The 56,546-nt window shown below is 72.0% G+C and carries 57 protein-coding genes (1 of these 57 running past the window's edge); 21 read left to right on the top strand and 36 right to left on the bottom strand.

From position 1 onward, the window contains the following. The 7 genes from VFO26_RS02230 to purL all read right to left on the bottom strand — a co-directional run. Positions 1-1,362, bottom strand: a 1,362-nt coding sequence (locus VFO26_RS02230; protein WP_325113245.1) for a cystathionine beta-synthase, incomplete at its 3' end; no start/stop codon positions are given. Positions 1,363-1,415: 53 nt separating this feature from the next. Further along, entirely contained in the window at positions 1,416-1,880 is a 465-nt protein-coding gene (locus tag VFO26_RS02235) for a C40 family peptidase (RefSeq protein ID WP_325113246.1), read from the bottom strand. Positions 1,881-2,227: 347 nt separating this feature from the next. After that, a complete protein-coding gene (gene purH / locus VFO26_RS02240) occupies positions 2,228-3,769 on the bottom strand; it encodes a bifunctional phosphoribosylaminoimidazolecarboxamide formyltransferase/IMP cyclohydrolase (RefSeq protein ID WP_325113247.1) in 1,542 nt (513 codons plus the stop codon). Then, positions 3,766-4,308: a phosphoribosylglycinamide formyltransferase gene (gene purN, locus VFO26_RS02245; RefSeq protein ID WP_325113248.1), complete on the bottom strand. Its 543-nt coding sequence runs from the start codon at positions 4,306-4,308 to the stop codon at positions 3,766-3,768. Before purN ends, purH begins: the two co-directional genes overlap by 4 nt. Then, complete coding sequence (gene purM, locus VFO26_RS02250; protein ID WP_325113249.1) at positions 4,305-5,264, bottom strand: phosphoribosylformylglycinamidine cyclo-ligase; 960 nt, start codon at positions 5,262-5,264, stop codon at positions 4,305-4,307. Before purM ends, purN begins: the two co-directional genes overlap by 4 nt. A 72-nt stretch (positions 5,265-5,336) precedes the next feature. Beyond that, complete coding sequence (gene purF, locus VFO26_RS02255; RefSeq protein WP_325113250.1) at positions 5,337-6,725, bottom strand: amidophosphoribosyltransferase; 1,389 nt, start codon at positions 6,723-6,725, stop codon at positions 5,337-5,339. Beyond that, the gene (purL, locus tag VFO26_RS02260) at positions 6,725-8,821 is read right to left on the bottom strand and encodes a phosphoribosylformylglycinamidine synthase subunit PurL (protein WP_325113329.1); all 2,097 of its coding nucleotides are present in this window, start codon (positions 8,819-8,821) and stop codon (positions 6,725-6,727) included. The genes purF and purL overlap by 1 nt, the downstream gene beginning before the upstream one ends. 145 nt (positions 8,822-8,966) lie before the next feature. Between purL and VFO26_RS02265 the strand changes: the two genes are divergently transcribed. From VFO26_RS02265 to VFO26_RS02280, 4 genes are all read left to right on the top strand, one after another. After that, positions 8,967-9,830, top strand: coding sequence for a DMT family transporter (locus VFO26_RS02265; RefSeq protein WP_325113251.1), 864 nt, complete (start codon positions 8,967-8,969; stop codon positions 9,828-9,830). Between the two features lie 9 nt (positions 9,831-9,839). After that, complete coding sequence (locus tag VFO26_RS02270; protein WP_325113252.1) at positions 9,840-10,748, top strand: DMT family transporter; 909 nt, start codon at positions 9,840-9,842, stop codon at positions 10,746-10,748. Then, complete coding sequence (locus tag VFO26_RS02275) at positions 10,745-11,257, top strand: GNAT family protein (protein ID WP_325113253.1); 513 nt, start codon at positions 10,745-10,747, stop codon at positions 11,255-11,257. The genes VFO26_RS02270 and VFO26_RS02275 overlap by 4 nt, the downstream gene beginning before the upstream one ends. A 91-nt stretch (positions 11,258-11,348) precedes the next feature. Continuing rightward, on the top strand, positions 11,349-11,507 hold the full coding sequence (locus VFO26_RS02280) for a hypothetical protein (RefSeq protein ID WP_325113254.1): 159 nt from the start codon (positions 11,349-11,351) through the stop codon (positions 11,505-11,507). Between the two features lie 16 nt (positions 11,508-11,523). Here VFO26_RS02280 and VFO26_RS02285 read toward each other — a convergent pair whose 3' ends face one another. The 7 genes from VFO26_RS02285 to VFO26_RS02315 form a co-directional block, all read right to left on the bottom strand. Beyond that, positions 11,524-12,486, bottom strand: coding sequence for an alpha/beta fold hydrolase (locus VFO26_RS02285; protein ID WP_325113255.1), 963 nt, complete (start codon positions 12,484-12,486; stop codon positions 11,524-11,526). Between the two features lie 2 nt (positions 12,487-12,488). Then, positions 12,489-13,943, bottom strand: a complete 1,455-nt coding sequence (locus tag VFO26_RS02290) for an FAD-binding oxidoreductase (RefSeq protein ID WP_325113256.1) — start codon at positions 13,941-13,943, stop codon at positions 12,489-12,491. Then, complete coding sequence (locus tag VFO26_RS02295) at positions 13,940-14,296, bottom strand: cupin domain-containing protein (protein ID WP_325113257.1); 357 nt, start codon at positions 14,294-14,296, stop codon at positions 13,940-13,942. Before VFO26_RS02295 ends, VFO26_RS02290 begins: the two co-directional genes overlap by 4 nt. Positions 14,297-14,461: 165 nt before the next feature. After that, positions 14,462-16,096 (bottom strand): LuxR C-terminal-related transcriptional regulator, encoded by a 1,635-nt coding sequence (locus VFO26_RS02300; protein WP_325113258.1) that lies wholly within the window; start codon positions 16,094-16,096, stop codon positions 14,462-14,464. 17 nt (positions 16,097-16,113) lie between these two features. Next, complete coding sequence (locus VFO26_RS02305; protein ID WP_325113259.1) at positions 16,114-16,875, bottom strand: dienelactone hydrolase family protein; 762 nt, start codon at positions 16,873-16,875, stop codon at positions 16,114-16,116. Between the two features lie 156 nt (positions 16,876-17,031). After that, positions 17,032-18,495, bottom strand: coding sequence for an MFS transporter (locus tag VFO26_RS02310; RefSeq protein WP_325113260.1), 1,464 nt, complete (start codon positions 18,493-18,495; stop codon positions 17,032-17,034). Positions 18,496-18,549: 54 nt separating this feature from the next. Then, entirely contained in the window at positions 18,550-19,293 is a 744-nt protein-coding gene (locus VFO26_RS02315) for a group II truncated hemoglobin (protein WP_325113261.1), read from the bottom strand. An 87-nt stretch (positions 19,294-19,380) separates the two neighbouring features. Here VFO26_RS02315 and VFO26_RS02320 point away from each other — a divergent pair, with 87 nt between their 5' ends. The 6 genes from VFO26_RS02320 to VFO26_RS02345 all read left to right on the top strand — a co-directional run bounded on the left by VFO26_RS02320 (position 19,381) and on the right by VFO26_RS02345 (position 24,055). Continuing rightward, positions 19,381-19,761, top strand: coding sequence for a VOC family protein (locus VFO26_RS02320; protein ID WP_325113262.1), 381 nt, complete (start codon positions 19,381-19,383; stop codon positions 19,759-19,761). A gap of 108 nt (positions 19,762-19,869) precedes the next feature. Then, entirely contained in the window at positions 19,870-20,211 is a 342-nt protein-coding gene (locus VFO26_RS02325; protein WP_325113263.1) for a metalloregulator ArsR/SmtB family transcription factor, read from the top strand. Continuing rightward, complete coding sequence (locus VFO26_RS02330) at positions 20,208-20,426, top strand: hypothetical protein (RefSeq protein ID WP_325113264.1); 219 nt, start codon at positions 20,208-20,210, stop codon at positions 20,424-20,426. The genes VFO26_RS02325 and VFO26_RS02330 overlap by 4 nt, the downstream gene beginning before the upstream one ends. Beyond that, positions 20,423-22,498, top strand: coding sequence for an MMPL family transporter (locus tag VFO26_RS02335; RefSeq protein WP_325113265.1), 2,076 nt, complete (start codon positions 20,423-20,425; stop codon positions 22,496-22,498). The genes VFO26_RS02330 and VFO26_RS02335 overlap by 4 nt, the downstream gene beginning before the upstream one ends. A 12-nt stretch (positions 22,499-22,510) precedes the next feature. Beyond that, positions 22,511-23,650: a threonine aldolase family protein gene (locus VFO26_RS02340; RefSeq protein WP_325113266.1), complete on the top strand. Its 1,140-nt coding sequence runs from the start codon at positions 22,511-22,513 to the stop codon at positions 23,648-23,650. Between the two features lie 24 nt (positions 23,651-23,674). Further along, the gene (locus VFO26_RS02345) at positions 23,675-24,055 is read left to right on the top strand and encodes a cupin domain-containing protein (protein ID WP_325113267.1); all 381 of its coding nucleotides are present in this window, start codon (positions 23,675-23,677) and stop codon (positions 24,053-24,055) included. 16 nt (positions 24,056-24,071) lie between these two features. On the opposite strand, the gene VFO26_RS02350 is transcribed toward VFO26_RS02345, so the two are convergent. Together VFO26_RS02350 and VFO26_RS02355 are read right to left on the bottom strand one after the other, a co-directional pair. Next, positions 24,072-24,947 carry a haloalkane dehalogenase gene (locus tag VFO26_RS02350; protein ID WP_325113268.1) on the bottom strand — a complete coding sequence of 292 codons (876 nt, stop codon included), beginning with the start codon at positions 24,945-24,947 and terminating at the stop codon, positions 24,072-24,074. Between the two features lie 41 nt (positions 24,948-24,988). Beyond that, positions 24,989-25,348, bottom strand: coding sequence for a hypothetical protein (locus VFO26_RS02355; protein ID WP_325113269.1), 360 nt, complete (start codon positions 25,346-25,348; stop codon positions 24,989-24,991). 190 nt (positions 25,349-25,538) lie between these two features. Here VFO26_RS02355 and VFO26_RS02360 point away from each other — a divergent pair, with 190 nt between their 5' ends. Together VFO26_RS02360 and VFO26_RS02365 are read left to right on the top strand one after the other, a co-directional pair. Then, positions 25,539-28,238, top strand: a complete 2,700-nt coding sequence (locus VFO26_RS02360) for a M36 family metallopeptidase (RefSeq protein ID WP_325113270.1) — start codon at positions 25,539-25,541, stop codon at positions 28,236-28,238. Between the two features lie 59 nt (positions 28,239-28,297). Further along, positions 28,298-29,641 (top strand): MFS transporter, encoded by a 1,344-nt coding sequence (locus tag VFO26_RS02365; RefSeq protein ID WP_325113271.1) that lies wholly within the window; start codon positions 28,298-28,300, stop codon positions 29,639-29,641. Between the two features lie 61 nt (positions 29,642-29,702). Here the strand turns inward: VFO26_RS02365 and VFO26_RS02370 are convergent, their stop codons facing one another. Continuing rightward, positions 29,703-30,428, bottom strand: coding sequence for an intradiol ring-cleavage dioxygenase (locus VFO26_RS02370; RefSeq protein ID WP_325113272.1), 726 nt, complete (start codon positions 30,426-30,428; stop codon positions 29,703-29,705). 72 nt (positions 30,429-30,500) lie between these two features. Between VFO26_RS02370 and VFO26_RS02375 the strand changes: the two genes are divergently transcribed. Continuing rightward, entirely contained in the window at positions 30,501-31,082 is a 582-nt protein-coding gene (locus VFO26_RS02375) for a PadR family transcriptional regulator (protein WP_325113273.1), read from the top strand. 31 nt (positions 31,083-31,113) lie between these two features. On the opposite strand, the gene VFO26_RS02380 is transcribed toward VFO26_RS02375, so the two are convergent. The 3 genes from VFO26_RS02380 to VFO26_RS02390 all read right to left on the bottom strand — a co-directional run bounded on the left by VFO26_RS02380 (position 31,114) and on the right by VFO26_RS02390 (position 35,105). After that, on the bottom strand, positions 31,114-32,475 hold the full coding sequence (locus VFO26_RS02380; protein ID WP_325113274.1) for an FAD-binding oxidoreductase: 1,362 nt from the start codon (positions 32,473-32,475) through the stop codon (positions 31,114-31,116). A 111-nt stretch (positions 32,476-32,586) separates the two neighbouring features. After that, complete coding sequence (locus VFO26_RS02385; RefSeq protein WP_325113275.1) at positions 32,587-33,585, bottom strand: glycerate kinase; 999 nt, start codon at positions 33,583-33,585, stop codon at positions 32,587-32,589. Next, positions 33,582-35,105 (bottom strand): GMC family oxidoreductase, encoded by a 1,524-nt coding sequence (locus VFO26_RS02390; protein WP_325113276.1) that lies wholly within the window; start codon positions 35,103-35,105, stop codon positions 33,582-33,584. Before VFO26_RS02390 ends, VFO26_RS02385 begins: the two co-directional genes overlap by 4 nt. Before the next feature lie 22 nt (positions 35,106-35,127). Between VFO26_RS02390 and VFO26_RS02395 the strand changes: the two genes are divergently transcribed. Then, positions 35,128-35,592: an ASCH domain-containing protein gene (locus VFO26_RS02395; protein ID WP_325113277.1), complete on the top strand. Its 465-nt coding sequence runs from the start codon at positions 35,128-35,130 to the stop codon at positions 35,590-35,592. Here VFO26_RS02395 and VFO26_RS02400 read toward each other — a convergent pair. Together VFO26_RS02400 and VFO26_RS02405 are read right to left on the bottom strand one after the other, a co-directional pair. Continuing rightward, positions 35,568-36,668 (bottom strand): adenylate/guanylate cyclase domain-containing protein, encoded by a 1,101-nt coding sequence (locus VFO26_RS02400; RefSeq protein WP_325113278.1) that lies wholly within the window; start codon positions 36,666-36,668, stop codon positions 35,568-35,570. The genes VFO26_RS02395 and VFO26_RS02400 overlap by 25 nt on opposite strands. A 57-nt stretch (positions 36,669-36,725) precedes the next feature. After that, positions 36,726-37,034: a glutathione S-transferase N-terminal domain-containing protein gene (locus VFO26_RS02405; protein ID WP_325113279.1), complete on the bottom strand. Its 309-nt coding sequence runs from the start codon at positions 37,032-37,034 to the stop codon at positions 36,726-36,728. 71 nt (positions 37,035-37,105) lie between these two features. On the opposite strand from VFO26_RS02405, the gene VFO26_RS02410 reads away from it, so the two are divergent. Beyond that, positions 37,106-37,378 (top strand): hypothetical protein, encoded by a 273-nt coding sequence (locus VFO26_RS02410; RefSeq protein ID WP_325113280.1) that lies wholly within the window; start codon positions 37,106-37,108, stop codon positions 37,376-37,378. 18 nt (positions 37,379-37,396) lie between these two features. On the opposite strand, the gene purQ is transcribed toward VFO26_RS02410, so the two are convergent. The 6 genes from purQ to VFO26_RS02440 form a co-directional block, all read right to left on the bottom strand. After that, entirely contained in the window at positions 37,397-38,107 is a 711-nt protein-coding gene (gene purQ, locus VFO26_RS02415; RefSeq protein ID WP_325113281.1) for a phosphoribosylformylglycinamidine synthase subunit PurQ, read from the bottom strand. After that, entirely contained in the window at positions 38,104-38,334 is a 231-nt protein-coding gene (gene purS / locus VFO26_RS02420; protein ID WP_325113282.1) for a phosphoribosylformylglycinamidine synthase subunit PurS, read from the bottom strand. The genes purQ and purS overlap by 4 nt, the downstream gene beginning before the upstream one ends. Before the next feature lie 8 nt (positions 38,335-38,342). Beyond that, complete coding sequence (locus VFO26_RS02425; protein ID WP_325113283.1) at positions 38,343-39,200, bottom strand: phosphoribosylaminoimidazolesuccinocarboxamide synthase; 858 nt, start codon at positions 39,198-39,200, stop codon at positions 38,343-38,345. Then, on the bottom strand, positions 39,193-40,512 hold the full coding sequence (purB, locus tag VFO26_RS02430; protein ID WP_325113284.1) for an adenylosuccinate lyase: 1,320 nt from the start codon (positions 40,510-40,512) through the stop codon (positions 39,193-39,195). The genes VFO26_RS02425 and purB overlap by 8 nt, the downstream gene beginning before the upstream one ends. Positions 40,513-40,667: 155 nt before the next feature. Next, on the bottom strand, positions 40,668-41,885 hold the full coding sequence (purD, locus tag VFO26_RS02435; protein WP_325113285.1) for a phosphoribosylamine--glycine ligase: 1,218 nt from the start codon (positions 41,883-41,885) through the stop codon (positions 40,668-40,670). Positions 41,886-42,023: 138 nt separating this feature from the next. Next, a complete protein-coding gene (locus VFO26_RS02440) occupies positions 42,024-43,292 on the bottom strand; it encodes an adenylosuccinate synthase (RefSeq protein ID WP_325113286.1) in 1,269 nt (422 codons plus the stop codon). Between the two features lie 83 nt (positions 43,293-43,375). Between VFO26_RS02440 and aac(3) the strand changes: the two genes are divergently transcribed. Further along, positions 43,376-44,209, top strand: coding sequence for an aminoglycoside 3-N-acetyltransferase (aac(3), locus tag VFO26_RS02445; RefSeq protein ID WP_325113287.1), 834 nt, complete (start codon positions 43,376-43,378; stop codon positions 44,207-44,209). Positions 44,210-44,230: 21 nt separating this feature from the next. Here the strand turns inward: aac(3) and dnaB are convergent, their stop codons facing one another. From dnaB to rpsF, 5 genes are all read right to left on the bottom strand, one after another. Beyond that, on the bottom strand, positions 44,231-45,583 hold the full coding sequence (dnaB, locus tag VFO26_RS02450) for a replicative DNA helicase (protein ID WP_325113288.1): 1,353 nt from the start codon (positions 45,581-45,583) through the stop codon (positions 44,231-44,233). 270 nt (positions 45,584-45,853) lie between these two features. Continuing rightward, on the bottom strand, positions 45,854-46,504 hold the full coding sequence (gene rplI, locus VFO26_RS02455) for a 50S ribosomal protein L9 (RefSeq protein WP_325113289.1): 651 nt from the start codon (positions 46,502-46,504) through the stop codon (positions 45,854-45,856). Next, the gene (gene rpsR, locus VFO26_RS02460) at positions 46,504-46,764 is read right to left on the bottom strand and encodes a 30S ribosomal protein S18 (protein WP_325113290.1); all 261 of its coding nucleotides are present in this window, start codon (positions 46,762-46,764) and stop codon (positions 46,504-46,506) included. The genes rplI and rpsR overlap by 1 nt, the downstream gene beginning before the upstream one ends. 10 nt (positions 46,765-46,774) lie before the next feature. Beyond that, positions 46,775-47,209 carry a single-stranded DNA-binding protein gene (locus VFO26_RS02465; RefSeq protein WP_325113291.1) on the bottom strand — a complete coding sequence of 145 codons (435 nt, stop codon included), beginning with the start codon at positions 47,207-47,209 and terminating at the stop codon, positions 46,775-46,777. 2 nt (positions 47,210-47,211) lie between these two features. After that, positions 47,212-47,583: a 30S ribosomal protein S6 gene (gene rpsF / locus VFO26_RS02470; RefSeq protein WP_325113292.1), complete on the bottom strand. Its 372-nt coding sequence runs from the start codon at positions 47,581-47,583 to the stop codon at positions 47,212-47,214. A gap of 126 nt (positions 47,584-47,709) precedes the next feature. Between rpsF and VFO26_RS02475 the strand changes: the two genes are divergently transcribed. The 4 genes from VFO26_RS02475 to VFO26_RS02490 all read left to right on the top strand — a co-directional run bounded on the left by VFO26_RS02475 (position 47,710) and on the right by VFO26_RS02490 (position 51,373). Further along, positions 47,710-48,039 carry a hypothetical protein gene (locus VFO26_RS02475; RefSeq protein WP_325113293.1) on the top strand — a complete coding sequence of 110 codons (330 nt, stop codon included), beginning with the start codon at positions 47,710-47,712 and terminating at the stop codon, positions 48,037-48,039. Then, a complete protein-coding gene (locus tag VFO26_RS02480) occupies positions 48,036-48,575 on the top strand; it encodes a hypothetical protein (RefSeq protein WP_325113294.1) in 540 nt (179 codons plus the stop codon). Before VFO26_RS02475 ends, VFO26_RS02480 begins: the two co-directional genes overlap by 4 nt. Before the next feature lie 183 nt (positions 48,576-48,758). Further along, positions 48,759-50,177, top strand: coding sequence for an MBOAT family protein (locus tag VFO26_RS02485; RefSeq protein ID WP_325113295.1), 1,419 nt, complete (start codon positions 48,759-48,761; stop codon positions 50,175-50,177). Then, the gene (locus VFO26_RS02490) at positions 50,177-51,373 is read left to right on the top strand and encodes a DUF459 domain-containing protein (RefSeq protein WP_325113296.1); all 1,197 of its coding nucleotides are present in this window, start codon (positions 50,177-50,179) and stop codon (positions 51,371-51,373) included. The genes VFO26_RS02485 and VFO26_RS02490 overlap by 1 nt, the downstream gene beginning before the upstream one ends. Before the next feature lie 30 nt (positions 51,374-51,403). Here VFO26_RS02490 and VFO26_RS02495 read toward each other — a convergent pair whose 3' ends face one another. After that, a complete protein-coding gene (locus VFO26_RS02495) occupies positions 51,404-52,549 on the bottom strand; it encodes an ABC transporter permease (protein WP_325113297.1) in 1,146 nt (381 codons plus the stop codon). Next, positions 52,546-53,535, bottom strand: a complete 990-nt coding sequence (locus tag VFO26_RS02500) for an ABC transporter ATP-binding protein (protein ID WP_325113298.1) — start codon at positions 53,533-53,535, stop codon at positions 52,546-52,548. The genes VFO26_RS02495 and VFO26_RS02500 overlap by 4 nt, the downstream gene beginning before the upstream one ends. Positions 53,536-53,810: 275 nt before the next feature. Between VFO26_RS02500 and VFO26_RS02505 the strand changes: the two genes are divergently transcribed. After that, entirely contained in the window at positions 53,811-54,482 is a 672-nt protein-coding gene (locus VFO26_RS02505; RefSeq protein WP_325113299.1) for a hypothetical protein, read from the top strand. Positions 54,483-54,551: 69 nt separating this feature from the next. Here VFO26_RS02505 and VFO26_RS02510 read toward each other — a convergent pair whose 3' ends face one another. Next, a protein-coding gene (locus VFO26_RS02510) for an AAA family ATPase (RefSeq protein ID WP_325113300.1) crosses the window boundary here: on the bottom strand, positions 54,552-56,546 show its 3' portion. 990 nt of this gene lie beyond the right edge of the window; the window shows 1,995 of its 2,985 coding nt (coding positions 991-2,985); its start codon lies off the right edge, out of view; its stop codon occupies positions 54,552-54,554.

The raw sequence follows: 56,546 nt of genomic DNA on the forward strand, positions 1-56,546 counted from the left end.
CGACCGGGTGAGGATCGCGACGGGGCTGCCGGCACGCGCTACGACGACCGCGGCACCCGTCCCCGTGAGCTCCGTGAACACGTCGTCGACGGAGGCCGTGGCGTCGACAGCGGCGAGGGGCGGCTGCATCGCGACGGCCACGTCGTCGTTCAGCGCATCGGGATTTCGGAACACGCGGTCGAGCAGGCTCCGCTCCTGGAGCGAGCCGACGACGTCCGTCAGGTCGTCGACCGGCTCGGCTCGCACGACCGGCAGCTGCGAGATCCCGTAGCGCTGCATCAGGTCGATCGCCGCGCCGACCTTCCTGTGCGCGTCGACGACGACGAGCTCCGGCACGCCCGAGTCCTCGCCCACCTTGAAGCGGATCACCTCGTCGACCGTGGGCGCCGGTGCGCGGCGCTCCATGAAGCCGTACTGGATCATCCAGTTGTCGTCGTAGAACTTCGAGAGGTACGAGCGGCCGCCGTCGGGGAACGTCATCAGCACCGTCGACCCCGGGCCGAGCCGCCTGGCGACCTCCAGCGCTGCCCAGGCGGTCGACCCGCACGAGCCACCGACGAGCAGGCCCTCCTCGCGGGCGAGACGCCGGGCGGTGAGGAACGAGTCCCGGTCGGAGACGCGGACCCACTCGTCCACGACGGAGGGGTCCATCGTCTTCGGCCACGAGTCCTTCCCGATGCCCTCGACCAGGTACGGGTGCAGCGGGTGCGCCTCGTCCGCGGTGAACACCGATCCCTCGGGGTCCGCGCCCACGATCCGCACGGAGCTCTTGCGCTCCTTGAAGTACCGCCCGATCCCCGAGATCGACCCCCCGGTGCCGACGGACACGATGATCGCGTCGATCTCGCCGCTCGTCTGCTCCCAGAGCTCCGGGCCCGTCGTCAGGTAGTGCGCCTCCGGGTTCGCCTCGTTCGAGTACTGGTCGGGCTTGAAGCCGCCCGGGATCTCCTCGGCGAGCCTGTCCGACACCGAGTAGTAGCTCTCGGGGGAGTCGTGCTCGACCGCGGTCGGCGTGATCACCACCTCCGCGCCGTACGCCCGCAGCGTCGAGATCTTCTCCTGGCTCATCTTGTCGGGCATCACGAAGATGCAGCGGTACCCGCGATGCGCGGCGGCGATCGCGAGCCCGACGCCGGTGTTCCCCGAGGTCGGCTCGACGATCGTCCCACCGGGCCGGAGGCGACCGTCGCGTTCCGCCGCCTCGATCATCGCGAGGCCGATCCGGTCCTTGTTCGAGCCGCCGGGGTTCATGAACTCGAGCTTCGCGAGCAGCGTGGCGCCGGTCTCGCGCCCGAACGAGACGAGCCGCACGATCGGAGTCGAGCCGACGAGATCGAGGAGGGTCGGATACTCGCGGCCCATGCGCGCGGAAGCCTAGATGATCACCGTCGAGTCGCCGGGCGACCGGCCGAGGGTCAGAAGCGGACGATGCGCCTGGCGCCGACGGGTGGGTTCGAGCGGTGGTCGAGCCGCTGGATCTCCACCGTCCGCCCCGACCGGGGCGCGTGGATCATCCGGCCGTGCCCGATGTAGAGCCCGACGTGGCCGAGCCCGCTGAAGAAGACGAGATCCCCGGCGCGCAGCGCCGAGCGAGGGACGGAGCGGCCCACGGAGTAGAGCGCCGCGGCGTTGTGCGGCAGCCGGACGCCCAGCCTCCCGAAGACCCAGTGGACGAGACCCGAGCAGTCGAACCCCGAGGGGGAGGCCCCGCCCCACACGTACGGGGCGCCGAGCTGCTTTCGTGCGAGCTTCACCGCCCGCTGGCCGAGTGGCACGCGCACGGGCTTCGGGGGGAGCACGAACTTCGCCGGGCTCTCGACGCTCCCGGCGAGGAGTGGCCGCTTCGTGTCCGCGTGCGCGGGGCGTGCCGCCAGAGCCACGCAGATCGCGCAGATCAGACACAGGAACGTGGCTATGACGAGGCGACGAGGCATCGGCAGGCGGGAAGCGGCACGGGACGGCGTGGACTCGATAGCCGCGGGGTGCGGCGCGCCGTCGGTGTCAGCGACCGCGGAACCGTACCAAGGTTCCTGCTGCCCGGAGGTCAGGTCCTGCCCGCCGGAGGGCTAGGTTCGGGTTCGGGCTCGAAGCTCGTCGGCGCTTCGAGGCAGTCTCGATGAGCACTTGCGGCCCGCGAAGCGGGACGCCTTCAGGGATCTGCCCCCGCCGCCGGCGGGGGACCCGAGCGGCGGGAATCCGCACGGCGGCATCCCGCTCGCGAACGAACTCAGTGCCGGAAGTGACGCCGACCCGTGTGCACCATGGCGGCGCCCGCCTCGCGGACGGCTGCGACCACGTCCGCGTCGCGCTTCGACCCGCCGGGCTGGATGATCGCGCGCACGCCTGCCTGGAGCGCGACCTCGGGGCCGTCGGCAAAGGGGAAGAACGCGTCCGAGGCGAGCACCGCCCCGCTGAGCGAGTGACCGTGGTCGCGCGCCTTCTCGACCGCGATCCGGACGGCGTCCACGCGGCTCATCTGCCCGGCCCCGATGCCGAGCGTCTGACCGCCGCGTGCGATCACGATCGCGTTCGAGGTGACGTGCTTCGCGACCGTCCAGGCGAAGAGGAGCTCGTCCCACGTCGCGGTGTCGGGGTCGCCGCACACGACGTCCATCGCGTCGGGAGGGTCTCCGTTCGCGTCTCGATCCTGTACGAGCAGGCCGCCGAGCACCCGCCGCAGATCGCGCTCGCTCGTGACGAACGCGCGCCGCTCCCCGTCCACGAGAACGCGGACGTTTGGCTTCGCGACGAGCTCCTCCAGCGCTTCATCGTCGTAGGCGGGTGCCAGGAGCACCTCGACGAACTGGGCGGCGAGAGCCTTGCCGAGCGCAGGCCCCACCTCCCGGTTGAGCACGACCACGCCGCCGTAGGCCGATACGGGATCGGAGGCGAGCGCGTTCTCGTACGCCTCCTCGATCGTGTCGGCGACGGCGACCCCGCAGGGGTTTGCGTGCTTGACGATCACCGCCGCCGGCCCGTCGAGCTCGAGCATCAGGAGACGCGCTGCCGAGAGGTCGCCGAGGTTGTTGAACGAGAGCGGTCTCCCCTGGAGCTGCTCGACGCGCGCCAGCAGATGCGTCCTCGAGCCTCGCTGCGTGTAGTAGGCGGCCCGCTGATGAGGGTTCTCGCCGTAGGGAAGATCGAGGTAACGGTCGAACACGGGAACGAACGTGTCGGGGAACGAGTCGTCTCGCCCGAGCCAGCCGGCGACGGCGGCGTCGTACGAGGCGGTGCGCTGGAAGGCGCGCGCGGCGAGCGTCCGGCGCGTCTCGGCCGAGACCTCCGCGTTCCTCCGGAACTCCTCGATCAGCGGCTCGTAGTCCTCCGGGCGGGAGATGGGCACGACGTGCGCGTGGTTCTTGGCCGCGGCGCGGAGCAGTGCGGGGCCGCCGATGTCGATCTGCTCGATGGCGTCCTCCCACGGGACGTCCAGCCGGCCGACGGTGCGCTCGAACGGATAGAGGTTGACGCAGACGAGGTCGATCGGCGCGATGCCGTGTGCCTCGAGCTGAGCGAGGTCGTCGGGGAGGTCCCGGCGGGCCAGGATCCCGCCGTGCACGGCGGGGTGCAGCGTCACTACGCGGTGCCCGAGCAGGTCGCCGAACCCGGTGAGCTCCTCGAGCGGGATCACCGGGACGCGCTCGTCCCTGAGCAGCTTCGCCGAGCCGCTCGACGCGAGCACCTCGACGCCCAGCCCGACGAGCTCGCGCGCGAACGCGGCGACTCCCGTCTTGTCGTAGACGGAGATCAGGGCCCGGCGGATCGTCACGCCGCGATCAGCTCCTTGACGACCTCCGGCAGGAGCCGGTGCTCGACGGCCTGGACTCGAGCGCGGAGCGTCTCGGGCGTGTCGCTCGGCTCGACCGGCACGGGCTCGACTCGGATCACCGGGCCCGTGTCGACACCTTCGTCGACCCAGTGCACCGTCGCGGCCGTCTCGCTCACCCCCGCGGCGAGCACGTCCTCGATCGGGTGCGGCCCCGGGAACTCCGGCAGCGGTGCAGAGTGTGTGTTGACGATCCTCCGGCCGAAGACCTCGAAGAACCGCGGCCGGAGCAGCTGCATGTAGCCGGCGAGGACGACGAGCTCCACGCCGCGCTGCGCGAGCCAGCGCGCGAGCGCCTCGTCACGCTCCTCGCGGCTCGCATAGTCCTCGGCCTCGAACACGGCGGTCGGGACACCGGCCGCCTCCGCTCGCGCGAGCGCCCGCACCCCCGGCCGGTTGGACGCGACGGCGGCGATCGGCAGCCCCGCGTCGATGAGCGCCTGGAGGTTCGTCCCCTCCCCGCTGACCAGGACGCCGATCACGCGTCGCCCCACTCGACGCCCTCGACGCCGGCCTCGAGGCGGCCGATCACGTGGTCGCCCGGACCGACGTCACCCGCCGGGACGACTGCGCAGAAGCCGATCCCGATGTTGAACACCCGGCGCAGCTCGTCCTCGGCGACTCCGTGCCCGGCGAGCCACGCGAAGACCGGGGGGCGCTCCCACGTGCCCGGGTCGACCACCGCGCCGACGCCCTGCGGCAGGATGCGCGCGAGGTTGCCCGCGATCCCGCCGCCCGTCACGTGCGCGAGCCCGCGGACGTCGGCGCGCGCCCTGAGCGCCCGGACCTGCTCGAGGTAGCAGCGTGTGGGGGGAAGCAGCAGCTCGGCGTCGAACGGGCCGTCACCGACGATCCGGCGGACGAGCGAGAAGCCGTTCGCGTGGATTCCCGCAGACGGGAGCCCGACGACGACGTCGCCCGGCTCGGCGCGAGACCCGTCGATCAGCGCCTCCCGCTCGACGATCCCCACGACGGTGCCGCAGAAGTCGACCTCCTCGTCCCGGTAGATCCCGGGGAGCTCGGCGGTCTCGCCGCCGAGGATCGCACAGCCCGAGGCCCGGCAGACCTCGGCCGCCCCCTCGACGAGCTCGGCGACCTGCTCGGGGTCGATCGTGCTCGCCGCGACGTAGTCGAGGAAGAAGAGCGGCTCGGCGCCTGTCGTCAGGACGTCGTTGATCCCGTGCGCGGCGAGGTCGGCGCCGCACCAGCTGAGCTTCCCCGCGCGGCGTGCCAGCACGAGCTTCGACCCGACCGAGTCCGTCGACGCGGCGAGCAGCCTCCGGCCGTCGATCGCGAAGAGCCCGGCGAAGGCGCCGAACCCTCCCACCACCCCGGGTGTCCGGGTCGAGGCGACGGCCGCTCGCAGGCGGTCGACGACGGCCTCGGCCGTCGCGAGGGAGACCCCCGCGGAGGCGTACGTCTGGTTCTCTGACGGCACGAGCCGAGCCTAGCGCTGGGCCGGGCCGGGCGTATTCCCAACGCGGCTCCGACGCGGTGGGGGCGAGTGCCGCTACGAGTGGGCGACGGTCGGCTCGAAGCGATGCTTCGCCGCGAGGCGCTCGTCGGGCACGCGGGTCGGGTAGCTGCGCGTGAAGCACGCGCGGCAGACGGACTCCTCCGGAAGGCCCGTCGCCCACTGCATCCCGTCGAGGGACAGGTAGTGCAGGCTCGTCGCCGCGACGTGCTCCCGCATCTCCTCGACCGAGCGGTGCGCCGCCGCCAGCTCGGCCTCGTCGGCCATGTCGATCCCGTAGAAGCAGGGCGAGACGACGGGCGGCGAGGAGATCCGGACGTGCACCTCCGCCGCACCCGCCTCGCTCAGCATCTGGACGAGCTGGCGCATCGTGTTGCCGCGCACGATCGAGTCGTCGACGATCACGAGCCTGCGCCCGGCGATCTCGTCGAGCGGGTTGAACTTGAGCCTGATCCCCTGTCTGCGAAGCTCCTGGTCGGGCTCGATGAACGTCCTGCCGACGTAGCGGTTCTTGATGAGCCCTTCCTCGTACGGGATGCCGGACCTCTTCGCGTAGCCGACGGCCGCCGGCGTGCCGGAGTCGGGAATCGGCATCACGAGGTCGGCGTCGGCGGGGGCCTCCTCGGCGAGCCTCTCCCCCATCCTTACGCGCGCCGCGTGCACGCCCGTCCCCCCGAGCGAGGAGTCGGGCCGCGCGAAATAGACGTGCTCGAAGATGCACGCCGCCGTCCGGCCCTGCGGAACCGCCTGCGCGGCGTGGCAGCCCTCCTCGTCCACCCAGACGACCTCGCCCGGGAGCACGTCCCGCACGACCTCCGCGCCGACCAGGTCGAGTGCGCAGGTCTCGGAGGCGACAACCCAGTCGTCGCCGATCCGGCCGAGGGTGAGCGGGCGGACCCCGAGCGGGTCGCGGAAGGCGACGAGGACGCCGTCCGCGATCGCGACCACCGAGTAGGCCCCCTCGAGCCGACGCATCGTCGCCGCGACGGCGTCGGGGAGCGGAGCGGGATCGCGACCCAGGAGCGCGGCGATCACCTCCGTGTCGGACGTCGTGTCGAGGCGCACGCGGTCCGCGCGGAGCTCGTCTCGCAGCGGCGTCGGGTCGACGAGGTTCCCGTTGTGGCCCAGCGCGACGGTACGAACCGCCCCGTGGTGGACGAGCGGCTGCGCGTTCGACCAGTAGGCGCCTCCCGTGGTGGAGTACCGCGTGTGGCCGATCGCGACCTCGCCCGGGAGCGCGGCCAGCTTCTCCTCGTCGAAGACCTGTGGCACGAGGCCCATCTCGCGGAGCGCGGTCACACGGCCTCTCTCGGAGACGGCGATCCCGGCCGACTCCTGCCCACGGTGCTGGAGCGCGAAGAGCCCGAAGTAGGTAAGCCGCGCGACGTCGCGCTCGGTCGAGCGGACGCCGAAGACGCCGCACATCAGCGGCCTCCCTCGTACGCCTCGGTGAGCCGCTCGAGCGGGATCCCGAGCAGCTCGTGGCCGCCGACCGTGCCGATCCGCCTGACGTCGACGTCGCCCCCGGTCGGGTCGGGCTCGACTTGGTCCGACGGGACCGCGACGATCACCTGGCCGCCGACCTCGCCGAAGAGCGTGAGCGGATCGTCGTCGAGCTCGAGGGACGCGCCCAGGCCGCTCCAGAGCGCGGCCTCGGCCAGGGCAACGGCGAGGCCGCCCTCTGCCACGTCGTGCACGAGCGACGCGTGCCGGGCGGCACGGGTCGCGTACCCGACGAGCGCGGCCTCCGAGGCGAGGTCGAGCGACGGCGTACCGCCCGGCGCGCCCCAGCGCGCCTGCGCCTCGGAGCCCGCCAGCGTGAGCGGCGAGCGCGACCGCGCCAGCAGGAGCGCGTCGCCTTCGCGCCAGCCGCGAGGAACGCGCCGGACATCGGGCACGACACCGACGCAACCCACGACGGGCGTCGGTGGGATCGACCGTCCGTCCGTGTCGTTGTAGAGCGAGACGTTGCCCGAGACGATCGGGACGCCGAGCGCCTCGCAGGCGAGCCCCATCCCCTCGATCGACTCCGCCAGCTCCCAGCCGATCTCCGGCTTCTCGGGGTTGCCGAAGTTGAGGCAGTCCGTGAAGCCGAGCGGCTCGCCGCCGACGCACGCCACGTTTCGCGCCGCCTCGAGGATCGCGAGCTGACCGGCCACGCGCGGGTCGAGGGCGCCGAGGCGTCCCTGCCCGTCGAGCGTGACGGCAAGGCCGCGCCAGTCCGGGCGGAGCCGGAGCACCGCCGCGTCGAGCCCCGGGCGGCGAACCGTGCGGGACTGGACGAGCTGGTCGTACCGGCGCGTCACGAAGGCCCGCGAGCGAAGCGCCGGAGAGGCGAGCAGCTCGAGCACGGCCTCCGCGGTCGGCGGCACGGCGGTGGGCGTCTCCCCCGGCGGGATCCGCGGCTCCCGCTCGACCGAGTAGCGGGGGCAGTGGTCCGTGAGAAAGCCTGCGGGGATCGCGCCGACCTCCTCGCCGTCCCACAGGGCGCGAAGGAGACCGGTTTCGGTCACCTCGCCGATCACCGCGCGGTGGAGCTCCCAGCGGTCGATCACGGCCTCCACGTCCGCGAGCCGGTCGGGAGCGACGATCGCCACCATCCGCTCCTGCGACTCCGAGATCATCACCTCCCACGGCTCCATGCCCTCCTCGCGCTGGGGCACCCGGTCGAGGTGGACGTCGATCCCGTAGTCGGCCGCCATCTCCGAGAGGGACGACGCGAGGCCGGCGGCACCACAGTCCTGGAGCGAGAGCACGAGGCCCCGCTCGACGAGCTCGACGGAGACCTCGATCAGCCGCTTGCCGGTGAAGGGGTCTCCGACCTGGACGGAGGGTCGCTTGTCGGCATCTCCCTCCCCCAGCTCGGCGCTCGCCAGCACGGACGCGCCGCCGATCCCGTCGCGGCCGGTGGTCGCGCCGTAGAGGAGCACGAGCGACCCCGCGCCCGTCGCCCTGGCCCGCGTGAGCTGCTCCACGGGGAGCAGCCCGACGCACATCGCGTTGACGAGGCAGTTCGACGCATAGCTGTCGTCGAACACCACCTCACCGCCAACGGTGGGCACGCCAACGCAGTTGCCATAATGGCCAACACCTCCGACCGCGCGGGAGAAGTGGTCGTCGGGAGCGCCGAAGCGCAGCCCGTCGAGGAGGGCGACGGGGCGCGCGCCCATCGCCGAGATGTCTCGCAGGATCCCCCCGACGCCCGTTGCCGCGCCCTGGAACGGCTCCACGGCCGAGGGATGGTTGTGGCTCTCCACCTTGAACGCGACGGCGAGACCGTCGCCGAGGTCGAGCACGCCCGCGTTCTCACCCGGCCCCTGGAGCACGTGGGGGCCCTCGCTCGGGAGCCGCCGCAGCAGGAGGGCGGAGTGCTTGTAGCCGCAGTGCTCCGACCAGAGCAGCGAGAAGACCGCGAGCTCGAGATGGTTCGGCTCGCGCGCCAGCAGGCTGACGATGCGATCGAGCTCCCCGTCCGTGAGGCCGAGCTGGCGATGGAGCGGCTGTTCCGCGACCGGGCTCAGAAGGTCAGTCTACCCCCGGGCCCTGTCGTCACCGGTCGGCGGCCGCCCGCGCCTGGCCGAGCGCGCCCGGATGACGGAGACCCGTCGAGGGCCCGGCCGGTGGGTGGTCGCGCGTGCAGGCCGGACAGGCTCTAGCGTCACGGGCGTGTCACGGCGCGACCTCGGCCTGCTGCTCGCGCTGTCGGCGATCTGGGGCTCCTCGTTCCTCTTCATCAAGCTGGGCGTCGACGAGCTCGAGCCGTCCGTCGTCGTCCTCGTCCGCGTCGCGGTCGGTGCCCTCGTGCTCCTGCCGCTGGTGGCGGGCCGCGGCGGTCTCCGCGGGCTGCGGGGCCACCTCGTGCCGATCGTCGCGCTGGCCGCGCTCAACAACGTGCTCCCCTTCTGGCTCCTCGCCTTCGCCGAGACGCGGATCGACTCGGGGCTGACGGCGGTGATCCAGGCGGCTGCGCCCATCTTCACCGTGCTCCTGGCGTCGTGGATCGACCGGACGCAGCGGGTGCACGGTGCTCGCCTGGTGGGCGTCGGCGTCGGCTTCCTCGGTGTCGTGCTCCTCGTCGGCGTCCAGGAAGGCGGCCAGCTCGTGGGCGCGCTCGCGGTGATCGGGACGGCGCTGTGCTACGGAGGCTCCGTGCTGTACGCGGGGCGCACGGTCGCCCGGTCGCTGCCGCCGCTCCAGCTCTCCTTCGGCCAGCTCGCCGTGAGCGCGGTGCTGGCGGCGCCCTTCGGCATCGCCCAGGCTCCCGACGAGCTCCCCTCTGCCGGTGCGATCGCGGCCGTCGTGGCGCTCGGCGCGCTCGGGTCGGGAGTCGCCTACCTCCTGTACTTCACGCTGATCGCGAGCGCGGGCGCGTCGAGGGCGATTCTCGTCACCTACCTCGTCCCCGCGTTCGCGCTCGTCTACGGGGCGATCTTCCTCGACGAGGAGATCACGACGTCCGCGCTCGTGGGGCTGGCGCTGATCCTCGGGGGGACCGCCCTCGCGACGGGCGCGAGACTGCGGGGTCGGTAGCGTGGCGGGGTGAGCCGGTACTGGCCCCTGCTCCTGTCTCTCGCGGCTGTCTGGGGGGCCTCGTACCTCTTCATCAAGGTGGCGGTCGAGGGCGGCCTCGAGCCCGCGCCCCTGATGTGCGCCAGGGCGTCGATCGCGGCCGTCGTGCTGTTCGGCCTCCTCGCGGCGAGGATGGGCGGCAGCCGCGCCGTTCGGGAGCTTCGGGCCTCGTGGCGACGCTGGCTGGTGATCGGCGTGGTCGCGAACGCGTTGCCGTTCTGGCTCATCGCGTGGGGGGAGCAGCACATCGACTCCGGGATCGCCGGGATCGCCCAGTCGACGGTAGCGCTCTTCACGATCCTGCTCGGGCTCCGCTTCCTACCGCATGAGCCGCTCTCCCGCGCCCAGCTCGCGGGGTTCGGGCTCGGCCTCGTCGGCGTCGCCGTCCTCGCCGGGCTCCACCCGGAGGGGGGCTGGTGGGCGGTCGCCGGGACGCTCGCCGTGGTGCTCGCGTCCCTCGCCTACGCGACCGGCAACGTGATCGGGCAGCGAAGCGTGGTCGGGGTTCCGGGCCCCGTGCTCGCGACCGGCGCGATGTTCGCGGCGGCCGTCTCGCTTCTCCCCTTCGCCCTCGTCCAGGTCCCGTCGCGCGCACCCGACGGGGACGCGATCCTGTCGCTGCTCGCGCTGGCGCTCGTCGGCACGGTGATGGCGCAACTCGTTCTCTACCGGATGCTGCGCCTCTTCGGCGGGCGACGCATGAGCCTCGTCACGTACCTGATCCCGCTCTTCGCGGTCGTCTACGGCGCGGTGCTGCTGGACGAGAGGGTCACCGTCTCGGCCGTCGCCGGGATGGCGCTGATCCTCGCCGGCGTCGCGCTGGGCTCCGGCGCGCTCCGCCTCCGGCGTGCGCGGGCCGCCGAGGTACCGGCGGGGTGAACGTCTCGCTCAGGACGGCGACCCCGGACGATGTCCCGTTCCTCGCAGCCCTCGTCGCGCACGAGGACGTCGGCCCGTACCTCGCCGCGGTGCGCGCCACGGGCGAGGAGGCGATCCGCGCGGAGATCGACCGCGCCGAGCGCGAGCCGGAGGCGTTCGGCGTGATGGTGATCGAGGTGGAGGGCAGGCGCGCCGGGACCGTGACGTGGGAGCGCGTGAACCGACGCTCCCGGATCGCCTCGGTCGGCGGCCTGGCGGTCGACCCGGCGTTCCGCGGTCGGGGCGTCGGTGCCGAGGCCGCGCGAGCACTCCAGAGGCACCTGCTACGCGAGGTCGGGTTCCACCGGCTGCAGATGGAGGTGTACGGCTTCAACCAGCGCGCGCTGCGCCACGCGGAACGGGCGGGCTGGGTGCGCGAGGGAGTCCGCCGCAAGGCGTATCGGCGGAACGACTCGTGGGTCGACGGCGTGCTGTTCGGCCTCGTCCAGGAGGACCTCGAGGGCGAGTGACGCACAGGTGACTCGTCGAGCCGCTCCGGCGCATGGTCATCGTCCGGGACGGCGCAGTAGGCTCACGCCACTCGACCGAGAAGGAGTGGCCATGGGATTCCTCGTTGCGCTTGGCGCGTTCATCGCGGCGATCATCGTCGGAGTCGTCTTCTTCGTCACCGGGCACGACGTGCTCGGGATCGTCTTGCTGCTGATGAGCCTCCCCTTCGCGCTGGCCACGTGGGTCAAGTGGTCGGACAGGGGAATCTGACAGCGCGTCGCGTCGCTCAGGCGACGGCCGCACCGGCCGGGACGTCCTCGAGGAACCCTTCGATCTCGCGCACGACCGCGTCGGGCGCGTCCAGCCAGAGCAGGTGGCCGGCGTCCTCGACGGGGACGATCCGGACGTTCGGGTTCCGGGCGGCGATCCCCCGGTAGGCCGCCTCCACCCGGGACGTCACGAAGCGGTCCCGCTCGCCTCTGAGAAGCAGCGTGGGAGCGGCCACGTCGTCCCACCGCTCGCCCAGGACCAGACGTCCCACGAGGGGCATGAGGCCGCGAGCGCCACCGAGGTAGCGCAGCATGCCGACATACGACTCGCGGTTCCGCTCCTGGCCCAGGACGTCGGCGTCCAGCATCCCGTCGTCGAGCCGCTCCGGGTGTGCCACCGCGATCTGTCCCATCAGCTTCCTGAGGCTCTCGCGCGTGGGCGTCGAGAGCAGGCGGCGGGCGATGCCGCGACCCCCGGGGAGACCCGCGAGCAGGCCGATGACGAAGAGGGGGGCCGGGACCTCCCGGGTCACGCCGACCGGCGCCCCGACGAGGACGAGGCTCGTCACCCGGGTGGGGGCGTCGAGCGTGAAGACCGTGCAGACGAAGCCCCCGAGCGAGGAGCCGACGAGGGCGGCGGACTCGAGCTCCAGCGCGTCGAGGACCTCGCGGAGGAAGGTTCGCGCCACGTCCTGGAGGTCGGCGTCGGCGTAGTCGAACGGGTCCGCCAGCCCGTGGCCGGGGAGATCGACGGCGATCACACGGTGCCGGGCGGCGAGCGGCCCCAGGATAGGCGCCCACAGCGCGGCGTTGTCCATGAAGCCGTGGACGAGCACGAGCGGCGGGCCGTCGCCGAGCTCGAGCACGCGTGTCTCCCCCCGCGACCAGCGCACCCGTCGCGCGCGTGTGCCGTGCGCAAGCCGGTCGAGGACGGCCGCCTGCGCAGCCTCGAGCCGCCCGTCGAGGTCGTTCCGCTCCATGATCACCCTCCGAGCGGGTCGATGTTCCTGTTCGCGCGGAACAGGTTCCCGGGGTCGTAGCGCCGCTTGATCTCGACGAGCCGCCCGTAGTTCGTCCCGTACGTCGCCCGCACCCGCGCGTCGTCCTCGTCGGCCGACTGGAAGTTGACGTACGTCCGCCCGAGCGAGAACGGCCTCACGCGCTCCCAGCCGCTTCGCACCCACCGGCGGAAGGCGTCGGCCTCCGGCTCGCCCTGGTGCCACATGCCGTTGACCCCGATCACGTAGCGAACGTCCCGGTTGCCCACCGCGCCGTCGTCCTCGGGCCGATCGTTCAGCGCGCCGCCGAGATGGAGAAAGCCGACCTGCGCCTCGGGGACGGAGCACTCGGCGAACGTGTCCCTGACGGCGTCGAGCAGGCCGTCGCTCAGCTCACCCACGTACTCCGTCTTCCAGTAGTAGTGCGCCCCCTTGGGCTCGCTCTCGTCGAGGAACGACTGTTGCTGGACGTACGGCCACGGCTGCAGGACCTCGACCGCCGCGTCGCCGATCGCGCGGATCGGCGCCAACGCCGCGTCCGCCTCGGCGAGGTCTCCGCTCCAGCACACGACCATCGAGCAGACCTTCCTTCCGTGCCACTCGGCGGGCACGAACGGCATGGGCGGGGCGTGGAGCAGCACCATCCAGACGGTGAGCTCCCGCGGTGCCTCGGCGGTGATCGCCCGGTAGGCCCGCAGGATCTCGTCGGCGCGCTCGAACGGCCAGCCGATCAGCCCGCCGTAGACGATCGGGCCGACCTCGTGCAGCCGGAACGTGAACCGGGTGACGACGCCGAAGTTGCCCCCGCCGCCACGGACAGCCCAGAAGAGGTCGGGATGCTCGGCGCGGTTCGCCGTCCTGATCTCACCGTCCGCGGTGACGATCTCGACCTCCTCGAGGTTGTCGACCGCCCAGCCGAAGCGGCGCGTCAGGTAGCCGAGGCCTCCCCCCAGGGTGAGCCCCGCGACGCCCACTTCCGAGATGAACCCGAGCGGCGTCGCGAGACCGTGCTCCTGGGTCGCCCGGTCGACCTCGCCGAGCAGGCAGCCGGGGCCGACGTGCGCGAGCCTCGCCTCGGGGTCGACGACGACGTCGCACATGCGCGACATGTCGAGGTTCAGCCCGCCCTCGGCGATCGCGGTGCCGGCGACGTGGTGGCCTCCACCCCTGACGCCGAGCAGCAGCCCACGGTCGCGCGCGAAGGAGACTGCAGCCGCCACCCCCGCGGCCGACGTCGGCTGCATGACGAGCGCGGGCTTCCGCGCGACCATCCCGTTCCAGAGGAGGACCGCATCGCCCCACCCGTCGTCGCCCTCGACGAGCATCTTTCCCCCGACCGTCGCGCCGAGGCCGTCGAGGTCGGACGAGCCCAGGGTCGCGACACCGCCGTCGAGCGCGGCGAGCTCCAGGCCGGGCACCTCGCGAGGCTGGGTCGTCATGCGCCACCCCCCGCGACAGCGATGCCGCCGGCCTCGAGGTTCCGCATCACCACGGCGATCGTCTCCCGGAGCCCGTCCGTCGGGCTGAACTCGACGATCTCCGCGCCCGCGTGGTGGACGGGCGTGTGGCCGGGCGGCACGTAGTACGCGTCCCCGGCCTCGTAGGTCTCCTCGCGTCCCGCGAAGCGGAACGTCACCCTCCCGTCGATGACGTATCCCCACCGCGGCACCTGCGCGCGGTCGTCGGGCAGTCCCCGGAACAGGGCGGCGAGGTCGGCGTCGGCGCCGTGCTCCTCGAAGCACACGGAGTATCCGCCCTCGAGGTGCTCGGTTCGGACGTCGAGGCCGTCCATCGAGACGCGTTCGGATGCGGTCGTTCTGGACGCTCTGGGCATGTCGGCTCCCTTGCTCGGATCGATGCCTCCCAAGCTAGGTCGCTCCGGCCGCGGTTGCTTCGGCGGTCCCACCCAATTCACCGGCGCGGGCGCGTGGGTGGTTCCACCCACCTGTGCCTCGGCTCAGACGAGCTGGTGCTCGTACGCGTACGCGGTCGCCGCGGCCCGCGAGGACACCTGGAGCTTCGCGAAGATGTTGCTCACGTGCCGGTCGACCGTTCGGGCACTGACCACCAGCTGGTCGGCGATCTCCCTGTTCGTCCTGCCGGTCGCCACGAGCCGAAGCACCTCCAGCTCGCGCGGCGACAGGCCTCCGCGGCCGCCGGAGGTCGGCTCTCCGTCGGGGCGCGCCAGCCGATCGAGATCGACTGCAGCACCGAGGTCGGCGAAGATCCCGCGCGCGGCCTCGAGCTCGAGCCGGGCCGAGTCCCCGTCGCCCAGTGCCCGGCACGCCAGTCCGACGAGCTCGCGCGACCGCGCCTCCTCGTAGGGGGCGCCGAGCGCCTGCCACCTCTCCAGCGCCTGGCGCAGGGGGGCGAGCGCCCCCGCCGGATCGCCGGCCGCGAGCTCTACGGCACCGCGGGCGTGGCGCGCCATGCCGTGCAGCAGCTCGCTCCCGTACCCCTGCACCAGCTCCTCGAGCTCGATGCAGGAGTCGCGCGCTGCGCCGACGTCGTCCACGGCCAGGAGGATCTCGACGGCCGCCGCCAGCAGGCCCGCACGCCGGAAGGGGCCGCCCGCCTCGCCGAGCACACGGTGGATGGTCGCGGCGGCCGCGTCGCCGCGACCCTGGGAGAGGCGCAGGAGGGCGAGGCCGGGCTGCGGCTCGCGCCCGCGCCGGCTCGCGTCACGGTACGCCCGCTCGGCCTCCGCCAGCTCCCCGCGAAGCCGATGGAGCTCTGCCTGGCGGTACGAGGCCTCGGCGGCCGCGGCCTGGTTGAAGCCGGCCGCCAGCCGCTTCCCGGCGCGCCTCGCCTCGACGAGCGCGTCGTTCCAGTCACCGGCGAGCTGCAGAATCTCGGCCCGGTGCACCAGGCAGCGGCCGGTGAACGCCACGAGATCCGACTGGCCGTCGCACCACCTGCTCAGAGCGGCGGTCCATTCCTGCGCGCGGCGCACCTCGTAGACCTCCTGGCAGGCGAGGATCACGCCGCAGTAGACGAGCCCGGCGACGATCGGCGAGAGCTCGTTCGTCGTGAGCGCGACCATCGCCTCGTCGAGCAGCGCCACACCCTCGGTCACGTGGCCGCTCGTGGCCAGGATGTGCCCCTGGCTGTGAGCCGCGAGCGCGAACAGGTCGGGCTCCCCGAAGCGCTGGCCGTACGCCGCGGCCTCACCGGCTGTGGCGGCTGCGGCTTCCCAGTTTCCCTCGGCCAGATGCTGGAAGACGGCCGGCAGGAGCGCCCAGCCGCGCTCGACGCAGTCCCCCTCGCCCTCCAACAGCCGCTGCACACGGCCGAGCCAGCCCGTCGCCGGCCCGATCTCGCCTCGCAGCATGTGGTTGACGCCGATCCAGCCTGCGCACCTCCCTGCGCGAAGCCGCTCGCCCGCCGCGAGGTAGACCTGGTAGGCGCGCTCGAGCCCGGCTGTCCACTCGTCGTCGCGGCCGAGCATGTAGGCAGCGGTCGCGAGCAGCTCGAGATCCGGCCCTTCGAGTGGCGCTTCCCGGTCGGCCCGACTCAGCGCCTCGTGAGCCGCACGCCAGGCACTGGCCGCGTACGACGCCCGCCCCTGCTCGAGTGCGACGTCGGGCTCCATGTGCGCGGGTGCACCTCCTATCCGTGACGCTCGAGGAACGCCAGGACACGGCTCCAGGCGTCCTCGGACTCCGCCGCGAACTGCTCCTGCTTGCGGTCGAAGAAGCTGTGCGGCGCCCCCGCGTACGTCACGACGTCGTGCTCGACGCCCGCGTCCTCGAGCGCGGCATCGAACGAGTCGATCTCCTCCTGCGGGATGCCCGGGTCGTCGCCGCCCATCAGGGCGAGCACGGGCGAGGCGAGCTCGGAAGCGCGCTGGGTCGGCCCCGGGGTGCCGTCCTGGAACGGCCCGGGACGGCCGTAGAAGCCGATCGCGCCGGCGAGGTCGTGCCCGCCGGCCGCGGCGAGCCAGGAGAGGCGCCCTCCGAAGCAGAACCCGAGCGTGAAGATGCTCTGCCGCGCTCCTCCGACCCCGGAGCGAAGGAAGGCCACGGCGGCCGCGATGTCGATCCGCAGGCCGTCCTGCGTCGTCTGCGCGACGTGATCCATGTACGGAAACTCGTCGTCGCGCTTGTCGACGCCCGCCGTGCGGCCGAAGTAGTCGATCGCGAGGGCAGCGAACCCGCGCTCGCCGAGCCGCAGGCAGAGCTCCTCGTAGAACCGGTAGAGACCCCGCACGTCCGGCAGGACGACGACCCCGGTGCCTCCCGGCTCATCCGGCGTCGCGAGGAAGGCGGCGAACCGGTTCCCGTCCGCCGCCTCGAGCACGAGATCGTCGTGCGAGACGGACGCTCCGGAGATGCGCGGGATCGGAGGCGCGGAGTCCGGCTCGTGGCACATGCCGTGACGATAGTGCGCGAGTGGATCGCGTGCGGGGCCGCGCCGGTCGGCCCTGGAGCCGCGCAGCCGAGAGCTCTGACGTGACGGGCGCCGCACGACGCAGCACGGGCACGCCGATCCGGAGATGTCAGCACCGCCATGCGGCGATGCTGCGAGCTACGCGGCGACGGGAGCGACCTCGCCCTCGGAGACCGCGGCGACGTCACGCCGCCGAAGCAACCCGAGGAGCAGGAGCCCACCGGCGGCGAGCAGGATCGCGCTGGAGAGCCAGGCGACGTGGAAGCCGCTGACGAGCGCGTCCGCCGTCGCGTCCGCTGTCGGCTGCGCGCCTGCCGACGCGAGCTCGTCCTCCGTGCGGTTGGTGGCGAGCGTCGAGAGCAGCGCGAGCCCGAGCGCGCCGCCGATCTGCTGCGAGGTGTTGAAGAGGCCGGACGCGAGGCCCGCGTCGTCGTTCGGGATGCCGCTCGTCGCGATCAGCGTGATCGGCACGAACAGGAGGCCCATCCCGATCGACGCCAGCATGATCCCCGGCAGCAGGTCGGTGAGGTACGAGCTGTCCGGCGTCAGCCGCAGGAAGAGCAGGAGGCCGACGGCCCCGAGCGCGGCCCCGATCAGCGGCACCTCCCGAGCGCCGAGCGCGGGGACGAGCCGCTGCGAGAGGCCGGCCCCGATGATGACGCCCGCAGTGAACGGCACGAACGCGAACCCGGCCTCGAGCGGTGAGAAGCCGAGCACCCGCTGGACGTAGAGCGTGTTGAAGAAGAACATCGAGAACAGGCCGGCGGCGACGACGAACATCGCCGCGTTCGCGCCGCGCACCGTCCTCACCGAGAAGATCGAGAGGCGGACGAGCGGCTCGGCCGAGCGCCGCTCGATGAAGACGAACCCGACGAGCAACACGGCGGAGAGGGCGAGGAACCCGAGCACCTCGGTCGAGCCCCAGCCGAGCGCGGAGGAGCGGACGATGCCGTAGACGAGCGCCACGAGCCCCGCCGTGACCGATGCAGCGCCTGCGAGGTCGAAGCTCTTGTGCATGTGCTCGTCCTTCGACTCCGGGACGTAGCGAAGCGAGACGAGGAAGGCGGCGATACCGACGGGCACGTTGACGAAGAAGATCCACGGCCAGGAGAGGACGTCGACGAGGAGCCCGCCGAGGACGAGCCCCACGGCGCCGCCGCCCACCGCGATCGCCGCCCACACGCCGAGTGCTTTCGTCCGCTCGGCTCCTTCGGCGAAGGTCGTCGTCACGATCGAGAGCGCGGCCGGGGAGACGAGCGCCGCGCCCAGGCCCTGCAGGCCGCGCGCGACGATCAGTGTCGTCTCGCCGGTGGCGAGGGCGCAGAGCAGCGAGGCGACCGTGAAGAGCACGAGGCCGCCGAGGAACACGCGCTTGCGCCCGATCAGGTCGCCCGCGCGGCCTCCGAGCAGCAAGAAGCCGCCGAAGAGCAGCGCGTAGGCGTTGACGATCCACTGCAGGCTCGACTCGGACATCCCGAGATCGGCCTGGATCGACGGCAGCGCGACATTGACGATGGTCGCGTCGAGCACGACCATGAACTGCGCGAGGCAGACGAGGACCAGGACGAGCCAGGGATTGACGCCGTGTGCGCGGGCGTTCACGACGACGAGGGTACTTCGCCCTCTCGGCGAGGGGGTTCGGTTCTCCGCACCGCTCTAGGCGGGTTTTCCGGCTGCGATCCAGCGTTCGAAGGTTTCGAGCCGCTCCTTCGGCCACGCGCCGTCGCACGGCATGTCGCCTTGCTCGAGCCGTTCCAGGATCGCGTCGGCGTTCTCGCTGACGTCGTCGTGCGACCAGAGGTCGAACGCGAACGTCATCGCTGCTCGGTCCTGCTCACGGAACAGCGGCTTGATGTGCTCGTCGAAGCCGAGTCGCTCGTCATCGGTGGGTGTGGCCACGGAAACCTCCTTGGGGTGCGGAGCAAGAGCGGAGACGCGGGAGCCCGGGGTGGCGCCGGATACCCACGTCCAGTGCGGCACGGGCATCTGTGAGGGCGGCCGGGCGCCCGGGCTCGAGTTCTCGAGGGCGATGCGCGAGCCCCACTCGAGGTAGGAGACGAACGCGGCGCGGAACTCCGGGTCGGCGGGGAGGCCCGTCTCGTCGGCGCACCGGCACATCAGTTGGACCCAGCGTGCACGTTGCGCCTCCGTCAACGCCTTTCCCAGGTGCTGTGAGACCATCCAGTCGTAGCCGCCGTACCGCTCGCTGTAGGTCGCCGGACCTCCGAATGTCTCCGCGAGCCACGCCGCCACACGCTCTGGGTGATCGGGTGCCATGTCCGCGAACAGCGGGGCGAGCAACGGCTCCGCGGGCACGTACTTCTCGTAGAACAGGCGCGTCATCCGGATGAACGCGGCCGATCCGCCGGCCCACTCGAACACGCTCGGCTGAGGCTCCACCGAGCTCACCCCCTCGCTCGATCGGCCGATCGCCGGTCCGATCTCCGTACGGCCGGAGCGCTCGGGGTGCCGGGTAGGCTCACGCGCATGGATCTCATACATACCTGCTACCGCATCACCGACCCGGAGCGGTCGATTGCCTTCTACGAGGCGCTCGGGCTCGAGAAGCGGCGCGAGCTGCCGATCCGCGACGAGGCGGTCAACTACTTCCTCGGCGTTCCCGGCAAGCCGCAGCCCGAGCTCGAGCTGACCTACAACTTCGGTGTCGACTCCTACGAGCTCGGCACCGCCTACGGGCACATCGCGCTCACCGTCGACTCCATGGACGAGACGCTCGCGGCCCTCGCCGAGAAGGGCATCGAGCCCGAGCGGCCGCCGTACTCGGTGCGCGAGGGCGGCTCGCTCCTCTGCTTCGTCCGGGACCCGGACGGCTATCGCATCGAGCTGATCGAGCGCTCCGACTACTGACCCGGCCATCGGCCAGGGCCGGCTTCCCCGTTCGCCTGACGACGACCTCCTTTGACAACTACGTAGTTGTGTAGTAGTCTTGCGTCTCGCCTACGGACGGAGCCTCTGATGTCGTTGCCACACCCCCTTTCCGAGCCGGTCGTCGAGCTGATCGCGCGCCGGTTCCGCGTGATCGGCGAGCCGATGCGGATCCGGATCCTCGACCATCTGCGCGACGGCGAGGCGACGGTGGCCGAGCTCACCGAGAGCCTCGGCACGTCGCAGCAGAACGTCTCCAAGCACCTCGGCGTGCTCCACGAGGCGGGAATCCTCGGCCGCCGCAAGCAGGGGACGAGCACCATCTACGCGATCTCGGACGCGACTGTCCTCGGCCTCTGCGAGCAGGTCTGCGGCGGGCTGCAGCGTCAGTTCACGGATCTCGCCGAGCTCGTCGGAGGGTCGGTGCGATGAGCTGCGAACGCCTCTCGCTCACGCGCGTCCTGTTCGCGCTCGCCGGCACGATGACGCTGCTCGCAGTCGTCCTCGCCGTCACAGTGAGCCCCTGGTTCCTGCTCCTCGGCGTCTTCGTCGCCGTCAACCAGTGGCTCTTCGCGCTGGTGGGCGCCTGCCCCGCCTCCATCATCCTCGGACGCACGCCGTGCTTTTCCCGCGAGGTGACCCGATGACGGCGGTCGGCCCGATCGGGCGCCTCGGCCGCTGGGCGGCGGGGCACGTGCGGCTCGTCGTCCTCGTCTGGGCGGTGGTCGCGGTCGGCCTCGGCGCGCTCGCGCCGCGGGCCGAGCATGCGCTGTCCGGCGCCGGCTGGGAGGCGTCGGGGTCCGAGTCCGTCGCCGCCCGCGAAACGATCGACGCCTCGTTCGAGGGCCAGGGCGGCTACGCGCTCATGGTCGTCGTCCACGGCGAGGGCGACCTCGACACCACCGTGGCCGAGGCCACACGCGTCCTCGAGTCGGACAGCCGCGTGTCGAACGTCGCCGCGCCTCAGGTCTCCGAGGACGGCCGCACGGTCATGCTGAGCGGCGGCGCGGCCGCGAGCCCCACCGAGATGGTGCGCGCCGCGGACGACCTGAAGGGGGAGCTCGCCGGCCTGTCGAGCGGCGCGACCACCGTCAGCCTCACCGGCGCACCCGGCATGTGGTCGGATTTCAACGAGGCGAACAAGAGCGCGATGCTGAAGTCGGAGATCATCTCGTGGCCCGTCACGCTGGCGATCCTGCTCCTCGCGTTCGGCTCGCTCGTGGCCGCGGGGCTACCGCTGCTCCTCACGATCCTCGGGCTAATGGCCTCGGCGGGAAGCCTCTTCCTGATCACCCACCTGTTCGACGTGTCGATCTGGTCGATGAACTTCGCGCTCATGTTCGCGCTGGCGCTGGGCATCGACTACGCGCTCTTCATCGTCGCCCGGTTCCGTGGGGCGCATTTCGGCTCGCAGCTGACGAGGCGCGAGGCTGTGGCCGTCACGATGGACACGGCCGGCAAAGCTGTGCTCTTCTCGGGCGTCACCGTGCTCGTCTCGCTCTCGGCCGTGATGCTCGTGCCCAGCCCGGCATTCCGCTCGATGGCGCTGGGGATCATGCTCTCGGTGGCCTTCATCCTGCTCGCCACCCTCACGCTGCTACCCGCGGTCCTCGCCTGGCTCGGCGATCGGGTCGACAAGCTCGCGCTGCCCTGGGTCCACGCGGGCGAGCACCGCTCGCCGCGCTTCGCGCGGTGGGGCGAGCGGCTGTGGCGCAGGCCAGCCCTCTACGGGATCCCCGCCCTGGCGATCCTGGTACTGCTCGCCCTGCCGGTGCTGCGCCTCGACACCGGCATGCCGTCCATCAAGGTCGTCCCCGAGAGCGACGGGTCGAGGGTCGGCTACACGCAGGTGCAGGAGGCGTTCGGCCCCGGCGCGCCCGGCACGCTGCACGTCGTCGCTCCGGCCCCGGAGGCCGCCCGCGTGGAGTCCGTGCTCGAGGCCGACCAGGGCATCGTCGCGGTGACACCCGCACGGCGCTCGGGCGACCGCGCGCTCGTGCTCGCCGTCCCTGCGACCGATCCATCCGACCCGGCGGTCGGGGCGACCATCGAGCGGCTCCGCGCCGCGCTACCCGCCGGCGCGCTCGTCGGCGGCGCAGCCGCCGAGAACCACGATCTCGAGGAAGCGCTGGCTGCGAAGACGCTCGCCGTCTTCCTCGTCGTGCTCGGGCTCGGATTCCTCCTCCTGCTCGTCGCTCTGCAGGCGCCGCTGATCGCCCTCGTGGGCGTCGTCACGAACCTGCTGGCCACGGCGGCGGCCTTCGGGGTGGGCGTGCTGATCTTCCAGGACGGGAACCTGCAGGCTCTCCTCGGCTTCGAGTCGCAGGGCTTCCTCAACGCGTGGGGGCCGGTGTTCTTCTTCGCGATGATCTTCGCGATCTCGATGGACTACACCGTCTTCCTGCTCTCGGCGGCGAAGGAGCACTGGGACCGCTCCCACGACCCGCGGGAGGCGATGGTCGGAGGTGTGGCGCACTCCGGGCGCACCATCTTCGCCGCAGCGGCGGTGATGGTTGCCGTGTTCCTGACCTTCGCGCTCTCCGGCCCGATCCCGCCGAAGGAGATGGGCGTGATCCTCGGCGTGGCCGTCCTCCTCGACGCGATGCTGATCCGGCTCGTCCTGATGCCCGTGCTGCTCCGCGTGATGGGCCGTCACGCGTGGGCACTGCCGCGCTGGCTCGACCGCGTGCTGCCCGACGTGACCTTCGGTCATTCGTGACAGGCTCGGACGGTGCCTGACGAGGAACGATCCCGGGCTGCGGTCCGTGGCGCCGACCGCTTCCTGAACGCCTGGCACGGCGGGCCGACGCTGCGCGACAGACTCCGAGCGATCGCCGACGTCACCGGCGAGGACGAGCGCGCCGACCGGTACGGCACCGGCGAGCGCATCGAGCGGCTCGAGGGCCGGGTCGCGGAGCTGCTCGGCAAGGAGGCGGCCGTCTTCATGCCGAGCGGCACGATGGCGCAGCAGATCGCAGCCCGGATCTGGAGCGATCGGCGCGGGATCCGGACGGTTGCGTTCCATCCGACCTGTCACCTCGAGCTCCACGAGGAAAAGGGGTACCAGCGGCTGCACGGGCTGCACGGGAAGCTCGTCGGCGATCCGAACCGGCTTCTCACGCTCGCCGACCTCGAGGTGATCCGCGAGCCGGTGGCGATGCTGTTGCTCGAGCTGCCGCAGCGAGAGATCGGAGGGCGGCTCCCCGATTGGGACGACCTCGTCGCGCAGACGGCCTGGGCGCGGGAGCGCAACGTGGCGCTGCATCTCGACGGCGCACGGCTCTGGGAGGCCCAGCCGTTCTACGACAGGCCGCACGCGGAGATCGCAGGTCTCTTCGACAGCGTCTATGTGTCCTTCTACAAGGGGCTCGGCGGGATGGCGGGCGCGGCGCTCGCAGGCGACGCCGCGACGATCGCCGAAGCGCGGGTCTGGCAACGCCGCCACGGCGGCACGCTGGTGACCCTCCACCCGTTCGTGGCCGCCGCGGAGTCGGCGCTCGACGAGCGGCTCGAGCGGATGCCGGTGTACGTCGACCACGCCCGCGTGCTCGCGAAGGCGCTCGCCGGTGTCGACGGCATCGAGGTCGTGCCGGACCCGCCGCAGACCCCCGTCTTCCACGTTCTCCTCCGAGGAGACGCCGAGCGGCTCGCCGATGCCGCGCTGTCGGTCGCCGAGGAGCGCAAGGTGTTCCTGTTCGCCGAGCCGGGCTCGACGACCTCGCCGTGCTGGCAGCGCCACGAGGTGATGGTCGGCGATGTGACGCTCGACCTCGATCCCGCCGACGTGCGCGATCTCTACACCGAGGTGCTGGCACGCGCGGCCGCCGACCCGCGTTCGGGACGGACGCGGCCGAGGCGCAGGCGCACCTAGACCGCTCGTGGGAGAATCGTCGGCGTGGGCTACACGATCTTCCACGCCGGCGAGCTCGAGTGGCACCCGCGGCGCGAGGGCGACCCGCGTCTCGTCTCCGAGCTGTCGGACGCCATGACCAGGTCGCGGGCGAACCTCTTCCGCTACCCGCCCGGCGCGATCGGCCGCCGGCACATCGACCCGATCCAGGAAGAGGTCTTCGTCGTTCTCGACGGGACCCTGACGATCCACATGGGCGCAGGCGATGCGCCCGAGCAGCACGAGCTCGGGCGAGGCAGCGTGCTGATCGTCCAGCCGGGGACGGCCCTCCAGCTCTCCAACCGCCACGACGACGAGCTCCGACTGTTCGTCTACGGCGCCCCACCCGAGCGCGGCGAGGCGACCTTCCTGCCGACGATCGAGTAGCTCGGACGCCGCTCAGCTAGCCGCGCACGAAGCGAGCGACCCGCTCCGCGATCTCCTCGCCTCTGTCCTCCTGCAGGAAGTGCCCCGCGCCCGCGACGATCTCGGCAGGCAGCGCGCCCGGGATGTGCGAGGCCATGCGCTCGGCGTGCGCCGGAGAGAAGACGCGGTCGGAGTCGGAGAAGAGCACGAGCGTGGGCTTCTCCCAGCGCGAGAGGGCGTCACGCACCTCGAGCATGGCGGCCGCCGAGGGATGGTCGAGCTCGGTCGGGACGAGCTCGGGGAAGGCCCGCGCGCCCGCCTTCGCGTCGGCGACAGGGAAGGGAGCGTCATAGCCGCGGATCGTGTCCCCGTCCAGCCTGGAAACGCACGCGACCTGCACGAGCCGGCTCGCGGTGAAGTCCGGGCCGACCTGGCGGACGAGCTCGCGGAAGCGGAGCCAGTCGGGCGATGGGGCCCGCCCGGCGCCGACGCCGGTGTTGAGGATCACGAGCCGCTCCACGCGGTCGGGGTGCGTCACGGCGAGCCGGAGCCCGATCGGGCCGCCCCAGTCGTGGACGACGAGCGTCAGCCGCCCGAGGTCGAGCGCGAGCGCGAGCCGCTCGATCGACCGGTAGTGGGAGTCGTAGGAGTAGTCGAGCTGGCGGAGCGGCTTGTCCGAGCGGCCGAAGCCGAACAGGTCGGGCACGACGACCCGACCTGCTGCACGGAGAGTCGGGATCATCCTGCGGTAGAGGAACCCCCAGGTCGGCTCGCCGTGCAGGAGGAGCAGCGGGTCGCCGGACCCCTCGTCGACGTAGTGCATCCGCAGGCCGTCCTGGGCCACATGGCGCGGCGCGTAGGGCCAGTCGGGCAGGTGGTCGAAGCGCTCGTCGGGCGTGCGGTACGCCTCCATGCGCCGACTCTACGCGCCCGGCCGGAACGGCTCGGTTGCGCTCAGCTCGTCGGCGCGCAGGCGACGTGGTCGAGCGCGAGCGTCGCGCGACTCCCGCGGTTTCCCACGGCGACCAGGCGGACGGACGCGACGCACCCTCCCGCGGTGAGGCCGGCCGGGAACGCGACGATGAACCCGCCCCGCCTGCCTGCGCGCGCGTGGGCGACGGCGATGCGACCTTCGACGCGGGCGGTCACGCGGGCGCGCTCGGCCGGCCTGAAGCGCTCTCCTCGGACGCGGACCGGGTCGACCGAGACGAGCTCGAGCGAGGCGCGCGCGGCGGTCCGGGCCTCGGCGCGCGGGAGCGCCAGCAGCGCGATGGCCGGGGCGAGGAGCGCGACGAGGACGGCGAGTCGACGCACGCGATCATTATGAGGCGTCCTCCCGCCCGAGGTCGTCGCGGAGGGTCCGCCGGTTGCCCCGTCCGGATCCCTCGATCGAGGCCCTTGCCAGAGGGCGAGCATCGTGGAAAGGTTCGCTGCTGTATCGGCGCCCTTCCCGTTGCGGCCGGCCCGGGGCGCGGCCTGCCATCGGACTCGGGGAGGAACAGACGTGCGACGATTCTCGTTGATCGGGCTCGCTGTGCTGTGCGGCTCGCTCGTGGCGCTCGTCGGATCGACGGTGGCGCCCGGCGCACAGTCGGACGCAGCCGACATCGCGGCGAACTACGTCGAGGACAACAAGCAGGAGCTCGGGCTGACCGGCGCCGACGTCAACGACATGCGCGTGACGAACCAGGTCGTGGACTCGGGCACGGGAACCACCCACGTGTACTTCCAGCAGGTGCACAAGGGGATCGGCGTCCACAAGGGCTTGCTCACCGTGAACGTCGCGGCCGCCGGCTGGGTGGTCAGCGTCGGGAACCGCTTCGTCTCGAACCTCGCGGCGGCCGCCGGCGGGCAGTCGACAAAGCGCGCCGACGAGGCGGCGGGCGCGGCGGCGAGACACGTCGGCCTCGCTCCGCAGGGCCTGCGCGTGATCCAGGAGGGCTCGGGGCCGTCGAAGAAGAGCAAGGTCTCGACCGGCGGCGTGGCCGCCGCACCGATCGACGCGGAGCTCGTCTGGCAGCGTGTCGACAACGGCGTCAGGCTCGCCTGGAACGTCGAGATCGACGAGGCGAGCGGTGAGCACCTCTGGTCGATCAACGTCGACGCCGAGACCGGCGCGGTCCTCCAGACAGACGACTTCGTCGACGAGGACACGGTCGACGGGATCGCGGCTGCGATCGCCCGGCCGTCGGGAGTCACGACGATGGCGGTCCGGACGGCGGCCGCGACCGTCGCCGACGGCTCGTCGTACAACGTCTTCGGGCTGCCGCTCGAGAGCCCCTCGGACGGGGGCCGGTCGGTCGTCCAGAACCCGGCCGATGAGAACGCCTCACCGTTCGGGTGGCACGACACGAACGGTGCCGCCGGAGCGGAGTTCACGCGCACCCGCGGAAACAACGTCCACGCGTACGCCGACCGTGACAACAACAACGTGGCGGATCCGGGGACCGATCCGGACGGTGGCGCCGGCCTCGACTTCGACTTCCCACTCGACCTGACCGACGTGCCGCTGGACTACCGGGACGCGGCGGTCACGAACCTCTTCTACTGGAACAACATCGTCCACGACGTCCTCTACCAGCACGGCTTCGACGAGGCCGCCGGCAATTTCCAGGTGAACAACTACGGCAACGGCGGGCTCGGGAACGACGACGTGCGGGCCGAGGCCCAGGACGGCAGCGGCCGAAACAACGCGAACTTCGGCACGCCCGTGGACGGCCAACGGCCGCGGATGCAGATGTTCGAGTGGCGGTCGGCCGCCCCGAACCCGATCGTCGTCCGGGCGCCCTCACCGATCGCCGGGACGTACTTCGGCCCGATGGCCGGCTTCGGCGACAGCCTCGCGACCACCGGCCCGATCAGCGGACAGGTCGTCTACGTCGGCCGCGGCTGCGACCCGGCCTACCAGGCCGGGCAGCCTCTCGACCCGTACCTCGTGCCGGCGGCGGGGAAGATCGCGTTGATCGACCGCGGCAGCTGCACGTTCGCCGCCAAGGTGAAGAAGGCGGAGGACCAGGGAGCGGTGATGGTCATCGTCGCCAACAACGCCCCCGGGCCTGCGATCGCGATGTCCGGCGCCGACCCGACGATCACGATCCCGTCCGTCATGGTCACCCAGGACGACGGGAACCGGTTCCGGTCGAACGTGCCGTTCGACGCGACGATCTCGGACGGAACGGGCGGTGCGCCCGAACGCGACTCCGACCTCGACGCAGGCGTGATCGCGCACGAGTACGGCCACGGGTGGTCGAACCGGCTCACCGGCGGCCCCGCCACGGTCTCGTGCCTCCAGAACGCCGAGCAGATGGGTGAGGGCTGGAGCGACTTCCTCGCGATGACGTTCACGGCCGTGCCGAGTGACACGCCGACGACGGCCCGCGGCGTCGGCACCTACGTGAGCTTCCAGGCCTCGACCGAGGGCGGCATCCGGCCCCGGCCGTACACGACCGACACGAGCGTGAACGAGTTCACGTACGGGTCGATCCCCGGCGGCGTCGCGAGCGGCGTGCTGACGGTCCCGCACGGCATCGGCTTCGTGTGGAACACCATGCTCAACGAGGTGTATTGGAACCTCGTCGCGAAGCACGGCTTCAACCCCGACATCTACGGGGCCTGGTCGACCGGCGGCAACAACCTCGCCCTTCGGCTCGTCTCCGACGGGTTGAAGTCCCAGCCGTGCAGCCCGGGCTTCGTGGATGGACGGAACGGGATCCTCGCCGCCGACCTCGCCCTCACGGGTGGCGAGAATCAGTGCGCGATCTGGCGGGGCTTCGCGAAGCGGGGTCTCGGCTTCGGCGCGGCCCAGGGCAGCTCGAACAGCGTCACGGACGGCTCGCCGTCCTTCAACCTGCCGGTCACGTGCACGGCCCAGTTCGGCGGCTTCCAGCCACCGATCGCTGCGCCACCGGTGCTCAACCAGGCGAATGCCGGCTCGACCGTGCCGACGAAGTTCACCCTGTCGGAGCAGGGAGGCGCTCCGGACATCGCCGCGGTGTTCGCGTCGCAGCAGGTCGACTGCGGCACGCGTGCGCCGACGGGCCCGATCGTGCCGGCGCTGACGCCCGGCTCACGGGTGCTCCAGAGCGAGGGCAACCAGTACAGCTTCAACTGGAAGACCGACAGCGCGTGGGCGGGGACCTGTCGGCAGCTGATCATCCGGCTGCAGGACGTCACCGACCCCGTCGCGTTCTTCCGCTTCCGCTGACCATCGTGAGGGGGAGCGCCGGTCGCGGCGCTCCCCCTCACGCGACATAGGCTCCTCGCGTGAGCGAGGTCGTGGCCCACCACCCGCCGTCGCACGGGCGCGTGCTCACCGGCTACTTCACGCTCGCGGGGCTCTACACGCTCTCCGCCGCGGCGATCTGGGGGGTCAACACCCTCTTCCTGCTCGATGCGGGCCTCAGCTTCTTCGAGGTGTTCGTGGCGAATGCGGCGTTCTCGGCTGGGATGGTCCTGTTCGAGGTGCCGACGGGCGTCGTCGCCGACACGCTCGGCCGGCGTGCGTCGTTCCTCTTCTCGGTGAGCGTCCTCGCCGCCACCACGCTGCTCTACGTGGCACTGGCCGAGGTGAATGCCGGCGTCGTCCCGTTCGCGGTCGTCTCGGTCGCGATGGGTCTGGGGTTCACGTTCTACTCGGGCGCGATGGAGGCCTGGCTCGTCGATGCGCTGGCAGTGACGGGGTACCGGGGCATGCTCGACAACGTGTTCGCCCGGGGGCAGCAGGTCACGGGCGTCGCGATGCTCGTCGGAACGGTTGGTGGCGGGCTGCTCGGGCAGGTCGACCTCTCGATCCCGTACCTCGTCCGCACGGTGCTTCTCGTGGCGGTGTTCGCCGTCGCGTACGTCGTGATGCACGACGTCGGCTTCACCCCGAGGCGCGTGACCGCCGGAGAGCTGCCCGGGGAGATCGCGCGCAACGCGAAGGCGGGCGTCGCGTTCGGCTGGGCGCAGCCGCCGCTGCGGCTGCTGATGCTCGCTGCGCTGGTGCAGATGGGGTTCCTCAGCTGGGCGTTCTACGCGTCGCAGCCGTACATGCTCGAGCTGCTGGAGAGCGACGCGGTCTGGGTCTCGGGGCTGGTCACCGCGGGTATCGCCCTCTCGACGATCGCGGGGAACCAGCTCGTCGACGTCTTCTCGAGGCGTTGCGGACGCCGGACGACGCTCCTGCTCGGGGCCGCCGCGGTGGAGACGTGCGCGGCGGTTGCCCTCGGGCTTGCCTCCTCGTTCTGGGCCGCGCTGCCCGCCCTCCTCCTGATCACGGCGGCGACCGGCGTGGCGAGCCCCGTGCGACAGGCGTACCTGCACCAGGTCGTCCCGAGCGAGCAGCGCGCCACCGTCGTCTCGTTCGACTCGATGGTCTCGAGTGCCGGCGGGATCGGCGGCCAGATCGGGCTCGGCGCGCTCGGGGAGTCCCGCTCGATCGGTGCTGCTTTCGTCGCCGGCGGGCTCGTCACGGGGCTGGCGCTCCCGCTGATCGCGCGTGTCCGGGCGCTCGGTGGCGACGCCGACCGGATCGTGGGCCGGCGTGGCGGCGTCCCCAGCCCGTGTGCGGGGGCCGGCCTCCCGGACGTGGTGGCGGTGGAGACCGAGGCGCGCTTGAGCGCCTGATCTCGAGCTCGAGGGCCCCGCAGCATCTCGCGGCGAAGGATCGGCCCTCCCGGCGGCGCGTTCAGCGCAGCTGGACGCCCATCGTGATCCGGGCCGCGTACCCCGTCACGTTCCGTGTGAGCTTCAGCAGCGAGCGGCTGCCGCCGTTCCGGTAGAGGGCATCGCTCGGGTTCCGGGTCGTGCGGGCAGGGCGGCGGCTGTACGGCACGCGACGGAAGACGGCGTCGGTGAGCGCGTCGGGAAAGTACAGCTGGCCGGTGTGCACGATGTCCCCGCCGACGTAGACGCGGACGTGGATGTGAACGGTACGACCGGGGTACCACCCCGGGTAGATCGTGCGGAAGATCGCGACGCCGTTGCGGTCGGTGCGCTGGATGCCCCGCAGGAACCGCGCTCCCGCTGTTCCCTCCTGGGCGAACCCGGAGTACGTGCCGCCGGCGTCGCAGTGCCAGATGTCCACCAGCGCGCCGGGGATCGGCTTGCACGTGGAGACGTCGAGCACCCCGGCGCGCAGCGACAGCGGCACGCCCGGCCGGCCGTCGCGCACGTCGCGCCGGATCCTGTCGTTCTCCGTGAAGAACGGCCCCTCGGTCTGCTCGGGTGAGAGGACGCACGTGACGAGTCCGGCCGCGACGGCGGCGGGGCCGGAGCCGGAGCGGCCCGACGCCTCAGCGCGCTCATGTGCCCAGCCGACCGCGCCGACAACGCCCGCCGCCAGGCCTCCCAGCCGCAGCAGCGAGCCACGGCGCGTGACCCCGCGCTCGTCGAGAGGCCTCGGCTCGTCCACCCGGATGGTGTACCACACCCGCCTGAACGATGTGTTACGATATATCGCGATACAGCTACACATGGAGGAGCCATGTCGACATTCGCAATCACCTCGGCACGTTGTGGCCGGGACGAGCGCGCCCGCTTCATGAGCGGCGGCCACCACCGCAGGCGACGCCACCGCTCCTTCGGGCCGGGGTATGCCTTCGGCAGGCGCGCCGGGCGCGGAGACATCCGCGCGGCGATCCTCGCACTGCTCGCCGAGCAGCCGATGCACGGCTACCAGATCATCCAGGAGCTCACCGAGCGGACGGGCGGCGCCTGGCGGCCGAGCCCCGGGTCGGTGTACCCGACACTCCAGCAGCTCGAGGACGAGGAGCTCGTGCGCGAGACCGCGTCCGACTCGGGCAAGCGGGTCTACGAGCTGACGGACGCCGGGCGCGAGCAGGCCACCGCGGCGACCGCGCCGCCGTGGACGGCGGCCGCAGGCGAGAACGACGAGGCGCTCGTCGCGCTCCGCGAGCTCGTGCACCAGGTGCTCGCCGCGACCCGCCAGGTCGCCCAGGCCGGCTCCGCGTCCCAGCTCGAGGCGGCCCAGGCCGTCCTGCGGGACGCGCGCCGCAGCCTCTACCGGCTGCTCGCCGAGGACGAGGCAGCCGAGGAAGACGAGTGAGAGCGGGGAGCACGCTCCGCCGCTCTCCCACTCAGCCGGTCGCGTGCTTCGGACGGAACATCCCGTCCGGGTCGAGCTCCGCGCGGAGCGCCTCCAGGCGCCGCCGGATGCCCGGCGCGTGGAACGCGTCCGGGTCGACGCCGCGCTCCGCGAAGTTGAGGAATGCCCGGCGCGACCGCCACGGCTCCGTCGCCTCGCGGACGACGGCGATCCGCTCGTCGATCTTCGCCACGGCCTCGGCATCCGTCGGGATGCCGACGGACTGCATCACGTAGGGCGGCTCGAGATGTGTCAGCGCGCCCCCGTTCGGGTCGGGACGGCCGAGCGCGCCGCCGAGGTGCCTGATCTCGAGCGAGACGAGCGGCGCCGTGCCGTCCATCGCGGCGGCGTCGACGATCGCCCTCGCCGCTGCGGGGTCGAGCGCGTCCAGCATCCACCCCGCTCCGCGTCCCGGAGCCGGGCCGGGAGGATCCCGGTGGAGCTCGGTCAGGCCCCGGGCGGGCACCATGGCGAACGTGTCCAGCTCGGGACCGAGCTCGAGCAGGGGACGGAGGAGCTCGCGGCCTGAGGGCTCGTCGCCCAGGTGGGCGGCCTCGACGACGGCCAGCTGGCGGCCACGCAGCGGCTCGGGAACGTGGGGCGAAGGCGGCACCTGGAGCAGGCGGCCGACCGATGTCACCTCGTCGGGCGCGCCCCGGGTCCACTCGGCCCAGGCGCCGAGCACCTCGCCCGCCCGCTCCACCGGCCAGGCGAGCCATCCCGCGAACGCCTCGGTGACCGGGTACAGGGCGATCTCGATCTCGGTCACCACGCCCACACCGCCGCCTCCGCCCCGGAGGGCCCAGAAGAGGTCGGGGTTCGTGTCCGCGTCCGCGCGGACGACCTCGCCGTCGGCGGTCACGACCTCCGCAGCGAGCACGCTGGACGAGGAGAGCCCGTGCTTGCGGGCCATCCAGCCGATCCCTCCGCCGAGCGAGTACCCGACCACGCCCACGTCATGGGACGAGCCGTGGAGCGCGGTGAGGCCGTGCTCGACCGCTCCGTCCACGACGTCCATCCAGATCGTCCCGGAAGCGACGCGGGCGACGCGCGACCCGGCGTCGATCTCGACTCCTGTCATGCGCGCCGTGTTCACGAGCAGTGCCCCATCGAGGGGGGCACCGGCGCCGTGCCCGGTTGCCTGGACGGCGACCCGTAGCCCGAGCTCGCGCGCGTAGTCGACCGCGGCGACGACGTCGTCGACGGTCTCGGGCAGCGCGACGGCCGCCGGGCGCTGGTCGACGGCGAGGTTCCACGCCGTCCGTGCCTGGTCCCACGAAGGGTCTCCGGGAAAGACGAGGATCTCGGGTGCGGCGGCCGTGCGCATGGCGCGTCCGCTGATGAGCTGTGACATGGCTGATCTCCCTGGGTCGCCTCGAAGTCGTACTTCCAGGCTCGCGACGCGCACGCCCGGAAGCGGTGCGGTTCTCCGCACCGCAGGTGCGCGTCAACCCCCCTCTTTGCCTCAGCGGCGGGCGAGCGTTTCGGCCGCCTCGGCTGCGAAGCGCCTCGCTTCGCGCTGCGCCGCTTCCGCCGAGCCGGCGAGCGCGACCAGGGTGAGGCACCGCACCCCGTCGGGCACGGCGGACGGCTCGGCGTCGCCCACGACGAGCGCGGCGGGTGTTCCGACCTCGCGTGCCTCGTGCAGCACGTGCCCCACCACCTTCCCCGCGAGCGACGTGGCGTCGAGGCGGCCCTCACCGGTCATGACGAGCGATGCGGACGCGACCGCCCGCCCGAGCCCGACCGCGTCCGCGACGAGCGCCGCCCCCGGGACGAGCTTCGCGCCGATCGCCGCGAGCCCGCCCGCGAGCCCGCCGGCGGCGCCGGAGCCGGGAAGCGTGCTGACGTCGATCCCGCGCGCCGCGCGGTACCGCTCGGCAAGCTGCTCGAGCCGCCGTTCGAGCTCCGCGACCCCATCGTCGTCCGCCCCCTTCTGCGGGCCGAAGACCCGCGCGGCGTCGACGAAGGTCGTCGAGACGTCGCACGCGACGACGACCTCGACCCCGCCGAGGTCGAACTCGAGGGCCTCCAGCGCGCCGAGCCCACCGTCGACCGTGGCAGAGCCGCCGACCGCGACGATCACGCGCCGCACGCCGGAATCGAGCGCGGCACGGATCAGCTCGCCCGTGCCGACCGTCGTCGCGCGCAACGGGTCGTTGGCTCCCTCCACGAGCGCGAGGCCGCTCGCACGGGCCATCTCGACGACGGCGGTCTCGCCGCGCACGCCCCACTCCGCGTCGGTGCGCGCGCCGAGCGGGCCCGTGACGCGGGCCGAGTGGCGTTCGGAGGCGGCAGGGCAGAGCACGTCCAGCGTCCCCTCCCCTCCGTCCGCGAGCGGCAGCCCGACGGCCGTCCGGCCGGCCCGCTCCACGCCGAGCGCAAGGGCCGCGGCCGCCTCCTGCGCGGTGAGGCTGCCGCGAAACTTGTCCGGGCAGCAGAGGACGGGCGCTTCGCCCGTCACGACGAGCGCATCAGCTCGGCAGCCCGCTCGGCGACCATCACGGTCGGCCAGTTGGTGTGACCCCGCGGGAGGGCGGGGATCACCGAGGCGTCGACCACCCGCACGCCCTCGAGGCCGCGGACGCGGAGATCCGGTGTCACCACGGCCTGGTCGTCCCAGCCCATGCGGCAGGTGCCCACCGGGTGGTACAGCGTCTGCGAGCGGGCGCGCAGATGTGCCCGGAGGGCATCGTCGTCCGTCGCGTCGGGGCCCGGCAGGAGCTCACCGGTGACGTGCCGGGCGAGCGGCCGCTCCGCGAGGATCCGCCGTGCGAGCCGGATCCCGTCGAGCAGCATCCGCGCGTCGTGGCCGTCCGCATCGCTGAGGTAGCGCGGGTCGATCTCGGGCGGATCGAGCGGGTCTGCAGAGGCGAGGCGCACCTCCCCGACGCTGGCGGGCTGCAGGAGCACCGTCGCGAGGGTGACTCCGTCCTCAGAGGGCGGGACCGTTCCTTCCTCCTCGAACAGCACGGGTGCGAACAGCAGCTCGAGGTCGGGCCCGGATGCTGCCGAGCCGACGCGGACGAACGCAGCCGCCTCCGCCACGTTGGAGGTCAGCGGGCCGCGCCCGCGGGCGAGCCAGGCGACGACGTGGCGCGGCCGCTCGGCGCTGAACAGCGTCTCCGCGTGGACGGTCGCGAGCACCCCGTTCGCGAGATGGTCCCGGAGGTTGCGTCCCACGCCGCTGAGCGGGAGAAGGGTCGTGATCCCGTGCCGCTCGAGCTCCTCGGGCGGCCCGATCCCGGAGAGCAGGAGCAGCTTCGGCGAGTCGATCGCCCCGGCCGCGAGCACGACCTCGCGAACCGCCTGCGCCTCCACCTCGTGCCCGGCTTCGCCCAGCCGGTACGCGACTCCTCGAGCCCGGCCCCGCTCGACGATCAGGCGTGTGGTGTGCGCCTCGGTCACGACGGTCAGGTTGGGGCGGCGCATGGCGGGCCGCAGGTACCCGTCCGCCACGCTGTGACGGCGCCCGCGGAGGATCGAGACCGGCGTGAGCCCGACCCCGGCGTTCTCCGCGGCGTTGAGATCGGCGGCTCGCGGGATGCCCGTCGAGACGGCCGACTCGACGAAGTCGAGCGTCAGGCGGCTCGGGCTTCGCTGGATCGCGCGCGGGAAGTGCGGATCGCTGCGGCGGTAGCCCGCGGCAACCTCCCGCCAGCTCCACCCCGTCGGCCAGGAGTCGTGGTCGGAGCTGTGGCCCCTGATGGCCATCATGGCGTTGATCGAGGAGGAGCCACCGAGCACCTTGCCCCGGGGGAAAACGACCCGTCGCCCGTCGAGCTCCGACTGCGGCACCGTGTCGTAGCCCCAGTCGACGGGTGAGCGATAGAGCTTCGAGAACGCCGCGGGAATCCGGATGTGGAGGCGCCGGTCGGTCGGGCCCGCCTCGAGCAGGAGCACGCTCGTCTGCGGATCTTCGCTGAGGCGGGCGGCGAGCACGCACCCCGCTGACCCGGCCCCGACGATCACGACGTCGTGCACGCGGCCAGCATACGATCGACGCGTGGCGGTCGACGGTCTCCCTCTGGCGGAGTTCGGCTTCCCCGGGCCGCTGCGCGATCGCCTCGTCGCCGCGATCCTGCGAGGCGAGAAAACGTCCACGACCGGGCTCTACGAGGAGTACCTCAGGAAGGGGACGCCCGTCGAGGCAGTTGGGCAACGAGAGCTGGTGGTCGACTCGGCGGATCGCGGTGTCGCAGTCCTCGAGACGACGGGGGTGGAGGTCAAGCGGCTGGCTGATGTCGACCTCGAGTTCGCAATCGACGAGGGTGAGGGCTTCGAGACGCTCGAGCAGTGGCGCGACGCCCACCTCCGCTTCTTCACGAGCCCGGAGATGACCGCCGCGCTCGGTGACCCCCCGGTCGAGATCGACGACGACACGCTCGTGGTGTGCAGCCGCTTCCGCGTCGTCGAGCGCCGGGACGGGCCGGACGCGCGCCAACTCTATGACCGGCCGGCGGCCTCGTAGAGCACGACGGGACGGTCGAAGTCCTCGAGCCGGCGTTCCGGGAGCGCTCGCAGGTCGACTCCGTACAGGTCGAGTCCCGCGACAACGCTCTCCGTCGTCGGAGAGACGACGATCTGTCCCCCACGCGCCGCGTCACAGACACGGAGCGCGCGGATGAGGCCGAAGCCGACGTATCCCGAGCGCCAACGCTCGGCCTCACCGGTGTGGAGGCCGAGCTGGACCTCCGGTCGCCCACCCTCCGGCCAGTCGGATGCCCCGAGCGCCGCCATCGTCGCGACCGCGGCCAGAACCGCGTCGCGAGCCCCCGAGAACGCGCCGATGAACGAGTCCCCGACGAACTCGAACACGCGCCCGTCGTGTGCCGCCACCACCGAGCGCACGGTGTCCTCGTAGCGCTCGAGCATGATGCTGTAGCGCGCCAGCCCGAGCGAGCGCATCAGCGCGCGCGATCCGACGATATCCGTGACGAAGAAGGTCACCGTCCCGGTCGGGAGACGTTCGGCGTTTCGCGCGAGCTCGCTCATGGAGCGCAGCGGCGGGAACTGCTCGCGCAGTCCCGGTGAGACCAGCTGGTAGATGCGCTCTCGCCGTACCAGATCCTTGAGGACGTGCTCGCCGAGATCACGAAGCTCGAGACCGGGAACCTCGTCCTCGTCGACGAGGCCGGCGGTGGATCGGGAGAGCAGGATCTGGCCCCCGTGCCCGACGGAGCAGATCCGGGCGGCCCGATGGACGCCCATCCCGAAGTAGCCGCTCGTTCCGAGCTCGGGCTCGGCGGTGTGCATCCCCATCCGCACGGCGAGGCAGCCGCCCTCGGGCCACTGTTCGGTCCGATGCTCCTGCTGCGCCGTGACGGCGGCCGCCACCGCGTCCTTGGCTCGCTCGAAGGCGACGAAGAACCCCTCGCCCTGGGTGTCGACCTCGTGACCGCCGTGCGCGTCGACGGCTCCGCGGATCAGCTCGCGATGACGGACGAGGACGTCGCCGTAGGCGGGGCCGAGGCGTCGGAGCACGCCTGTCGATCCCTCGACGTCGGTGAACAGGAACGTGACCGTGCCGACCGGGAGGTGGTTCATCGAGTGATGGTCTCACCTCGGGTGTCGCCCGCCAACCCGCCTCAGGTCGAGACAGACCTAGCGCGAGCCTTCGAGGTCGAGCCAGTGCGGCCACTCGGCGCGCATCTGGGCGCGGTGACGACCGGCGTCGCGCGGCTCGGCGTGGTGTCCGTCGAGGTACTCGATGATCTCGTCCGCGCCGTGCACCACCTCGTCCCCGTCGACGAGCGTCGGAATCGAGCGGATCCCGGTGGCCGCCTCCATCGCGCCGCGCTCGTCGCGGTCGAGCGGGATCGTGCGCGCGATCCAGTCGACCCGGAGCTCCGTCAAGCGGAGGCGCACACGGTGCGAGTACGGGCACCACTCCGCCTGCCAGAGCTCGAGCACGAGCGAATCGTCGCAGAGTCGGCGCGATCTCGGCACGGACGGGTTACACATCGGCGGCTATGTTGTCTCTCATGGCGACGGTGACGACACCCTGGGGGAAGGCCACGAGCGTGGAGGAGGTGTCGATCCCGCAGCGCGCCGGGGAGAAGCGATTCACGACCCGGGTCGAGCTGCTCGAGTCCGGCGCCGGGGAGCGGCTCGTGCGGTTCTCCTACGGCAGCGGGGGAGCCGTGAGGCGTGGGCCGGTCACGCTGCGCGTGCGCGACCTGGCGAAGCTGGGCGTCGTGCTCGAGCGGGCTCCCGAGCTCCGACGGACGCTGCAGGAGGTCGGTATGTCCAGGTGACCCGGATCGACGGCGGCGTCAGGGGCCGCCGAGGGCGTAGTCGGTAACACGTTCGCGCGCCGCCGCGATCAGCCCCTGCAGGAGGGGCGCTCCGCCGGTCGGGCCGAGGAGCGGGTCGACCGCGTGCTCGGGGTGTGGCATGAGGCCGAGGACGTTGCCGTCCTCGCTCGCGATGCCCGCGACCCGGTCCCGCGAGCCGTTGACGTCCTCCGTGTAGCGCAGGACGACCTGGCCCCGCGTCACGACGTCGGCGTACAGCCGGTCGTCGGACGCCCAGTTTCCTTCGCCGTGCTTGATGGGGATCACGAGCTCCTCCCCGGGGACACAGGCGGAGGTGAAGGGCGTCGCGTCGGACTCGACCGTGACGGCCGCATCGGCGCAGAGGAACTCGAGCTGTCTGTTGGCCCGGAGCACGCCCGGGAGCAGCCCGGCTTCGCACAGGATCTGAAAGCCGTTGCAGATCCCGAGCACCGGCCCACCGTCAGCCGCGAACGCGCGCACGGAGCCCATGACGGGGGCGAGACGGGCGAGGGCGCCGCAGCGCAGGTAGTCGCCGTACGAGAAGCCGCCCGGGAGGACGACCCCCCCGACGTCTTCCGGGAGCTCGTTCGCCGCATGCCAGACCGGGACGGCCTCAGCGCCGAGGTGCTCGAGCGCCAAGCGTGCGTCGCCGTCGTCGTTCGAGCCGGGAAAGGTGATCACGGCGATCCGGGGCCGCGCCTCGTTCACGGCGCCTCCGCGATGATCTCGAAGCTCTCGATCAGCGGGTTGGCGAGAAGCTCGGCGCACATCCGCTCGACCTCAGCGCGCGCGGCCTCGACGTTCTCGGCAGCGACCTCCAGGTCGACGAGCCTGCCGACCCTCGCGCTCGTCACCGAGAAGCCGAGCGTCGCGAGTGACGCCTGGACGGCCTCGCCCTGGGGATCGAGGATCCCCGCCTTCGGCCGGATCAGCACCGTGAGCCTCAGAGCACGACCTCGGGGCTCTCGAGGTACCTGTCGAAGGGCGTGCCGGTGAGAAGCTCGAACGCCTCGACGTAGCGGGCCCGCGTGCCGGCGACGACGTCCGGCGGCAGCACGGGCCCGGGAGCGGTGCGGTTCCAGCCCGTTCGCAGGCACCAGTCGCGGACGTACTGCTTGTCGAACGACTGCTGGGGCTGTCCCGCTGAGTGCCCCCGCGCGGGCCAGAACCGAGACGAGTCCGGTGTCAGCGCCTCGTCGGCGAGCGTGACCACCCCCTCGCCGTCGACCCCGAACTCGAGCTTCGTGTCCGCGAGCAGGATCCCCCGCTCCTCGGCGTGGATGGCCGCGAAGCGATACAGGGAGAGCGCTGCCGCACGCGCCGCCGCGTACCGCTCCCCGCCGCAGAGCTCCTCGGCCGCGGCCTCGGTGATGTTCAAGTCGTGGCCCTCGGTCGCCTTCGTGGCCGGAGTCACGAGAGGCTCCGGGAGTCGCTCGGATTCCCGCAGGCGAGCTGGCAGCTGGTGGCCCGAGATCGCCCCTGTCTCGCAGTAGTCAGTCCAGCCCGAGCCGGCGAGATACCCGCGGACGACGAACTCGACCGGCAGCATCTCCAGCCGCCGACACTCGAGCGACCGCCCGTCAGCCCGGAGCGCCACGAAATGGTTGGGGACGATGTGCCGGGTGCGCGCGAACCAGAACGCGGAGAGGCCCGTCAGCACGCGACCCTTGTCGGGGATCTCGGTCGGGAGCACGACGTCGTACGTCGAGATGCGATCCGTGGCGACGAGGAGCAGGCGGCCCTCCCCGAGGGCGTAGAGCTCACGCACCTTGCCGCTGCCGACGTGCAGGAGCTCAGGCATGGACGGCGGCCTCGCGCGTGGCGACGAGCATCCGCAGCCGGTCGAGCACGGTGTCGACGTGCGCGGTGTAGGCGTCCACGGCGAAGACACCGTCCAGGTCGACGCGGCCCGCGATCTCGGTGTCCGATCGCGCGAGCTCGCGGAAGTCGAGCTCCTCGTCCCAGGCCCGCATCGCGTGGCGCTGGACGAGCCGGTAGGCCGCGTCGCGGGGGAGCCCGCTCGCGACAAGCGCCGACAGCAGCCGCTGGCTGAAGAAGAGCCCGTGGCTCGACTCGACGTTCGCGCGCATCCGTTCCGGACGGACGACAAGGCCCTCGACGAGCCACGCGAATCGGTCGAGCATGTAGTCGATCGCGAGGAAGGAGTCGGGGAGCACGACCCGCTCCGCCGACGAGTGGGAGATATCGCGCTCGTGCCAGAGCGCGACGTTCTCCAGCCCCACGAGCGCATTGGCTCTGACGACCCGCGCCAGCCCGCAGATCCGCTCCGCGGTGATGGGGTTGCGCTTGTGCGGCATCGCGGAAGAGCCCTTTTGCGCCCGTCCGAACGGCTCCTCGACCTCGCGGACCTCGGTCCGGGCGAGGTGGCGGATCTCGGTCGCAAACCGGTCCAGCGACGAGGCCAGGACGGCCAGGGAGGTGAGCAGCTCGGCGTGACGGTCGCGCTGCAGGATCTGTGTCGAGCTCGGTACAGGCTCCAGCCCGAGCCGCTCGCAGGCGATCCGCTCGACCTCGGGGTCGATCGCGGCGTACTGGCCGACCGCGCCCGACAGCTTCCCGACCCGCAGCCCGGCGAGCGCGCGCTCGACCCTCCCTCTGTCGCGCTCCAGCCCGAACGCCCATCCGGCGAGCTTCAGACCAAAGGTGGTGGGCTCGGCATGAACGCCGTGGGTACGGCCCATGCAGAGCGTGTCGCGGTGCTCCTCGGCTCGCGTGACCACGGCGCGGAACGCGCGCTCCAGCCCCTCCAGGAGGAGCGTGCCGGCCTCCTGCACGGTGAGTGAGAGCGCGGTGTCGAGTACGTCCGACGACGTGAGCCCGTAGTGGAGCCACCGCCCGTCGTCGCCGAGTGTCTCCGCAACCGCATCGACGAACGCGGCAACGTCGTGATTCGTCTCTCGCTCGAGCTCGGCGACGCGCTCGGGCGTCGGCGCCCGGGCCGCCGACCTCAGCCGCTCGACCGCGTCGGACGGAACGACGCCGAGGGCGCTCCAACCGTCGAGCGCGGCGAGCTCGACCTCGAGCATCCGCGCCAGCCGCGCCTCGTCCGACCAGATCCGTGTCATGGCGGGACGGGCGTAGCGAGCGATCACGAGGTCATTCTAGATGTGCCGCCCGGCCGTACCCCGTGACGAAGTCGGCACGATGCTGCCTCTGTTTCTCCACATTCGTTGCCTGTCTGGACGATAGAATCGAAAGTGGGTGGTGGGTTGGGGTGCCCCAGAGGAAGAGCGCTCTTTGCGAATCCTCACGCCGCAGCGGCGGCCGCCAGCGCGATGTCCTCCCGCCGTCGTGCGCCCGGGATGCGGACCAGGTCGGCAGCGGCGTATGCGCGACCCCGTGCCGCTGCGACCGTCGGTCCCGTCGCCGTGACGCCCAGCAGGCGGCCGCCGTTCGTGACGAGCCGCCCGTCGTGGAGGGCGGTGCCGGCCTGGAAGACGAGCGCGCCCGTGGCCTCGGCATCGGCGACGCCGTCGATCGGCGTCCCGCGGTCCGAGGCTTCGGGGTAGTCGCCCGCGGCGAGCACGACGGTGACCGCGGCCCCCTCGACGCGACCGAGCGAGATGGCGCCCAGGGATCCGCTCGCGGCCGCCGCCAGCGCGCCCAGCAGGTCGCCCTCGACGAGCGGCAGGACGGACTGCGTCTCCGGATCGCCGAACCGGCAGTTGTACTCGAGCACACGCGGCCCGTCGGCCGTGAGCATGAGGCCGGCGAAGAGGGTGCCGACGAACGGCGTGCCACGCAGTGCGAGCTCGTCGAGGACCGGCTGGATGCACGTCTCGAGCAGGCCGGAGAGCGCGTGGCCGTCGATGCCCGGGACAGGCGCGAACGAGCCCATGCCGCCCGTGTTCGGCCCCTCGTCGCCGTCGTAGGCCCGCTTGAAGTCCCTCGCGGGGGCGAGCGGCAACGCACCCGCGCCGTCGCAGACCGCGAGGATCGACAGCTCCGAGCCCTCGAGCAGCTCCTCGACGAGCACCGCGCCGTGGAACTCACGGGCCGCGTCGAGGCCGGCCTCGAGCTCCACGTTCGTACGGCAGACGAGCACGCCCTTGCCCGCCGCAAGACCGTCGGCCTTGACGACGCACGGCGCACGCGGCACGTCGAGCAGCGCAGCCGTCGGCACGCCCGCGGCGGCCATCACTTCCTTGGCGAACCTCTTCGAGCCCTCGATGCGGGCCGCGGCCGCGGACGGGCCGAAGACGGAGATCCCCGCGTGCCGAAGCGTGTCTGCCACGCCCGCGACGAGGGGCGCCTCCGGGCCGACGACGACCAGGTCGATCGCGAGCGACCGCGCAAGCCCGAGCAGACCGTCGGCGTCGTCCGCGGCGATCGGATGGCAGGTCGCGAGCGTGGCGATCCCCGGGTTCCCGGGCGCCGCGTGCAGATCCGTGAGAGCCGGTGAGGACGCGATCCGCCAGGCGAGCGCGTGCTCACGACCCCCCGAGCCGACGAGAAGGACGCGCACGCAGGCGAGTCTACGACCCGGACCTGCGGTCGACCGCGTGGCGCAGCAGGCCGTGGCCCCGGCCCGGGACGACGTTCGAGCCCGCCACGCGCGCCCGGTACGTCCGGCGAGGCCTGCAGTCCCGCAGCGGCGTGGTCGTCAGGGCTGCAGCGCGAGCACCGCGTCCCGCGCCGCGCCCGTGCCGACGATCGTCACGGGGACCGTCAGCGCCTCCGAGACGAACGCGACGTAGTCGGCTGCCGCGGCAGGCAGCGCCGGGCCCTCGAGCTTCTCGCGCCACCCGGGCAGGGTCTCGAACACGGGTGCGCAGTGGTGGAAGTCGGACTGGTGGGCCGGGAAGTCCTCGGTCTCGGACCCGTCGGGCAGGCGGTACCGCACGCACAGCGGGATCTCGTCGAACTCCGAGAGGACGTCGAGCTTCGTGAGCGCCAGCGAGGTGATCCCGTTGACCCGCACCGCAAAGCGGAGCGCGACGAGGTCGAGCCAGCCGCAGCGCCGCTCGCGACCCGTCACGGTGCCGAACTCGCCGCCGATCTCCCGCACCCGGTCCTGCGCGGGACCGTCGATCTCGCTCGGAAACGGCCCTTCGCCCACGCGCGTGACGTACGCCTTCGAGACGCCGACGACTTCGTCGATCCGCTGGGGGCCGATGCCGAAGCTCACGGCCGCCCCGGCCGCGATCGGGCTCGACGACGTGACAAAGGGGTACGTCCCGTGGTCGAGGTCGAGCAGCGTCCCCTGCGCCCCCTCGAAGAGCACACGCCGGTCGTCGCGGAGCGCGCGATCGACGAGTAGCGACGTGTCGGCCACGTAGGGCGCGAGGCGCTCGGCGTGTGCCAGCGTCTGCGTCACGACCTCCTCGACGTCGAACGGGTCGATGCCGTAGACGCGCTCGAGCCACACGTTCTTCTCGCCCGCCGCCAGTTCGACTTTCTCGCGCAGGATCTTCGGATCGAGCAGGTCTTGCACGCGGATCCCGATCCGGGTCGCCTTGTCGGCGTATGCGGGACCGATCCCACGTCGGGTCGTCCCGATCTGCAGCTTGCCGAGACGCCGCTCGCGGGCGCCGTCCAGGGCGACGTGCCAGGGCATGATCAGGTGCGCGTTCCCGGACACGAAGACGAGCCCGTCCGTGCGGTGTCCGCGCGCCTCGAGATCGTCCAGCTCCTGGATCAGCACCGCGGGGTCGACCACGCAGCCCGCCCCGATGGCGCTGGCCACGCCGGCGACGATTCCGGACGGGATCGCGCGGATCTTGTACGTCTCGCCCTCGACGACGATCGTGTGCCCGGCGTTCGGGCCGCCCTGGTAGCGGCAGACGAGGTCGGACTCCTGGGCGAGCAGGTCGACGATCTTCCCCTTCCCCTCGTCGCCCCACTGCGCCCCGACGATCACGGTCGCGGGCACGTGCGTCATTCTCGCATGCGCCGCGGCCCCCCGGGTCCCGCGCGCGCGGCGAGATCGTGGCATCGACCGTCTACCCTCGTCTCGTGCTCGTCGGACGGACGCTGCTCGCGCGCGACCTGGGGGCGCTCGGCGTCCGCCCCGGAGCCATCGCATTCGTCCACTGTCGCATGTCGGCGCTCGGAACCGTGGTGGGCGGTGCAGAGACCGTGATCCGGGCGCTGCTCGACGTCGTCGGCCCGGCCGGCACGCTCGTGGCGTACACCGGGTGGGAGGACGCGCCGCCGGACGACCTCGATGCGTTGGCGCAAGCCGACCGGGAGCTGATCCTCGCCGAGCACCCCGCGTACGACCCCGCGGTCGCCAGAGCCAGGCGCGACCACGGACGCGTGGCCGAGGCATTGCGGACGTGGCCCGGCGCAGTTCACTCCGGTCATCCCGAGGCAGGGATCGCTGCCGTCGGGCCGGGCGGGCGCGAGATCACCCTGCCGCACCCGCTCGACGACGCGTACGGGGAGGGGACGCCGTACGCACGGGTGGTGGAGCGCTCGGGGCAGGTGGTGCTCCTCGGAGCACCGCTCGACACGGTCACGCTCGTGCACCACGCCGAGGCCGTCGCCCGGGTGCACGGCAAGAGGCGCGTCGAATGGCGCTGCCCGGTGCTCGTCGACGGCACGCGCGAGTGGCGAACGCTGCACGACATCGACACCGGCTCGGGGGCGCTGCCGTACGAGCGGATCGCCGGCGAGGTCGACTACGTCGAGCACTTCGCACGGCAGGCCCTGGAGCGCGGCGCGGGTCGATCCGGGCCACTCGGCAGCGGCACCGGCCACGTCTTCGACGCCGCCGCCCTCGTGGCGGGGACCGTGGCGTCGATCGAGGCGGCGTTCGCGCGTTCGCCGACCCGCGCGTGGGACTGAGAGCGTGAGGCGTGCCCGGGGCTACGCGGCCGCGCCAGCGAGGTCGGCGAACTTCGCGTAGCGTCGCAGGAAGCTCAGCTTGATCGCGTCGGTCGGGCCGTTTCGGTGCTTCGCGAGGATCAGCTCGGCGAGGCCCTGCTGGTCCGACTCCTCGCCGTTGTAGTACTCGTCGCGGTAGACGAAGAAGACGAGGTCCGCGTCCTGCTCGATCGATCCGGACTCGCGCAGGTCGGAGAGGATCGGCCGCTTGTCATGACGCTGCTCGACCGCCCGCGAGAGCTGCGAGAGGGCCAGGATCGGGACGTCGAGGTCGCGGGCGAGCACCTTGAGGTTCCGGGAGATCTGCGAGACCTCCTGGACACGGTTCTCGGCGGTCCCGCCGGAGGTCATCAGCTGCAGGTAGTCGACGATGATCAGCCCCAGGGCGGGCTCGCGGGCCTTCAGCCGCCGGGCCTTCGAGCGGAGCTCCATCATCGTGATCGAGCCCGTGTCGTCGACGTAGATGGGCGCCTTCATGAGCTTGTCGCACGCCGCCGTGAGGCGAGGCCAGTCCTCCTGCGTGAGCTTCCCCGACCGGACGCGGTCCGACTCCACCTTCGCCTCGCTGCACATGAGGCGCTGGGTGACCTCGGCCTTGGACATCTCGAGGGTGAACAGCGCGACGGGCGTGGAGCTCCGGACTCCGAGGTTCGCGCCGATGCAGAGCGCGAGGGCCGACTTGCCCATCGACGGGCGCGCGGCGAGGATGACCAGGTTCCCCGGCTGGAACCCCGACGTCAGTCGGTCGAGGTCACGGAAGCCGGACGGGATCCCGGTGACCTCTGCGCCGGCCTCGTACAGCTTCGTGATGCGCTCGAAGCTCTCCGTGAGGAGCGGCCCGATGTGCGCGAAGTCCCCTGTCAGGCGTTGCTGGGCGAGGTCGAACACGATCTGCTCTGCCCGGTCGACCAGCTGGGCCGTCTCGCCGAGGCGCTCGTGACCGAGCCGGGTGATCTCCTGTCCCGCCTGGATGAGCCCACGGAGCGTCGAGTTCTCCTTGACGATTCGCGCGTAGTGCTCGACGTTCGCCGTCGCGGAGACGAGCGCGGCAAGCTCCGCGACGCGCGCGCTGCCGCCGATGGACTCGAGCTCGCCGCGCTCCTCGAGCTCGTTCGCGAGCGTGATCGCGTCGACCGGCTCGCCCTTGCCCCACAGCCCGAGGCACGCGCGGTAGATCGTCCCGTGCGAGCCGCGGTAGAAGTGGGAGGCATCGAGGATCTCGGTGACCGCGCCGATCGCCGTCTCGGAGAGGAGCATCGCGCCGAGCACGGCCTCCTCGGCCTCGAGGTTCTGCGGCGGCACGAGAGCCGACGGCGGCGCTTGCACGGTGCTCATCTCGGTGCATCAAAGCCGTCGCCAGCAGACATGCCCAGAGGAGCCGCACGCCCGAAACGGCTCCCCCCGGGAGCAGGGAGAACGGAACGCATGTTCCCATTCTATCCCCAGCGCCGGACACGGTTCTCCCCGGAAGGCGCCGGAGTCGGCGCCGAGCGAATGTCGCTCCGTGCGGAGATTTCGGCGGACCCGTCCACAGCGCTCGGCGGAGCGCTGTGGACGGTGTGGACGCTCCTGTGGACGAAAAGGGGGCCCCGCTGGGCCCCCTCGTCACTCCGGCTCGGCCTCGTCGGCCGGCTCGGCCGCGGGCTCGGTCTCCGCCTCCGCCTCGCGGTCGGCCTCCAGAGCTGCCTCCTCCTCGGCGAGCGCAGCCTCGGTCGCCCGCACGGCTTCCTCGTGTGCGCGCGCGGCGGCCTCGGCCTCCGCCCTCTCGGCGGCCTCGAGCGCGGCCAGCTCCTCCTCCGGCGGGAGATCGCCGCCCTCGGGCACGACGATGGTCTTCACCTCGGCGGTCACGCCCTCGAAGACGTGGACGGGGATCGTGAAGCGTCCGATCCGCTTGATCACGTCGATGTCGATCTTGCGCCGGTCGACGCGGACCTTCCGCGTCCGCCACAGCTCCTCCGCGATGTCCGTCGGGGTCACGGAGCCGAAGAGCGCCCCGGTCGGTCCCGCCTTGACCTCGAAGCGGAGGACGGTCTTCGTCAGCGTCGCGGCGATGTCGGCCGCCTGCTCGGCCGACCGCGCCTCGTGCCGGGCGCGCTCCGCCTCGATCCGCTCGAGCTCGGCGACGCGGCCGGGGGTCGCGACCTCGGCGAGCTGCCTCGGCAGCAGGAAGTTGCGCGCGTACCCGCGCTTCACGTCGACGACCTCGCCCTTCAGGCCGAGCTTCTCGACGTCGTGCCTGAGGATGACCTCCATCACGACCCCTGGACGTACGGCAGCAGTGCCATCTCGCGGGCCCGCTTGACCGCGACCGCGACCTGCCGCTGGTGCCGGCGGCACGCGCCGGTGATCCGGCGGTTGCGGATCTTGCCCTTCTCGGAGATGTACCGCCGAAGTTGGTTGACGTTCTTGTAGTCCACCTCTGCGACCTTGTCCTTGCAGAAGTGGCAGCTCTTGCGCCGGCCGCCGGTCGCCCCGGTCCCCGGCCGCTTGCGCGGTTGGGTCTTCGTCGCCATCGAGGGCCTCCTAGAAGGGGATGTCGTCGTCGGTCGGGGACGTGGGGAAGTCGCCTGCAGGGGTCGGAGTGGCGTCCGCGGGGATGTACCCGCCGCCGCTGCCCTCGCCGTCGCCGCGGCTTCCGAGGAACTGCACCGTGTCGGCCACGACCTCCACGGCCTGGCGCTTGTTCCCTTCCGGGGTCTCCCACTCACGCCACTCGAGACGGCCGTCGACGCCCACGGGCCGCCCCTTCGAGAGGTACTGGGCGCAGCGCTCGCCCTGGTTGCCCCAGACCGTGATGTCGAAGTAGTTCGGCTTGTCGACCCACTGACCCGTCTCGTCCTTGCGCCGTGTGTTGACGGCGAGGCGCAGGTTGCAGACGGCGGTCCCGGACGGCGTGTGCCGCAGCTCGGGGTCTTTCGTCAGGTTGCCGACGAGCACGACACGGTTGATGGCTGCCATCGCTACTCCTCCTCGGGGGCGTCCACGGGCTCTGCCTCGGCATGGTCGCCGATCGGGGCGCCCACCGCTATTGGCTCGGACGGACCTCCCTCGAGGCGACGTGTCGCCATGTGCCGCAGCACGTCGTCGTCGATCTTCAGCACGCGGGAGAGCTCGTCCAGCGTCTCCGTTCCCGCCGAGAAGCTCAGCAGGTGGTACGTGCCCTCTTCCTTCTTGTCGATCGGGTAGGCGAGCTTGCGCCGGCCCCACGCATCGTGGCGCTCGAACGTCCCGCCTCCCTGCTCGACGAGGGTGCGCACCCGCCCCACGATCTCGGCCTGCTTCTCCTCGGCGAGCTCGGGGTCCAGCAGCAACAGGATCTCGTACTCGGTCACGCGTTCCCTTCTCCTTCCTTCGGTCTGAATCGGCCGCGCCGGGTCGTGCGACGCCCGGGATCGGCGGCGCGCGGCGTGGCAGGAAGCCGCGGAAGGGTAGCAGCGCCCTGGCGGTACGATGCCGCCGTGCGAAGGCTCTTCGGCTGGATGGCAGGGCTCGTGGGCATCGCAGCGCTCGCGCGCCTGCTCGCACGGCGCGAGCGGGCCGCCCGGCGCGAGACGGCGGCTCTGCCAGCGCCGGCTCCCGACCCTGCGGACGAGTTGCGCCGCAAGCTCTCGGAGTCACGCGACGCGCCTGGGGTCACGGCCGCGACGCCCGGCGCAGCGCCGGCCGAGGCGCCGACCGAGACGCTCGAGGAGCGGCGCGCGCGTGTGCACGCCAAGGCCCAGGAGGCGATGGGCGCGATGGAGTCGTCGGCCCCGGCGGAGGCGGAGGCGCAGGAGCCTCGCCCGTGACCGAGCAGCCGCAGCCCGACGACGTCGCGGATGCCCTGACGCGGCTCGAGGAGCAGGTCACGTCTCTCCACGACGAGGTGAAGCGGCTCGGCGCCACGAGCGGGCTCCCGCCCGCGCCCGGCGACCTGCCGCCGTCAGCCGCCAGCTACGCATGGGTCGGCGCTGTCGACGCTCCCGTGCGACGCCGGCCGCAGCTGCCGCGCCTCGTGCTCGAAGCCCTGTTCCTGGCGGCGGCCGCGGCGGCCGCGGCGATCGCCGATCTCGATCCCGTCGCGATCGCGGGCGTCATGGTGGGCGCCTGGGTGCTGGTGGCGCTGATCGAGTGGGCCGCGTCCCGCGCCGACCTCCGGCAGGAGTACATCGCCTATGCCCCGGCACCCGCGACTCCGGCCGGCGCCGATCCCGCCTGGTTCAGCCCACCGGTCGAGCACACGCTGCTCGAGCCCGGGGCGACGGACTCCGTGACCGAAGTGACGAGGCTGCCGCCGCCGGTCGACGAGGCGGAAGAGACGATCGAGCACCGCCCCGCGGTCTAGGCGTCGGGAGCCTGTCCGGCGCGCCGGCCGCGCACCGGAGACGCCGGCCGGAACCGGTCGTTGCCGCAGCGACAGCGGCGGCCTTCAGGGATCTGCCCTCCCGTAGGCGGGGATCCGAGCGGTGGTGATCCGCTCGGCGATCCCCACCTTGCGAAAAAGGAGGCCCGTAGGCTTCCGCCCCGGGTGCTCTTCCCGACCGCAACCTTCGCGATCTTCTTCCTGATCGTCCTGCCGCTCTCGTGGCTGACGATGCCCTGGCCGCACCGCTGGCGGCCGTTCATCATCGTCGCGAGCTACGTCTTCTACAGCTGGTGGGACTGGCGCTTCGTGCTGCTGCTCGCAGGCTGCACGCTCTGGAACCAGATCCTGGCCGTGCGCATCTGGCGCTCGCGCGTACCGTCCCAGCGAAAGGCCCTGCTCGTCCTCGCGCTCGCGGGGAACCTCGGCGTCCTGGGCTACTTCAAGTACTACGACTTCTTCGTCTCCTCGACGGACAACCTCGCGTCGACCGTCGGGCTCGACATGCCGCTCGGGCTGAAGTCGATCGTCCTCCCCGTCGGGATCTCGTTCTTCACGTTCATGGCGATCAGCTACGTGGTGGACGCCTACCGCGGCGACTTCGAGCCGACGACCCTCGAGAAGTTCGCCGTGTACCTCTCGTTCTTCCCGCATCTCGTGGCCGGGCCGATCGTGCGGCCCTCCGAGCTGATCCCACAGATCGACACGCCGCGCAACCCGCGGCGGGTGGACACGAGCCGCGCGTTCTACCTGATCGCCACCGGCCTCTTCAAGAAGGTCGTGATCGCCAACTACCTCGCCTCCTCGATCGTCGACGAGGTGTTCGCGGCTCCCGGCCAGCACTCGTCGCTCGAGATCCTGATCGCCGTCTACGCGTACGCGGTCCAGATCTACGCGGACTTCTCCGGCTATACGGACATCGCGATCGGCATCGCGCTTCTCCTCGGCTTCACATTCCCGCAGAACTTCGACTCGCCGTACGCGGCCGTGTCCGTGCAGGACTTCTGGCGGCGCTGGCACATGACTCTCTCCCGCTGGCTGCGCGACTACGTCTACATCCCGCTCGGCGGCAACCGCGGCGGGACGATCCTGACGTACCGCAACCTCCTCCTCACGATGCTGATCGGGGGCCTCTGGCACGGCGCCGCCTGGACGTTCGTCGTGTGGGGCGGCCTCCATGGAATCGCTCTCGTGGGGGAACGCTGGCGGGCCGACCGCCGCGGCCTGCCCGCGAGCGCGCCGACCGGGTGGGGGCGCTGGCGGGCGCGTGTGATCACGTTCCACTTCGTCTGCCTCGCGTGGATCTTCTTCCGTGCGGACTCGTTCGGCGCCGCCTGGGACATGATCGAGGGGCTGTTCACCGGCTGGGGCGAAGCCTCACCGCTCGTCACGAGTGGCGTCCTGCTCGCGATCCTGGTGGGGATCGGCTCGCAGTACCTCCCCGCGCGTTTCCCGCGGGTCGTGATGGCGCGCTTCTCCCGCTTGCCGGTGCTGGGCCAGGCGACCGTGCTCGCGCTGTCGTTGATGCTCACGAGCGTGATGGGGCCGGAAGGCGTGGCACCCTTCATCTACTTCCAGTTCTGATGGCCGACCCGCCGCGCGACCTTCCACCGCTGCCACCCCTGCCTCCGCTCCCGGACGACGAGACGCGGACGCTCGAGCACGCGCCGCCCGCGCCTCCACCGCCTCCGTCGGCTCCGCCGCGGGAGGAGCGCAGGCGGGCGGGCGGCGACGGTGAGCGGCCACGGCGGCGGCAGTGGAGCGCAGGCCATGCCTTGATCGTCTCCGTCCTGGCCCTCGCGATCGGAGTGCTGCTCAACGCGCCGGGCGTCCACAAGTCGGCCTACAACAAGCCCGACGGCTGGCAGCGTGACGTCGCGCTCGCCTTCACGGGCCCGCTCGCCGACGTGAGCCACGCCCTTCTCCTCGACCGGCCGCGGAAGGGCGTCCAGGCGGTCATCGGTCGGTCGGGGGCCGACGAGATCGACACGGACATCGGACTCCCCGCGGCGCCCGCGCCCGCCTCGCCGCCGGCTCCGCCGCCCGGCAGCCCCGGGAATCCCACGACACCGAAGGCGCCGGCGAAGGTCGCTTTCTCCCCGAAGAAGAAGCTCCGCCTGTGGGTCGCCGGCGACTCGCTGATCATCACCCCCGGCTACGCGATCGTCCGGGCCGCCGGCGGGAGCCCGGCGATCGAGTCGGTCGGCGGTGTCGACGGCAGGGTGGCGACCGGCCTCACGCGCCCGGACGTCGTGAACTGGTTCGACGAGATCAGGAAGAAGATGAAGGAGCTGCGACCGAAAGCGGTCGTGCTCGGGTTCGGCGGCAACGACGACAAGGCGTACATGACCGGGTTGCCCGAAGGGGTCTCGATCGACGCGTTCGGCGGGTCGGTGTGGCGGCGGGAGTACGGACGCCGTGTTGGCGGGCTGATGGACGCGATCAACCGTGCCGGCGGGTTCGTGATCTGGATCGGGCTCCCGCAGACGCGATCGCCGGAGCAGACGCAACGCTTCGACGTCGTCAACGCCGTCGTGCAGAGGGAGGCGCGCAAGCGCGAGGGGCGCGCCGCCTTCATCGACACGTACACCATGTTCGCGGGCGACGACGGCGGCTACACGCAGTTCCTCCCGAACGGGAGCGGCGGGCTCGTCGAGGTGCGCGCCGACGACGGCGTCCACTTCGAGCGTGAGGGCGGGGACATGATCGCCCGGGTGGTCCTGAGAGAGCTCAACCGCAAGTACGACCTCACGAGCTGGCGGAAGCAGAGCACGTCCTGACGACCTGACGGGCGCCCTCCGAGCCTCGGGTCAGCGCTGCTGTGTGAGGCGCCAGGCCGCGCGGACGCCGAGGCGAGAGCCGCCGTGGAGGAGACCCTGGGCGTAGACGCGCCCGGCGAAGCGGACGAGCGCGTAGATCGAGGCGATGACGAGGACGAGCGCGAGCGCGTGCTCCCAGAGTGGCACGCCGACGAGTGCGCTGCGGGCGGGAAGGACGAGGGGCGCGCTCACCGGGAAGACCGTGAGCGCGTGCGCGAGAAGGCCGTCGGGGGCGCTCGAGAGGGCGACGTACCCGGCGAAGTACACGCCGAGCAGCGTGTACGTGACGGGCTGCCCTGCCGTGTCCGCGTTCTGCTGCCGCGAGGCCAGCGCGCCTGCGGCCGCATAGGCCACCGCGTAGAGCGCGAACCCGAGCGCGAACCAGGGGATGACGAGGGCGACGTCGCCGCCGAGCTCGGCCGGCGCGTCGAAGACCCCCGAGACGAGCAGCGCCGCGGCGAGCCCGGCCACGAGCGCCAGCTGGGCGAATCCCAGGAGGCCGATCCCGATCACCTTCCCGGCGAGCAGGTGGCGCGGGCGCACCGTCGACAGGATCAGCTCCACGACGCGGTTGTTCTTCTCCTCCACGACGCCGGTGACGACCCACTGGCCGTAGAACGCGAGTGACGTGAGGAGGAGCAGGGACCCGACGTAGGCCACCAGGATCGCGGCGTCGGTGGTCTCCTCGTCGGGAGGGTGCAGCGTCGTGATCGCCAGCTCGGGGGCGGGCGGCAGTTGGCGTCTGTGCGCCCGCACCGCCGCGTCCGCGACCGCCGCCGCCTTCGCATCGACGTTGGCCCGGAAGACGAGCCGGTCGTCGGAGAGGAGGAGCAGCGCATCGACCTCCTCGGCCTCGAGCGCCTGGCGCCCGGCCGCCGGTGACGCCACGACCCGAAGTTGCACCTTCGCGTCGTCGAACGGCTCGGCCGCGTGCTGGAGCGCGGCGCCGAGCCCGGGGGGCGCCGGCTCGGCCACTGCGACGCGGTAGGTCGTCGTGGGGTCGAACATCCGCCCGAGGACGGCCGATCCACCCACGAGCGCAAGCAGGACGAGCGTCGAGGCGAGGAACGCCTTGCTGCGCGTGCGCTCGCGGATCTCCCGCCAGGCGATGAGCGCGATCGCAGTGCGCCCGCTCATGGCGCCACCAGCTCGACGAAGAGCTCGGCGAGCGAGGGCGGGCCGTAGCTGAAGGCGACCACCCGCCCCGCCCGCTCCGCTGCCGCGAGCAGCTGCTCCGGGTCGACTTCCCGGCCGGCCGACAGACGCACGCTCCCGTTGCGCCGCTCGACGAGCTCGACGCCCGAGACGTCCGGCAGCCACCCCGGCGGCGCGTCGTCGAGCTGCAGCTCGATCCGCCGATGCTGCGAGGCACGTCGTAAGCCGTCGACGTCCCCGGTGGCGACGATGCGCCCGTGGTCGACGATCGCGACCTCCTCGCAGATGTCCTCCACGAGCTCGAGCTGATGACTGGAGAAGAGGACGGCGGCGCCGCGCTCCGCCTCGCTCCGGAGCACCTCTGCGAGCGTGAGCACCGCCACGGGGTCGAGCCCTGCGAACGGCTCGTCGAGGACGAGGAGCTTCGGCTCGTGCACCAGCGCTGCCGCGAGCTGCGCGCGCTGCTGGGTGCCGTGCGAGAGCTCCTCGACCTTCGCGCGAGCGCGATCCTCCAGGCCGAGCCGCTCGAGCCAGCGGGCTGACGCGGCGCGCGCCCGGCCCGCGTCGAGCCCGTGCAGGCGTCCGAAGTACTCGATCTGCTCGCCGACCTGCATCCGCGGGTACAGGCCCCGCTCCTCCGGCATGTAGCCGAACTCGAGCCGCTCGGCCAGGCCGACGGGCCGCCCGTCCCAGAGCACCTCCCCGGTGTCCAGCTCCACGAGCTCGAAGACGCTGCGCATCGCCGTGGTCTTGCCCGCGCCGTTCGGGCCCAGGAACCCGACCATACGGCCGGGCTTCACCGCAAGGCTCAGCCCGTCGAGCGCCACGACCTCGTCGAAGCCCTTTCGGAGGTCGATCAGCTCGAGGCCGCGAACGTCCGGCCGCGCCGTGCGTGTTCTGCCGACTGCGTCGGTCGCGAGCTGCCCCCGTGTGCCACGTCCGTCCGCAGTCTGCGTCACCGAAAGCACGGTTACCCGCTCCTCGAGATCGCCTCACCTGTACTGCCGCGATCCTCGAGCCGAGCATTGCGCGGGCCGCAGCCGGCGGCATCGGGAGATCGCGCCGACCTCCTGTGGATCACTACTGATTCGCGAATCGGCTGCCGCGCTGTGTGGACGAGCACCGGAGGGGTGGTCCGGGAGGGAGTGGCTCTCGCCGGATTCCCAGTCGCGTCTCAGCGTGTTCTCAGCGGCGTGGGGCTGAATGGGTCGGCAGGCAGGCAACCCGATCGGAAGGAGAACGCGTGAAGCGCGCAATGATCTCGGTAGGTGCGGCGGCGCTGGCCGTCGCCGGAGGTGGGGCCGCGCTCGCCGCCAACGGCCTCGGCACGCCGGAGGAAGAGGGCAAGGCGGTCGTCGAGGATGCCGCCGAGCAACTCGGCGTCGACGCGGACAAGCTGAGCGACGCGCTGAAGACGGCGCTCGAGAACCGTGTCGACGCGGCGGTCGCGGCCGGGTCGCTCACGGAGGAGCAGGGCGAGGCCCTGAAGGCGCGGATCGAGTCGCAGGACTTTCCCCTGCTCGGCGGAGGCGGCTTCCGCCTCGGTCACCACGGCGGCCCGGGCGGGCACGGCTTCGGCCACCTGGATGCGGCGGCGACGTATCTCGGCCTCACCGAGGCGGAACTGCGGGCGGAGCTGTCCGAGGGCAAGACGCTCGCCGAGGTCGCGAAGGAAGAGGGCAAGACCGTCGACGGGCTCGTGGCGGCGCTCCTGGCCGACGAGAAGAAGGAACTGGCCGAGGCGGTCTCGTCCGGGCGCCTCACGCGGGCGCAGGCGGACGAGATCCTCGAGAACGCCGAGGCGCGGTACACCGACATGGTGAACGGCGAGATGCCGCAGCACGGGCTACGCCGGTTCGGCGGCCCTCCGTCCGCTCTCTGGTCGGAGGGCCCGCACCGCGGCGGGACGATGTGAGCTGAGCGCGCAGGCGAGGGCCCGGAGCCACCTCGGAGTCAGCCCGCTCCGAGGTGGCGGCCGGCCACGTCAGACCGGCAGGCTGTTGCCGGTCAACGCCTCGAGGCGCGCGCGGACCTGGCCGGCCGCGGAGGCGTTTCGCTTTCGCTCGTACCGCTCGAGGGCCTCTCCGAGCGTGGCGACGGCCTCGTCCAGGCGACCCGCGTCGACCAGCACCTCGGCGAGGTCGGAGAGCGCTGCGCCCTGGAAGTTGAGGGCGTCGGTCTGCTCGATCATCGCAACGGCCTCGCGCGCGAGAGCCTCCGCCTTCTCGCGGCGCCCCCGGTGCGAGTCGACGCGTGCCTGCACCTGGCGCCACAGTGACTGTGAGAGCACATCGTGCTCGTCTCCGAGCTCGCGTCCCGTCTCTGCGCGCGGCTCCGCATCGTCGAAGCGGCCGAGGGCGCACAGGAAGCGCCCGAGCCAGGGGGCGAAGGTCGAGAGCAGCGCGTGCTGGCCGTGCTCGGACAGGAAGTCGCAGTAGTCCTGCATGTACTGCGCCGCCAGGGCGTAGTTCCCCTCCAGCCCCGCGATCTCCGCAAGGGTGTACTCCCCGGCTCCCTGCGGGCCTGCGGCGAGCTCCCGGAGCCGATCGCTCGCGTCGCGCGCGCTCGGCCATGCCTCCTCGAAGCGGCCGAGCATCGCCAGGAGGTCGGATCGAACCACCAGCGCCGACGCGTGTGGCGCGTCCTCCAGTGCCGCGTCCAGCGTCTCCAGCGCCTCGTCGGCCGGCATCGGCCCGACGACGAGGGCGACCTCGAGGAAGAAGAGATGCGTCGGGCGCTGACCGGCGAGCCGGGCATGACGGAGCGCCTCGCCGGCGGCGCGCGTCCATTCGGCGTACTGGCCGCGTACGCTGGCCACGCCCCATCCGAAGGCAGCCCACACGTGGCTCAGACAGGCGTGATCCCCCGCCTCGCCGAGCAGCGGCAACGCCTCGTTCACGCAGGCGTCCACCTCGTCCGGAGATCCCTCGCCGGACAGCAGCCTGTTGAAGGCGACCATGACGCGGGCCCCGGCTTCGCCGGGTACGTCACCGGTGGCGTGGGCCCGCTCGGCCGCGGCCTCTGCGATCGCCGCGGCCTGCTGAGGGGTTTCCTGCGCGCTCGCCAGGTCGAGCTCGAGCGCGACGTCCAGGCGCGTCGGCCGCAGAAGCTCGAGTGCGCGCTCGAGGAGAGCCGCGGCTGCACGGTCGTCGCCCCGCCAGAGGGCGCGACGTCCGGCCGCCGCGACCCGTTCACCCGCGCGAACCGCGAGCGCCGCGTCGGGGCGACCCAGCTCCTGCTTGTACCGGGCGGCTTGCTCGAGGTGGTGGCCGACGATGTCGTCGGCCTCGCGCTCCGAGCCGCGCTCGTCGAGCCAGGCTGCGATCTGCTCGTGGAACTCCGCACGGACCGCCTTGGGGAGCGCATCGTAGGCGGCGTCGCAGATGAGGACGTGGCGGAAGCGATACGCCTCGTCCCCGGGCACCTGAGAGGGCTCCGGCCGGATGAGCTCCTTGCGAACGAGCGAGATCAGACGGGCCGGCAGCTGTGGCTCACTTCCGTCGAGAGCCCGCACGGCGCTCACGTGGAACACGCGCCCCTCCACCGCGCCCCGCTCGAGCACGCTGCGTTCACCCGGGTCGAGCTGATCCAGCCGTGCGGCCAGGAGCGCCTGGATGGTCGGTGGGACAGCCACGTCCGCGTCCCCGGACTCGCGCACGAGCGCCACCATCTCCTCGAGGAAGAGCGGGTTTCCCTCCGCTGCCCGGGCGATCCGGTCACGCAGCTCCCCCTCGCCGCCGCCGAGCGCGTCGAGCAGCCGGTCGGTCTCGTCGGCATCGAGCGGCTCGAGGAGGACCGTCGCCGCGTTCCACTTGCCGCCGCTCCAACCCGGTCGGCGGTCGAGGAATTCCGGGCGCGCCAGGCAGAGCACCAGGATCGGCGCGCCTCGACTGAGGTCTGCGACATGCTCGACGAGGTCGAGCAGCTTCTCCTCGGCCCAGTGGACGTCGTCGAGCACGCACACCACGGGGTGCTCCTG

The organism is Gaiella sp., assembly GCF_035710885.1.
GTDB lineage: Bacteria > Actinomycetota > Thermoleophilia > Gaiellales > Gaiellaceae > Gaiella.

Coding starts and splice junctions, on each gene's coding strand:
- purF (WP_325113250.1), bottom strand. CDS start 6,725: ATGTGCGGCGTCTTCGGCGTCCGCTCGACCGAGCGCGACGTCGCGCGG.
- VFO26_RS02280 (WP_325113254.1), top strand. CDS start 11,349: ATGGGATTCCTCGTTGCGCTTGGCGCGTTCATCGCGGCGATCATCGTC.
- VFO26_RS02285 (WP_325113255.1), bottom strand. CDS start 12,486: ATGGAGCGGAACGACCTCGACGGGCGGCTCGAGGCTGCGCAGGCGGCC.
- VFO26_RS02290 (WP_325113256.1), bottom strand. CDS start 13,943: ATGACGACCCAGCCTCGCGAGGTGCCCGGCCTGGAGCTCGCCGCGCTC.
- VFO26_RS02295 (WP_325113257.1), bottom strand. CDS start 14,296: ATGGACGGCCTCGACGTCCGAACCGAGCACCTCGAGGGCGGATACTCC.
- VFO26_RS02300 (WP_325113258.1), bottom strand. CDS start 16,096: ATGGAGCCCGACGTCGCACTCGAGCAGGGGCGGGCGTCGTACGCGGCC.
- VFO26_RS02305 (WP_325113259.1), bottom strand. CDS start 16,875: ATGTGCCACGAGCCGGACTCCGCGCCTCCGATCCCGCGCATCTCCGGA.
- VFO26_RS02320 (WP_325113262.1), top strand. CDS start 19,381: ATGGATCTCATACATACCTGCTACCGCATCACCGACCCGGAGCGGTCG.
- VFO26_RS02325 (WP_325113263.1), top strand. CDS start 19,870: ATGTCGTTGCCACACCCCCTTTCCGAGCCGGTCGTCGAGCTGATCGCG.
- VFO26_RS02330 (WP_325113264.1), top strand. CDS start 20,208: ATGAGCTGCGAACGCCTCTCGCTCACGCGCGTCCTGTTCGCGCTCGCC.
- VFO26_RS02335 (WP_325113265.1), top strand. CDS start 20,423: ATGACGGCGGTCGGCCCGATCGGGCGCCTCGGCCGCTGGGCGGCGGGG.
- VFO26_RS02350 (WP_325113268.1), bottom strand. CDS start 24,947: ATGGAGGCGTACCGCACGCCCGACGAGCGCTTCGACCACCTGCCCGAC.
- VFO26_RS02375 (WP_325113273.1), top strand. CDS start 30,501: ATGTCGACATTCGCAATCACCTCGGCACGTTGTGGCCGGGACGAGCGC.
- VFO26_RS02380 (WP_325113274.1), bottom strand. CDS start 32,475: ATGTCACAGCTCATCAGCGGACGCGCCATGCGCACGGCCGCCGCACCC.
- VFO26_RS02400 (WP_325113278.1), bottom strand. CDS start 36,668: ATGAACCACCTCCCGGTCGGCACGGTCACGTTCCTGTTCACCGACGTC.
- VFO26_RS02410 (WP_325113280.1), top strand. CDS start 37,106: ATGGCGACGGTGACGACACCCTGGGGGAAGGCCACGAGCGTGGAGGAG.
- VFO26_RS02425 (WP_325113283.1), bottom strand. CDS start 39,200: ATGCCTGAGCTCCTGCACGTCGGCAGCGGCAAGGTGCGTGAGCTCTAC.
- dnaB (WP_325113288.1), bottom strand. CDS start 45,583: ATGAGCACCGTGCAAGCGCCGCCGTCGGCTCTCGTGCCGCCGCAGAAC.
- rplI (WP_325113289.1), bottom strand. CDS start 46,504: ATGGAGGTCATCCTCAGGCACGACGTCGAGAAGCTCGGCCTGAAGGGC.
- rpsR (WP_325113290.1), bottom strand. CDS start 46,764: ATGGCGACGAAGACCCAACCGCGCAAGCGGCCGGGGACCGGGGCGACC.
- VFO26_RS02465 (WP_325113291.1), bottom strand. CDS start 47,209: ATGGCAGCCATCAACCGTGTCGTGCTCGTCGGCAACCTGACGAAAGAC.
- VFO26_RS02490 (WP_325113296.1), top strand. CDS start 50,177: ATGGCCGACCCGCCGCGCGACCTTCCACCGCTGCCACCCCTGCCTCCG.
- VFO26_RS02495 (WP_325113297.1), bottom strand. CDS start 52,549: ATGAGCGGGCGCACTGCGATCGCGCTCATCGCCTGGCGGGAGATCCGC.